This window comes from Halomonas sp. BC04 (assembly GCF_000568385.1).
This window is the reverse complement of the sequence record NZ_AZQX01000040.1, coordinates 1-56302: the sequence shown is the minus strand read 5'-3', so window position 1 is coordinate 56302 and position 56302 is coordinate 1. Positions and strand designations below refer to the sequence as shown.

Sequence of the window (56302 nt, the reverse complement as noted above, 5' to 3'; positions counted from 1 at the left end):
CTGGCGCTTGCCGGTGGCTTCATGCTGCTGGCCGGGTTGAGCCCCAAGTTCAGCGCCCTGGTGACGACCATCCCCTACCCGGTGCTCGGCGGCGCCACCATCATCGTCTTCGGCATGATCACCATGACCGGCATCAAGCTGCTGATAAAGGACGAGCTGTCGGCCCGCAACATGACCATCGTCGGCCTGGCGCTGGCCCTGAGCCTGGGCATCGCGCAGGTGCCCGAAGCGATCGCGCAGGTGCCCGAAGCGATCGCGCAGCTCCCGGAGTGGATACAGAGCGTGGTCGGCGGCTCCCCCATCGTGGTCGCGGCCATTACCGCCTTTACCCTCAATCTCGTTCTGCCCCGGGTCACCCTGGCCGACGAGGAGCGCGAGCGCGAGCGGATGGCCCGCGCCGACGAGGAGAACAACTGCAGCACGATTCAGGACCCGGAGGCAGCCACTTACTCCCATCGCCAGGAAGGCTCGACTGGCAAGGCCAGCAACAACTGAGGTCGGTTCAGTCCGGCCCACCGCCGGGCTGAACACCTCACGTCATCGCGATACCTCTCGAGACCTGCCCCGGTACTATTTCATCTCGAAGCCACGCTTGGTCAGGAACTCGCGCATGTGGGCACGCAGCTTGCTGTCGAACAGCGGCTCCAGGTTCTTCGACCAGTTGGTGTCCTTGTTGCCGCCGCGACGCTTGCCGTAGTAAGCCTGCATGGCGTCGTCGAAGGCCGCCACCAGCTCGCTGTCGTCGGTGTAGTAGTCTTCCTTGAGGATGGCCTCCACCGGCAGGCGCGGCTTGACCTCCGGGTCATGGGCCGGGTAGCCGAGGCACATGCCGAACACCGGGTAGACGTGCTCCGGTAACCTGAGCAGGTCGCTGATTTCCTGAGGGTTGTTGCGAATGCCACCGATGTAGCAGATGCCGAGCCCCTCTGATTCGGCGGCAATGGCCACGTTCTGGGCCATGAGCGCGGTATCCACGGTGGCCACCAGCAACTGTTCGGTCATGCCGCGGACCACGTTGGCTCCGGTGCGCTCGGACGCTCGGTGGGGCGCTTCATGTCGGCGCAGAACACCAGGAAGTCGGAGGCGGTCGCGATGTACGACTGCCCGCCTGCCAGCTCGGCGATCATCTCGCGATTGGCCGGTTCGTTCACGTGGATGAGGGTGTAGGCCTGGACGTGGCTGGAGGTCGCGGCAGCCTGGCCGGCTCGTATCAGCTCCAGCAGCATCTCGCGTGAGATCTTCTGGTCGGTGAATTTGCGAATTGAGCGGTGGGATTTCAGCAGTTCGATGGTGGAATTCATGTCGCCTCGCGGAATGCGTGTCGATAGTTAACCTGCTTATTGTCTTACATTACGCAACGCATTGCATTTCACCGAGCGGTTGCACGCACAGCTGGGCCAGCTTGCCCTCCCCTGGAGTAAGCTGGCATCGTCACCAGGCAATCATTCCCGCCTGACCACAAGGAGCGACCGTCATGTTTATCGCCATGAACCGTTTTCGGGTCAATCCCGAGAGAGTGGAGGAGTTCGAACAGATCTGGCTGGAGCGGGAAACCCACCTGCAGGGCCTGCCCGGTTTCGTCGAGTTCCATATGCTGCGCGGCCCCGAGGAGGAGGATCACGTTCTCTACGCCTCCCACACCATCTGGAAATCGCGCGAGGATTTCGAAGCCTGGACGCACTCCGAGGCATTCCGCGCCGCCCACGCCAATGCCGGGCAGAGCCGCCGCGAGGGGCTCTATCTGGGCCCGCCGAAGTTCGAGGGTTTCGAGGTTATCCAGACGATAAGCGAAGCGGGCGACGCTTGACCAGGGCCGGCATCGCGGCCCGCGCAGGGGCCCGATGCTTGCCTTGATGCTCTACCACATCACGCCGGACTGCCCCAAGGTCGTCCGGCGTGTGCGTTCAGGGCGAGCGCCACCTGTCAGCCGAGCTGCCGGCGCCAGCGGTTTTCGATGGTGTCGAGCTCGGCCGGACCGTAACGGGCGATACCGCCTCCGCTGTAATGTGCCCAGAGCTGATCGCCGAAGTCGTAGTGCCACCACTCACTGGCAGGTTGGTAAAACCCGCTTTCTGCATCACGTGATAGAGCAGACGTCGATTGTTCCTGGCCTGGCGCTGTGCCGCGCTCAGTGGCGTCAGGGTCTCGAAGTGATCGGTATGCGAGGCCGGAATGGCTTCATCGAACTGCGTACCCATATCGAGGGGCATGCCATCGGCGTCGCAGAGGGAGACATCCACGGCGCCGCCCGTCAGGTGAGGGCTCGGAGCCATCGGGTCTCGGCTCGGCAGCGAGACAAACTCACGTGTGCGCACCATGAGCTCACCATCATCCAGCGCTGGATGATGGTGGTGGATCGCTTCGTGCAGTGTATCGAACAGATACTGCTGCACACGCCACGGCCTCCAGCCGTCGAGGACCACCATGCCGATTCCATCGGGCAACTGCCGGGCGGCATGAAGTAGCGCCCGGTAGACTCCCTCGCGCACAAAGCACTCCGGCACTGCGCCAGGAATTCCCAGCCGCGCATAGGCGGGGAACACCTTGATGGGCTCGGGCGCCAGGCTCATCGGAACAAGGCGTTCACCGCACTCTGTGATCGGTAGCGCGGACACATGCCCCCACTCGGGCGAATCGACGCTGGGGACCTTGGGTAATGGGGTGCTGTCGGCACCTGGGGAGTCGGAGGTCGGCATAGGCTTATCCAAGGGCATGGGGCAGCCACAACGTGAGCGGCGGGAACAGGATCAGCAGCAGTTGGACCGCGATGGCCGTCAACACGAATGGCCAGATGGTCCGGAACAGCGAGACGATCTCCAGTCGGCTCACTGCCGCTGCCACGAACACGCAGGCCCCCATGGGCGGGGTGATCAGCGCAATGGTGATATTGAGCGTAATGACGATGCCCAGGTGAATGGGATCGATGCCGGCCATCATGGCGACGGGTGCAAAGATAGGCGTGAGCAGCATCAGCGCCGAGACCTCTTCCATGAACATCCCGGTGACAAAGGTGATGCCGCTGAGCATCAGCAGGATCAAGAAGGCGTTATCGATATAGGGAGACAGCAGCGTGACAAACTGCGCCGGCACCTGGGCATAGGAGAGCAGCCAGCTGATGGTGGCAGACGCCGCCATGATCAGGAAGATGGCCGACGTAAGGCGTGCGGTATCAACAATCGCCTGCCAGAACTGGGACAGCCTGAGCCCTCCCAGCACGATGCCACACAGCGCGACGTACAGGGCGGTCAAGGCACCCGACTCGGTCGGTGTGACAAAGCCCATGACGATGCCCGCCACGATGATGAACGGTGCCACCAATGCCGGCAGGGCGGCGATCGCTGCCAGCCCCAGTTCCTTGGCCTTCGGCAACTGGCCACGTTTCGGCAGGCCGTTGCGCCAGGCATACAAGGCGTTCATTGCCATGAATGCTACGCCCAGCAGCAAGCCCGGGATGACTCCGGCCAGGAACAGGTCCCCTACCGACGTGTTGGTCAGTGACGCATAGAGGATCATGAAGATACTGGGGGGAATGATCGGCCCGATGAGCGAGCTGCCTGCCGTGAGTCCGGCCGCGAAGGCGCGTGAATAGCCTTCCCGTTCCATCGCCGGTACCAGCAGGGAACCAAGGGCCGAGGTGTCGGCCACTGCGGAGCCATTGACCCCGGCAAAGAACACGCTGGAGACGACGTTGACGTGGCCCATGCCGCCGCGGAAGTGGCCTACCAGGAGACGGGCCAGTCCCATCAGACGCTCGGTCAGTCCGCTGACGTTCATCAGGTTGCCCGCCAGGATGAACAGCGGAATCGCCATCAGGGAAAAGACATTGATGCCCCCAAAGAACTGCTGCGGCAACATGCGTGGAATCATGCTGGGGTCGACGAAGAAAAAGCCGACCATCGCCGTAGTCAGCAGCGCGATGAACAATGGAAGCCCCAGCAGCACATGGCCCAGGAACACGGCCAGCATGGTCAGGATCATGGTGTGGCCTCCTCTGTTGCGACTCGCAGTGGAGCGGGGCCATACCAGAGGACATGCCAGGCAAGCAGGGCAAAACCGATGGGCAGCGACATGAGCGGAACCGTACGGCTGATACCGAGCCCCGAGGTGGTAAACATGCTGACAGAGTGTGCGTAGCGGTAGCTGACCCAGGCGCCGCCCAGCGCAAGGCAAAGCGTCAGCAGCCACTGATAGAGGTTCAGCAGGCGGGTCAGAGCGGGCGGCAACAGGCGCTCGATCAGCGCGACACGCATATGGCCGCCCTCTACCCAGACCGCACCCGCGGCGAGCATGACGGTGCCGATGATGAGAAATCGGGCGAGCTCATCGGTCCAGATCGGTGCGCCACCGGCAAAGTAGCGCATGAAGACGCCATAGAGGATGGCGGTCAGATTGATCAGCAACAGGCTGGCGGCGACTGTCAGCGACAAAGGCCGGCTGATCGCCAGCACGCGATGGCGCAGTGACGACATGAGAAAAATCCTGTGAGAAAAAAGGGCCGGGAGTCCCGGCCCCGGAAGATCCTGGTGGCCTGGGTCAGTCGAGCAGGTCGCTCATTCCAGCATCCTCGAGCGCCATGTCGACCCACTGTTGATCGATGCCGCGCTCGGACAGCCATTCCAGGTAGGCCGGCTGGCCAATGTCACGGAAGGCGGCCAGATCCTCGTCGGAGGGGCGAATCACCTCCATGCCTTGCTCTTCGAGGAAGGTGATACGCTCCTCCACCTGGGACTCGTTGTGGATGCGAGCGTTATGGTTGGCCTCGGCAACGGCCTCCATGAAGGCGTCACGGATATCGTTGTCCCAGCCCTCGATCATCTGGCTGTTGCCGACCAGGAACTGGTTGGAGTACTGAATGTTAGCGAGCGTCAGGTAGTCCTGCACCTCGTAGAGACTGCCCAGGATGATATACATCGGCGGGTTCATCTGGCCGTCGGCGACGCCGGTGCGCAGCGACATATAGACTTCGGTCCAGGGAATCGGTGTGCCAGATGCCCCGAAGGATTCATACAGGGCGACCTGGCTGGGGTCCATGGCGCGGAAGCGCAGCCCATCGAAATCGTCGGGATGGGTAATTGCCTTCTTGTTGTTGGTAAAGGCCAGGAAACCACCCTCCTCGACGACCGCCAGCATATCGACACCGGCTCGCTCGCGGAGCGTGGCCTCGATCTCATGCCAGTAGTCGCCCTCATCGAAGAAGGCACGAGCGTCGTCGAAGTCATCGAACAGGAACGGAATTGCGCTGACAAAGATTTCATCCACCAGCGGAGAGACGCCAGCGAACGACGCCACGTTCAGCTTGGGCGTATTCATGGTCTGCTCCATCCGGTCCTCTTCTTCCCCCAGCATGCTGTTGGGATAGAGTTCCAACTGGATTTCGCCACCGGTCTTGTCTTCCACCAGCTCCTTGAGGTTTGTGGCGAAGACGTGCACGGCGTTCTTGTCGGGATCGGGTGCGCCGTTGTAGCTCAGGTTGATGGTGGTCGCGGCCATCGCCTGGCTAGTGAGCAGCGCGCCCCCCAGCAGGCAGGCGGACGCCAGGGCAGTCAGCGGAAAGCGAGGTGACACAGTCATCGGCAAACTCCTTGTTTTTGGGAAGGACATTAGCAGGGTATGGATTGATCCGTTGACTATGCAATACCCAAAGTGTTGCTAAATATGCAACATCTAGACCTGTTCAACCAGCAGCCGAGGCGCATCGCCGCGGAAGAAGCGCATGCCCTGACTGAGGTGCGTAAGGCAGGTCTGGGCGGCCACACTCAGCTCACGTCCGTCCAGGCTCACGATCTGGCACGCGCCTCGCTCATGATCGGGTATGACAAGGGCAAGTGGTGAATCTCACCACGCTCGATTTCATCCACCACCGTCAATTCCGGCATGAAGGTCACCCCGATGCCGGAGCGCACGAAGTTCTTCAGCACCGCCACGGAGTTGGTATGCAGCCGAGCCTTGAGGTGCACCCGCTCCTGGTGGGCCACCATGTTGACCATCTGGCGCATCCCGAAGGGGTTGTCCATGAGTGCCAGGGGCCAATCGGCCAGGTCCCGCAACATCAGGGGGCGTGTCAATGCCAGGAGAGGATGATCAGGGGGCACGATCACGTCGAGGGGCTGGCGCGTCTCGACATGACAGTGAAGCGATGGGTCGACAGGCGGAGCGTAGAGCAAGGCCAGGTCTACCTCGCTGTCTTTCAGTAGCGACATGGCCTCATTGACGCCGGCCATGCGAATTTCCACTTCGATGCCGGGAAAGGCGTTCATGAAGGCATTCATCGGTGCGGCGATGAGATCGGCAATGAACCCTTCACCGACGGCAATACGCACCTCACCACGGGCCACCCCCTGAAGCGCGACCAGCTGCGAAAGCACCGCCTCCTCCGCAGAGCGCTGTGCATGAAAGTGCTGAACCAGCAGCCTGCCGGCTTCCGTGGTACGCATGCCTCCCCCATATCGCTCACATACCCGAACACCCAATTCTTCCTCGAGCTGCTTGAGCTGACGGCTGATCGCTGAGGGATCGATATTCAGGTGGGCAGCGGCACGTCGCAACGAACCGCGACGAATCACTTCGTTCAGGTAGGCAAGCGCACGGGGATTCAGCATGAAGGCTCTTCCTGGCATCGGTATGGGGTAAGCAGGGCTTGGTCTGCCGCTTACCCTATCCCGAAATCAACGCTTCATGGGAGTGCGGCCAATGTCGGTCTGGAGTTCCTGATAAGGTCGGGTTCTCGATGAGCTACCTGATGACGGCACTACACTATCCATGGACATTATTGCGCAAATGGCACCATGGAACGGCGGCGCTCACAGCGGCAGGTGCATGATGGCACCACGCAGGCCGCGCTCGTCGGCCCATAGCTTGCCCAGGGTGATGGGAAGGCGAAAGCGACGCTTGCCTGCGGCGCCGGGATTGAACAGCAGCCGGCCATCCTGCCATTGATTGCGCGGCTTGTGGGAGTGGCCATGGAGCACGGCATCGCAGGGCGTGGCCGGGTCGAATTCCTTGATGATATGCACCAGATGCAGGCGCCAGCCGTTGACGCTGAGGTCACGGGTCATCGGCAACGCCTCGGCCCAGGGCTCGGTATCGATGTTGCCACGAACCGCCGCCAGCGGCGCGAGGTCGCCCAGCCGTTCGAGAATGGCGGCGTCTTCATCCCGGCTGCCCACGTCGCCCAGGTGAAGGATAAGCCCGCAGCCCTCCAGCATGGTCAGCGCCTCGGGGCGCAGCAGGCCGTGGGTATCGCTGATGATACCGATCGGCAGCTCGGTGGCGATGTCCGATAGCGTTTCCATGACCCTCCGATGGATCGTCCAGCAGTACGACTCCCTGGATGCCTGTCAGGCTACTACAGCCCCGCGTGATGCTTCATGGCTATTCCCTGTTGACCAACGATCCCGCCAGGTAGTGTGATAGCCCTACCGTCGTACGCAGTGCCCCCCGCCCTGCCCCAGCAAAGAGACCTCCATGCGAAAGATACTGCTCGTCGACAACGGCTCCCTGCGCCCCCAGGCCACGCTCAACCTGCGCCGGCTAGCTCAGGCCCTGAGCCAGGCCACCGGCGAGGCGGTAGAGGCCACTTCGCTGCTGCACTCCAACAAGATCCCCCCCGAGAAGCTCGATGGCCACAAGGCCGTAACCCTGGGGCCGCTGGCCGAACGGGCAGCCGCACAGGGGGTGACCGAGCTACTCATCCTGCCGTTCTTCTTCGGCCCCAGCCAGGCGCTGACCCACTACCTGCCCGAACGCCTGGCCGAGGTTCAAGCCAGCTACCCGCAGTTGGGTATCAAGGTCGCCATGCCGCTGGTGGACAGCCAGGCGCCGGTGGACCTGCGCCTGGTGCGGCTGCTGGCGGAGAACGTGCGCGAAAAAATGCTGGGACTGTCACAGCCGAAGGTGGTGCTGGTGGATCATGGCAGCCCGATCCCGGAGGTGACGGCGGTGCGCAACTACCTCGCCGGGCAGCTCAGCGTGCTGCTGGCCGATGAGGCCAGCTGTGTCACCTTCGCCTCCATGGAGCGACGCGAAGGTGAGGCCTACCGCTTCAACGAGCCGTTGCTGGTCGACCTGCTGGCCGCTCCCTCCATGGCCCACGGCGACGTGATTCTCTCCATGCTGTTCCTCTCCCCCGGGCGCCACGCCGGCGAAGGCGGCGATATCGCGGAGATCTGTGAACAGGCGATGGCCCGATCCCCCGGCCTGAACGTCACCACCACCCGACTGGTGGGTGAGAACGACGCCATCGTGGGTATCCTCGTCACCCGCCTGCAGCAAGCCCTGGCAGGTGAACCGCTGCTGGCGGAATTGCACCCTCTCGGCGCGTCTACCTGATGCTTGTCAACCGAGTACGGCAGCCAGAGACAGGTAGGTGGCACGCTGCATTCCTGCCTGTGCGATACCCCTCGGGTGCCTCGACGCCGGCTCGTGCCCGCGAGCCGGAAACCGAATGCGAATCGCACACAAGAACAATATCAAATAGCTGAATTTAAAGGAAAATTGACCATCACTTCAATTCACCATAGGATGAGTCTTATACCCCCTGCACGAAAAATTCAAGGATTCGCATGAAAGGCAAACAGAACATCATCGATGCCCTGAACGGCCTGCTCGCGGCAGAACTCGCCGCCATGGACCAGTACTTCATTCACTCCGAGATGTACGCCGACTGGGGGCTTGGCAAGCTCCATGAGCGCATTGCCCACGAGTTCGACGATGAAAAGGGCCATGCCAAGCAGTTGATCGAGCGGATCCTGTTCCTTGAAGGCAAGCCCGACATGCACACTCGCACACCGGTTCGCGTCGGCCAGGACGTGGAGGAAATGCTCGGCAACGACCTCCAGCTCGAGTACGAAGTTGGCGACGCCCTGAAGGAAGCCATCGCCCTGTGCGAGCAGGAGCATGACTTTCAGACTCGCAGCATACTCTTGGGACTGCTGGCCGACACCGAAGAGGATCATGCCTACTGGCTGGAGCAGCAGCTGCGGCTGATCAAGATGCTGGGCAAGCCGAACTACCTGCTCTCCCAGATGTGACCCCTGCCGATAACACGCCAGACCGGCTGGCCGGCGCCTGCCGGTTCAGGCGTTGCACCGGTCAAGCAAGTCCCGCCCTCGCTCCGTGAGAGCCAGCTGCCGGTGCGGCCACTCCTCCTGATTGTTACTGACGATAAGCAGCGGCTGCGGTGCGTCGATCAGCCGCTGGAGCAACCACCAGAACATCAGGTCGCCCAGGTAGGGCAAGGCTCGTATTCGCGCATGAGAAGCGAGAACGCCTTGCCCACCGACAGCGGGCCGTGGTCACGAACGATCTCCAGCACCAGCCTTTCCGTCAGGCCTAGACCGGTGTCCGCGGCAGGCAGCTCCTGCAGGTGGCGAGCCAGCGCACGGCCCATCATCGGCAATGCCGGCGTGCCGGTAGCGACCAGGGCCTGCAGCGCTTCGGGATTCTCCGCGGTGAGGGCCTTCCAGGCCCGGGTGCCCAACTCGAGCAACGGAGACTCGACCGGGCGGCGCTGCCGCCACAGCCAGGCGAGCAGGTCCGGGGCGAGCTGGCCGATGCCGATGAAGCGATCCACGCCGGGTACCGATTCCACCGCCACCAGCTCCACTCTGCCCCTGGGCGGGTCTGCATTCAATCGATGCAGCAAATAGGCAAGAATCAACTGGTCGTAGCTGTCGTGCTCGAACCACAGCACGATACGCTCATAGCGTTCCAGCTCCTCAAGTGCCTTGTACCCCCTGCGCAGCCGGGCCAGGGCGTCGCCCTCGGCCATGCCGGAAATCTCCGCCAGGAAACGAGCCCTGAGCCGCACCAGCTCCTCTGGCGGCAGGTCATGTAACGGACCGATGCAGAACGGATCGGAGAACTCCAGGAAATCACCCTCAAAGCCGGCGGTACCCAAGGTATGTTCGATATCCGAGCCGCAGCGAATGTGCAGCGTAGTCATGTCACGGTCGCCGCGCTGGGCTATCTGCCACCGTGAGGCGTCGAGCGACTCGATATGCGACTTGAAGTTGGGCCAGCTTGGGAAACCGCATTCTCGGGCAATGACAAACTGGGTATCGGCGAGCTTCAATGGCGTCTCGCGCGGTGGCAGGTGCTTGAGTATCCGCGCCAGGGCATCCGGCTCATCGGCTCGTGCTGCCTTGAGCAGTTCCTTGGCGCACTTGCGCTGCTGTTCGAGATTGAAGCGGCCGTGCGACGTGGCGTCACGCCGGGGGAGCGTTGTCATACGATTCCCTCCATGCGCCTGTGTCCGCCGGGCAGGCCGGGAGTCGTATGGAACAGGATGTGTGAAGCAATGGGCGCAGCCCTTTCCGCGGACGGAGACGCCTGTGCGGCGCTGCACATAGCCTCGCGCGGTTGGGGGAAGGTGTCAATTGGGGCCGACCTCTGTCTGCTGACGAACATACGCCGGCACCCGAAGTGTGTATGGTGACGGACGTCCACTTCCCTTGGTGGAGACCTCTCGTTGACTGTCGGCTTTCTCGGCCGGGACCTTCCTGTCGCCTCCTCTGAGTCCAGACCTGAGGTTTGCGATTCATGCTTCCTGATTCCCTTCGAACCATTATCGACACCGCGACACAACTCGCCGATACCCGTCAATCGGCCGTTGTGTACTGCGAGGGCAATTTCAATCGAATCGATGGCAAGACGGCCAACGGCCTGGTGCGCAGCAGCGAGAAGTATCGCCTTCTGTCCGTGATCGACAGCACACTGGCCGGTGAAGACGCGGGTATCGCACTCGGCGAGGCAACGGCAGGCATCCCCATCGTGGCAGACCTGGCGGCAGCACTCGCCGGTACCGAAGCCCTGCCCGACGTGCTCATCTTCGGACTGGCACCCCTGTCAGGCTTGATGTCCGAAGCGGACCGCGCCGTGGTACTGGCAGCAGTGGGCGCAGGCATCAGCGTGGTATCCGGCCTGCACGAGTTCCTGGCGGATGACCCGGAGATTTCGGCGGCGGCACTTGCTACCGGGGTAACGCTTCACGATATCCGCCGGCCACGCCCCACCAAGCACCTGCGCATGTTCGATGGCGCCATCGGTGACGTCGATTGCATACGCATTGCCGTGCTGGGCACGGATGGGGCGATCGGCAAGCGTACCACCTCGACGCTGCTGACCCAGGCGCTCAACGATGCCGGCATTCGTACCGTGATGGTGGGGACGGGGCAGACCGGCCTGATGCAGGGCGCCGCCTATGGCGTGGCGCTGGATGCCATTCCCGCCCAATTCGGCGTTGGCGAACTGGAAGGGGCCGTGCTTGCCGCCTATGAAGCGAGCGCCCCGATGTCATCGTGATCGAAGGCCAGGGTGCATTGAGCCACCCGGCCTACCTGAGCTCGACGGTGGTGCTGCGCGCCAGCCGCCCCCAGGCGGTGATCATGCAGCATGCGCCGGCCCGCCGGATGCTCAGTGACTACCCCGAAGTTCGCATGCCCTCGCCTCTCTCCGAGATCAAGCTCATCGAGATGTTCGGCAAGACCCGTGTCATCGGCGTTGCCATCAACCATGAAGACATGACCAAGGCGGAGGTTCTGGCGACCGCGGTCCGCTATGAGGCCGAACTTGGCATTCCCGCGACCGATGCACTCTGGCACGAGCCGGCGGAGCTGGTCGCCATGGTCACCACCGCCTTTCCCGAACTCAAGGAATGCAAGCAACTGGCAATGGCGTGATCTGCCCCCGCATCGAAGTCGACCTGGCCAAGATCGAGTACAACACCCGCGCCCTCGTCACGCTGCTATCCGGTCGTGGTATCGACGTCACCGGGGTCACCAAGGCGACGTTGGGCTCACCCGAGGTGGCAAGGGCCATGATCGCCGGAGGTGTGTCGCGTCTCGGCGATTCACGGCTCGAAAACCTCGAAGCGCTCCGCCATGCGGGTATACAGACCCCTTTGACGCTGCTGCGATCGCCCACGCCGGATCAGGCCGAACGGGCAGTGGCATCCGCCAATATCAGCCAGGTGAGCGAGCTTGATGTCGTGAAGGCGCTGTCAGTGGCGGCGGGCAGGCGCGGGGTGGTTCACTGCCTGGTGTTGATGGTGGAGCTGGGCGACCTGCGCGAGGGCGTCATGCCCGGTGATGTGCTCGACGTTGCCCGGCGCATATCGCTTACGCCCCATGTCACCCTCGCCGGCCTCGGCACCAACCTGGCGTGTCGGGCCGGTGTCGTGCCCAGTGCCGATAATATGGGCGAGCTGTCTGCCCTGGCCACCCTGATCGAGGCCAGACTGGGCCTGCACCTGCCGCTCGTATCCGGGGGCAATTCGGCCAATCTCGCCTGGGCCTTGGTCGCACCCGCGGGCCGAATCAACGACCTGCGTCTCGGCGAGTCGATCCTGCTGGGCTGCGATCCCCTCACGCGGATACCCCTTAGCGGCCTGCACACCGATGCCTTCACCCTGGTGGTGCCCGTCATCGAGTCGCTGGCCAAGCCCACAGTGCCACGCGGCGCAACCGGCGAGACGGCTTTCGGCGTAGCGACGCCAATGGGCGAGCGCGGCACCATCATTCAGACGATCGCCGCCATCGGCCGGCAGGATGTCGACCCGGACGGTCTGACACCGCCACAGGGCATCAGTGTACTCGCCGCCAGCAGCGATCATCTGGTGCTGGAAACGCAACAGCGCCAGGCACCCGGCACGGAAATCCGCTTCGGGCTCGACTACTCGGCCCTGCTGCGTGCGATGACCTCGCCATTCGTGACGACCACCTTCGTCACCACGACACGCCAGCCGCTCTCCGATAGCCACTCTCCGATAGCCACTCTCTGAGAATCGTCAGGCCCTGACCCCCTGACTCATCCGACGTCGCGTTCCTCCAGCGCCCGACGGAACTCCTCCCGGTAGGCCGATTCATGCTGCCCGGGATCCACCGGGAAGCGCCCCAGTTCCACGGCAAGGTCGAAGAAGCCCTGTGCAGGCAGGTTCTCGCCCCAGCGACTGACGACCAGTGACGCGATGAAGGGCCGCCCCTGCTCGGCGTCTTCATGCATCAGGCTTCCAGCGCCTGGGCGACCCGCTGGATAGTGCGCGGAGGCTTGAGGCCCAGCGCTTCGGCGAGCTGTTGATAGGTCATCGGCAGCGTGGCAGCTGGTGCCGCTTCGAGCAGGCGGCGAGCCTGAGTGGCGAGTTGAGCTTCATGTTTCATGACGGCGGCATTGAGACGGGAGCCTTGGCTCCCGTCTCGGTGGTTCCTCAAGAAGGATGCTTCTGCTGGTGGGTTGGAGGCTGGCGTTTCTCGCCTTCTTCTTCCTCGGGCTTGGCCGATCCCTGGTGGGCAAGGCGGGAGGCCTCGTCGAGGCGCGGGTGGTTGTCGAGGAACTCGCGGTGCGGGTCCTGCAGGGCATCCAGCGCCTGGAGCGCATGGGTCAACACGTGGATGGCGGCCAGCACGTCCTGGGTATTCCCGGTCTCCGAGATGGTGTGCATGTTGCGAATCGGGAATCCGATGGAGGTCGCGGCGCAATCCACGGCGGCCAGCACGCCGGCCATGCCGTCGGTGCCGGTGTCGGCACCGACGATGTCGCGCTGCATGGGGATTCCGTGTTCCCGGGCTGTGGTCTCGATGATGCGGTTGAGCTGCTCGCTGGCAATGGCACCCACTGACATGGTGAATCCCTTGCCCATCTCCAGCGGCTGCATGCGCCGGTCGCCGATGCCGGGGGCCGCCACGTAGTCATGATTGACGTCCACCCCGATCACCACGTCGGGGCGCAGTTCTCCGGCAAGGACCCGGCTACCGAAGCGCCCGATCTCCTCGTAGCTGGCGATGGCAAACAGCACTCGTACCTGCTCGGTGCCGCCGGCCTCGGCGATCAGCCGCGCCACTTCGGCGGTGACGAAGCAACCCAGGCCATTGTCCAGATAGGCGCCGTAGAAGGTGTCGGGGCTGAAGCCGGGGCGGATGGGCCGGTCGAAGAGGATCGAATCACCGGGGCGCACGCCGAGGTTGAGCACCTGCTGCTTCTTGTTCTCGCCGTGGATCTGCAGATCGAGGTAGATCTGCTCCTTCTTGATGCCCTTGCTGCCATCACGCTGGGCCGGGTCGGAGAAGTGGATCGCGCCCAGCGCTTCCACGGTACCGCCCCGGATGATGCGATAGCTGCCCGGCCTTTCGGGGTCTTCGCTGAACAGCTTGACCTCATGGCCGATCAGCACGGTGGGCAGGAAGGCGTCGGTATTGATCCAGATCTTGCCGTCGTCACCGATACTGCGCACCTGCATGCGGATCTTGTCGGCATGGCCGATGATCATCACCTTGAACAGGTCGTCCCGGCCCGGATGGGTGTCCAGCACCACACCGGCGTGTCCCTTGTACTGGTGCAGATGCCAGTCGTCCAGGGCGAAACGCTCGAAATAGGGCTTGAGCACGCCATAGGTCATGGCCCCCTCCAGGCCGATTGGGCTGGGTGCATCCAGAATCTGCCGCATCAGGGAAAACTGCTTCTCAGGCATGGGCTGGGCCCAGGGCTTGTTCGTCTCGCTCATGTGCTCCCCTTTGCTATTTTCTGTTCAGTAATACCCCTAGTCTGACAGATTCCATCGCCATCGACCTGCCGGGCCGGTGCACGCGGATCACACCGGGTGCCAAAAAGAAAGGCAAGGCACAGTGGCCTTGCCTTACCCTGTAGCTTCAGCGGAATTCTACAGCTGACCTTTTACTGCCTGGCCGTGACGTCATCCCACACGACTAGTCATGTCCCCAGGCCTCCGACAGGGTCATGTCGTCATCCACTTCGCTGTAGCGCTCCTCGTCATATTCGTTGCCACTTTCCAGCTCGTCTTCACCATAGGTCTGCTGGAATACCAGTTGATCGTCCTCCAGCAGCATCTCCGCCAGCGGTAGCGTAATGTCCGTACCACCCATGCCCCAGAAACCTCCGACGGTGATGACCGCATGAAGGTCCCCGGTGTCGTTGTGCTTGACCACCTCCTGGATATCGCCGATCTCCTCATCCTGCATATTGATGACGGTCATGCCTTCCAATTCGCTGACTTGCAGGGCGCCAAGCGACTCATCCAGCGTGGCCTCGGCCGGACCCGCTTCATCGAACGCGTCGTCGGCATCGGTTGGAGGCGCTTCACCGACGTCCATATCGTCGGCTTCCATCTCCTCATAGTCTTCGACATCGTCGCCTTCGGCATCCAGGTCGTCTTGATCCATCGCATCCTGGTTGTCTTCGCTGTACTGCTCGGGCTGCTCTTCGCTCATTGTCGTATCGCCGTTGAGCTCGGTATCGTCCTCGGCGTCCTGGGCCAAGGCGCCACCTGCAAGGCCGGCGGAAATGGCGCCGATGGCCATCGCCAGTAGAGTTCTCTTCATAACATTCCTTTTCATGGCACTCCCTCCTAGAGTAAGAACTACTTTTACAAGATAGGTCGTGCACCTTGGGCGATACAGGAGTATCGCGCAGCAAAACGTCAGTGAAAGAAGCCGCTTCGTCACCGAGGATTAACTTACATTACAAGGCGCTGTAACAGCCCGCCGCAATGGGCACATTGACACACCGCGGGATGGAGCCTGGTGCTGCTTATTCAGCAATCACCGTCGACCTGTGCGGATCGTAGCGATAGCGTGCCCCATCGACCTCGAACACCAGCTCGCCTGAGTGCCATTCAACGGCGGTATAGCGAGTGTGAGCGGGCACCTGTCCCTCATGGTCCGGTGTGCGTATCGCCGTGGCATTCTCGCTGACCGCCTCGCCCAGGTTCTGGCGATCGACCACAATCAGGGTATGACTCGGTGCCGGGCTCTCGGCTTCGAAGACCGCGTAGCGTCCGCTTTCGCTCCAGGGCCCGAGCATCAGGCTGCCGCCATACTGGAACGCGGCCGGCTTGGGGTCGCGACTTCCCGCCCGCACCAGCCAGCCGGCACTATGGGCGGCACCGTCGGTAGCGACCGCCAGCCACTCTCCGTCCGGCGAAAGGGAGGCATCGGTGAACTGCCCCGATGCGCCGAACTCGGTATCGGCATCGACCGGATGCTGCCGGGGATATCCTTGATGTGAAGCAGAAGAGTGCCGTCTGTGGCGTGGAGCTTGCTATCGCCTACCTCCAACTGCGCCAGCCCAGCCCCGTCTGCGTTCGGTGAAGGGGTTGCGCAGCCGACCAGCACCGGCAGGCTCGACAGGATGAGTAGACATACGCGAAAAACGGCAGGGGAACTCATCTTCATTCGCTCCTCGATACAGCGGTCGGATAGGCTGCAGGCTGGGGATGGCTGCGAGTCATGCTGTGGCGGGCCTTGATAAGCGCATACAGCCAGGCAAGACTCTCGGACACGCCTTCCTAGCGTAGGAGCAAATGGTTCAGGCGCCTATGCGTGCGAAGGCGCTCTTCACGATGAAGCACATCAAAGGCGAGGACAGCACTATGCACACAGCGCGTCGAGGTGGACGCTGGCCGTCGGTATCGGCACTGCTCGCCCTGGCTCTGCTCGGCCTGGCGACCCTGCTGATGGCCGCGGCGGGGCCAGCCTATCGCCTGGAATGGCTCACCTTGAGCGGTGCCTTCGGCCTGTTGCGATACGGGGTCTACGCCGCCGGTGCCGCGGCCGGGCTGGGCCTGATCTCCCTGGTTATCGCCGCCTTCTGTCGGCGCAGCGGGGCGGCACTGACCGGCGGCCTGGTCCTGATTGGCAGCGCCTTGCTGCTGAGCGTGCCGCTGACGCACCTGCAACAGGCTCGGGCAGTACCGGCGATCCATGACATCACCACCGATACCGAGGACCCACCTTCCTTCAGGGCGCTGGTGGAGGCCCGTGAAGCCGCGCCCAACGCCGTGGCGTACCCCGGCGAATCATTCGCCCGGCAGCAGCGCGAGGCCTATCCGGATATCGCGCCGCTGGAGCTGTCGATGCCCCTGTCGGAGGCCTTCGATGCTGCCGTGGCAGAGGTAAAAGCCGCCGGCTGGGAGCTGACAGCCGTCGACAACGGCATCATCGAGGCCGTTGCCACCACCACCTGGTTCGGTTTCAAGGACGACGTGGTAATCCGCCTGCGCGAAAGCGAAGACGGTGTCAGGGTGGACATGCGCTCCGCCTCACGCATCGGCCGCAGCGACATTGGCGCCAACGCCGCAAGGATACGCGACTATCTCACGGCGCTGGAAGCGCGATCCCGGGGGGGAGAGTAGTCTGGTCCAATGACTGAGGCCCGGTGGAACCAGCGAGGGGAGTCATGGCGGCGCCCCTTGGCCAATAACCAGGCGCCGTCCGACGTTACCTGTCAGCCATGTCGGCTGCTGAGGATATGGTGCAGACTGCCGCACTCCACCATGCGGTCATCGCAATTGATCACGATCTCCGAACGGGCCAGTACATAGCTCTTGCCGGTGATGGTGTTCTCCACCACCTGGTGCTTGCCGCCGGCCTCTCGCGCCGAGACGAACTCGCCGATGAAACCGGTCTCGCGCAGGGAGACGGTTTCCAGGCGGTCGCCCGGCTTGATGGTCCCTTCGTAGTGCATCAGTGCCAGCCGCGCCGAAGTACCGGTACCCGTGGTGCTGCGACAGATCACTCCCGGGTGAACGTAGGTGGCGGAACGCGAACGGTAGAAGTCGTCGGCGATCTGTTCCACCGGGCCCATGAAGTGCAGGAAGGGCAGCGGCCCCACATTGCCCAGGGTGTAGTGGGAGAAGCCGCTGCGGGCCTGGATCGCCTCGACGATGCGGTGGGCGCATTCGGCCAGCGCCCGCTCCTCCTCCCGCTTGAGCGAGAAGCCCAGCTCCTCGGCATCCACCAGGCGTAGAAGCCACCGCTATAGGCGATGCTGTAGGTGACATCGCCCACCTCGGGAACATGGATGCGTGCGCGATGCGTATCGATGTAGCTGGGCAGCCCACCACAGGTGATGGCCTCGACCACCCCCTTCTCCACCAGCGCCTCGATCTGCACCAGTCCCGCCGGGGATTCCAGCATGAAGCGCTGCCGGCCCTCCTGCTTGGGAATCAGGCCGCTCTCCAGCAGCGCAGTGGCCGTGCAGATGGTGTTGGAGCCGGAATAGATCGGATAGCCCATCACCTCCATGATGATGTAGCCCATGCTGGCCTTGGGGTCGGTGGCGGGGACGATGAGGTCCACCGACATCTCGGGAATCCCGTAGGGCTCGTCCAGCAGCAGCCGACGCAGGCCGTCGGCGTCGTTCTCCAGATACTCCATCTGCTGACGTACGGTATCGCCAGGCAGCGGATCGATGCCGCCGATCACGATCCGGCTGACGTCCCCGCCGGCATGGGTATCGATCAGGCGCAGCGTCAATTCGTGGCTCATGCCGTCTCCTCGAGCGCAAAGGGCGCGCCGTGCTCATCCCACTGGGCGTCGGGCACGATGACGATCTTGCCCAGATAGTTGCTGCCGCGGTTGACGAAATAGGTTTCGGCCCGGTGCAGGTCGGAGAGCCTGAAGGCCGCATGCAGGACCGGCTTGAGCTGTCCTTGCCGTATCCACTCGATCAATTGCTCCGCCTCTTCCCGCGTGCCGTGCGAGACACCGAAGATCTGCACCTGATAGAGATAGATCCGGGTCCACATGATTTCGCTGAGGTTGCCGCCACTGGCGCCGGCGATGGAAAGGCGCGGATAGGTGGAGCGGCGCTTCATGTCGACGATCATGGTGTCGATGAAGCGGTCGGTCATCTCGCCGCCGACCAGATCCATCACCGCATCGATCGGGGCGCCATCGGTCGCTTCCAATACCCGATCGACGAAGGTGGGCAGGTCGCCGCGGTCGATCACCGCCTCGGCACCCATGGCCAGCAGAGCATCCTTCTTGTCGGGCTGACTGACGGCATAGGGGGTAGCCCCCACGATGCGGCACAGCTGGATCAGGGCAGTGCCGACGCCCCCGCTGGCGCCACTGACCAGGACCCGTTCGCCTGCGGCCACGTTGGCCGACGTCATCATGTGGTAGGCGGTCTGGTAGGAGCACATGCCCAGGGAGGCGAGCTCTGCATCCGCGAGTTCCGCATTGGATACATGGTGGAACTGGTCCGAGGGCACAGCGACGTATTCGGCGAAACCACCGTCGGCACCGTGACCGTAGTAGTCCGGCATCAGGTTGAGGTTGCGTCGGGCATCGGGGTAGAGGTTGAAGTCCAGCAGCCCCCGCTGGCCGATGCGCTGGGGATCCACCCCTTCGCCCACGGCCGCCACGCGGCCGGCCACGTCGGCCCCCTGGATGCGCGGAAAGGTCAGGGTCGGTTCGCCGCCCATGGCAAAAGAGGTTACCTCGCCCTTGTCCTTTGTCGGGTAGAGCCCTTCGCGGGCCTTGCGGTCGGTATTGTTCTTGGCCGTCGCCGTGACCCGCACCAGCACTTCGCCCGGGCCGGGCTTCGGCGTGGCCACATCGTCTCGGTAGACCAGCTTGTCGATATCGCCATGGCCGGTCAGCAGCATCGCTGCCATCGTGTCGGGCACGTTCTCTGTCAGGGTATTGGCTGCCACGTTACCTCCTGCCGCGTTACCTCTTGGGTTGGGATCTCTCTGCTCGAACATAGCAGAAAATCTGCAGTCTCCCAGGGGCCCGGGGACGGCAAATTGAATCATGTCCGGCACCTCTGTAGACAGGCCTCGGCAGGGGCATTTCTTTCTGAATTGTGTGGCATTTTTACGGCTTCTTTCTTCTTGTCGCGCCTCGTTGGGCCTATGGTTATCCGCTCAAAGCCCCACGGAATTTGATTACCCAGCGAGAAATCTTCGATGCATCGGAACACATGGATGACTAAGCTCATGGTGCACGGGGCGCATGGGTAAGGAGATACCACGATGCGTGACTGGTTGATCATCAATGGCAAGGCGGGCGATGGAAAGCGCGGCGAGTCATTCTGGAAAGCTCACCTGAATGCGGCGGGTATTCTCGATTTGACGACCCGCGACCTGATGGACTCTGGCTGGGATAGCGACATCGGTCAAGGCGACCGGGTGCTCGTGGCCGGTGGCGATGGTTCCGTCAGTCTTGCGGCAGCACTGTGCGTCGAGCGGAAAGCGACGCTAGCCGTACTGCCCTCGGGTACGGCAAACGACTTCTCCCGCAATCTCGGCCTGCCGCAAGACCCTGAGCAGATATGTCGCCTGGTCGCCTCGGGCCAGACGGCCGACGTCGATGTCGCCTGGATCGATGACCGGCTGTTTCTCAATGTCGCCCACATCGGATTGGGAACGGTGCCCGCCCAGGAAGCCTCCCATGATCACAAGTCGCTATGGGGGCGCTTCAGCTACCTGGCCGTGCTGATGCGGAAAATGGGCGTGCAGCGAGGTTTCCATGCCAGGATCGAACATGATGGCGGCACTGCCGAAGGGCGATGGCTGACCATTGCCGTGGCTTCGGGGGCCTTTTTCGGTGGGGGCCAGCGTATTGAGGAGGCCCGCATCGACGATGGCAGGTTCGACATCGTCGCCATGCGACCCAGGTCGCGAATCCGTCTTCTGCTGGCGCTCCTGGCCACACGACTGCGGGGGCACGGGCCCGATGACACATCCACCCTGGTGCATGTGCAATCCTCCCGGTGTCGCATCCAGCTTCAACACGCCAAGACCTTGACCGCCGATGGCGAGATTATTGGTCGTGTGGCGCGGACAACGGCGATGACACGCCAAGGCGTGCTCAACGTCATCTGCCGCTCCATGGCGGCCGACGGCCTGAAGCCATCGCTGCTCGGCTTTGGCGTGGTAACAGCTAGTGACCAGAACGAGCCAAACGCCAGCGGCGGTAGTCCGTCGATGCGAGAGCAGCGACGCCGCGCTGGCGTCTGACACGATGGCTTGCCAGGGCTTGTCAATGATAATGCTTGCTGCAGTTGACAATTTCCCGGGCCAATTCGTCATCCTGGCACTTGCTGGCGATATCACTGATGCTTACGACGCCGGCCAGAGCCTTGTCATCGGGGTTGTTGAGCACAACCAGGCGCTGAACGCGCTGCTCCTGCATGTTCCGGAGCACCTCTTTCACCTCCTTGTCCTCGAAGGTGTAGAGCACATCAGAGGTGGCGATCGTGCTGGCCTTGTCATCGGGACTCTTGCCCTGGGCCAGGGCTCGCACGGCCAGGTCGCGATCGGTAACGGTGCCGGCAATCCTGTCGCCCTCCACCAGGGGCTCGAAACCTGAATTGCTCTTCGACATTCGCTCGGCCACCTCCCGGATGGTGGCATCGGCATCGAGATAATCCGGACGCTTCGTCATGACTTCACGTACTTGCATAATCCTGCTCCCTCTTGTCAGTGGCTATTCAACTACCTTGTTCCATTCCCAATTCCCTTTGTGAATAGCATGCCAGCGAAAGACCTGTCGGTTGTCGCTGCACAGCTTCCTGCTGTTCCTTGAAAGCTAGTGTCTGCGCCTGACAACTTCAACCGAACATCCATCGCAACATTTTGTTTTAAAATGTTTTTGTTACTCGATGTATCAATCATGGTGCATTTGTCGCCGACTGCTAGAGTAGAAAGCATCGCTATTTCGGTTCGGTGTCATGAAACCAATCCATCAGCAGCCACACGATCGAAAACCGCCCGACCCAGCCAAGCCCGGCAGTGGTGGAACCCCGAGTGCGCCGCCCCTCCGGCCCGGCTGGATATTGCTGCGAGGCCTGATACGTGAGGCACGTCACTGGGAAGGCATGACGGAACGGCTGGCGGATGCCCTGGGTGAGCCGGCACATGCTCTGGACCTGCCCGGCAATGGCCAGCGCTGGCGAGAGCCGAGCCCGACCCGAGTCGATGGCATGGTCGAGGCGCTACGCGACCAGATCGCCCGGGACGGCATCCCAGGCCCCCATCGAGTCCTGGCGATTTCCCTGGGTGGCATGGTGGCACTGCGCTGGGCACAGCGTTTTCCCGAAGAAGTGGCGTGCCTGGTGCTGATCAACTCGAGCCTGCGCGGCATCGCCCCTTTCTATCAGCGACTGCGACCCCGCCAGTATCCACGCCTGCTGCTGGCGCTGTTGCTACCGCTCGGCCATGAGCAACGCGAACACCTGATTCTTGGCATGACCACGCGGCTGCAGGACGACTTGCCCGGGGTGGCACAACGACACGCACGCTGGCAACGCGAAGCCCCCGTGAGCAAGGCCAACCTGGTGCGACAGCTGCTGGCCGCGGCGAGGGGGTTCGCGCCGCCCCAGGAGCTGCACGGCTTGCCGGCGCTGGTACTGGCCTCGCGATGCGACCAGATGGTGTCGTGGCGCTGCTCTAAGGCAATGGCAGAGCGCTGGGGATGGCCGCTCGAGTGGCACCCGAAGGCTGGCCACGACCTGCCGCTCGACGATCCCGACTGGGTGGTCGAGCGTGTTCGTCAATGGTACGGCGCGTCGCTATCGGGCTCGCAGCAGCCAGGAGGCGAGCGCCACCCCCACCAGCCCGATGGTGCTCCGGGGAAGGCGCCAAGGCCAAGGCTGACCCCCAGGCCGAAGAATAGCGCCCCACCGCCAATGAGAATGGCCGGTGTGCTGGTTGCGTGGGGCACATCCCGCTTGCGATAGCGCTCGAAGGCCACCACGGCGATCATCACCGGCGCTAGCATCAGGCACAGAGCCCGATCCACTCGAGCCGGCCGATCCAGAACCCAGGCTCACCAGGCATGCCGGCGTCGATGGGCCAGTCCAGGCGCACCCCAAGCCAGGTGGCGGGCAGTTCGGCCAGCTTGTGCCAGAGATAGAGCTGTAGCCCCAGGGCACCGAACATCGCCATCCATGGCCCCATGTGCTGGCGCTTGAGGAAGTTGCGCACCGGGGTCTCGAAGAGCACGACCAGGCCAACCTGCACCCACATCACACCGAGCAGCGCCAGGGTCGGCGGCAGCAGGTTGGTATCGCCGCCGACGTTGCCGTTGACCATGGAGACGGGGTAGTCGACCGCCACGGCAAGCCCCAGCCACGCCAGCCCGAGCAGCAGCAGACCCAATCCGGTGCGACGACCGAAGAAACGACCGTGCCACCAGGCGATGCCCAGCTGTTGCGGCAACACCCAGGCAAGGACAATGTTGATCCAGCCGAAGTAGTCATGGGTGTCGGTGACCCGTGCGCCGAACGTGAGCAGGTCAGCGGAACCGGTGGGCCAGGCGCGCAACAGGTCGACCGCGGCAATGAGCAGGATCAGCCCGACGACGGCTTGAGTCCCCAGCGACGGTCGGCCCAGACGCAGAACGGCAGCAGCAGCTGTACCCCAAGCAGGATCAGCAGGAACCAGAGGTGCACGGTCAGCGAGTGGTTGAGCGGCCCAAGGACGCCATCCCTGGTGAAAAAGGCAGTGAGCACGAAACCCGTCAGCACCACCAGGTAGGTGACGGTGGGTCGCGCCAGTCCCAGGGCACGGTCTGCCCACCAGTGCAGGTGTGGCTCGCCTCGCTCCAGGCGTTGCTGGACGCCCTGGGAGCTGACCGCGGCGGAGACGAAAATGAACAGCGGCACCACCTGCACCAGCCAGGTATACAGCCCCGCCGGCGCCCAGACGTCAAGGATATGGCCGGTATCCACCAGGATGCCATCCTCGACACGGGGCAAGGTTGCCGCCCAGTGCCCCAGCACCACGATGAGCAGCGCCAGGGCGCGCAGCGCATCCGGGTAGGGATCCCGTTCGTCCCTTTCCGTCTGCTTGTGCCGCGTCTCTTGCAATGGCCCCTGCCGTGTGTCGCTCACCACCTGCCTCCCGCTCCCTGGCTGTTGCGGCCCAGTTCGCCCTGCCGCCGCTCGGCCTTGCTCCCACTTCGCTGACACGAACACGCTTCGCGGCAACAATGCCATGTCCACCGGAAGGCTAGTTGAAGGCGTCGCGGTCAAACAAGGCAGCACTCGCCACCGGTATTCGAAGGGGCCGGGGTTTGTTGCTACGTTGGTTGGGCATGTTCCAGCGGATGAAAGGCTTGGCGAATGGGTATGTCGCACGACAATGGAAGCTTCCTGGGTAGCGCGACGCAGCGAATAGCCTTGGTGGCGGCGATGGGTGGGCTACTGGCAGGTGCCCCCGTGGCAGCGACAGCGGAAGTCGGCCTCCCCCGCTTCCCCTCCATCAGTCCTGACGGCTCGGAGCTCGTCTTCAGTTGGCGTGGCGATCTGTGGCGGGCGCCAACCGATGGCGGTGAAGCCATCCGCCTGACCCGCCACGACCTGGATGATCTCTATTCGAGCTGGAGCCCGGACGGGGAGTGGGTCGTGTTTTCTTCGATGCGCGACGGCTACCTGAACCTGTGGCGCATGCGTCGTGACGGCGGCGAGCTGACCCAGCTCACCCACGGCGACCAGCACCTGCGCAACCCGAGCTATGGCGTCGACGAGGACGGTGAGCCGGTCATCACCTTCTCCGGCATGCTCGAGGCTGACGTCTACCGTGACCAGCGGCCCTACCAGCTGTCTCCGGAGGGTGGCGAATATCGTCGATTGCATGATGCCTTCGGCTCCGAGCCGCAGCTTTCACCCGATGGGCAGCGGGTCGCCTTTACCCGCGGCGGCGCCTACCATGGCTGGAATCGTCGCCACTACCGCGGACCGGACGCCATGAACGTCTGGTTACATGATCGTGAAACCGATGCCTTCGAAGCCCTCACCGAGCGCGATGGGGACGATGGCAGTGCACGCTGGATCGACAACGAGACGCTGCTGTTCATGTCCGACCGGGAAGACGAGACGGTCAACCTCTACCGCGCCGAGCTGGGGAACGAGGCGCGGACCTTCGATCGTCTCACCGACTTCGATGAGCGTGACCTGCAGCACTTCGATATTTCCCACGATGGCAGTACCGCCATCCTGCAGGTCTGGGACACCCTTCTCACCCTGGACCTGGAAGCCCCCGACGCCGAGCCTGAACCAGTGCCGCTGCGAGCTGCCGCGGACGGTCGAGACGACCATGAGCTGCGCCGGATCAACCGGGACGTCAGCGAGGCGGCCCTCAGCCCCGACGGCCAGACCATGGCCTATGTCGCCTACGGCAGGGTCTACGTGCGTCATATGGACGAGCAGAGCCCGACCCGGCCCGTGACGCCGGGCACCCACGCCCGCCACAAGGACATTGCCTGGTCACCCGACGGCCTGGCGCTCTATTTCGTCAACGATACCGATGGCACCGAGTCGATACACCAGGCACGGGTGGCCTTGACCCGTGACGAAATCCGCCAGACCCACGAACGGCTCTCGCCCGATGAGCGGCCCTCTCGCGACTGGGAACTCACGGCGCCGTCTCCCGTGGAACCGGCCATGCCCGCCCCCGAGGAGCCGGTCGAGCCGGACCCTGAAGCCAACGACGAACCGGACATCGCGCTGCAAGGAGAAGACCCCGCGGATCCGTTCGCCCCGCAGGATCCGGGCTTTCTGATCACGCCGATCCTGCTGCCGACGACATCACCCCCGGTGGATGTGCCGGAGCCACTGCAGGATCAACCGATACAGGCCGAAAGCATTCCGGAAGAGGAGCTCGACGTCGAAGTTCCCGAAGAGGTGCCCCCCGAACGCGACCCGACCCGGTGGCACGACGCGGTCCAGTTCCATGTCGAGCCACTGGTGGCAAGCGAGCACAATGACCGGCAGGTTTCACCGTCTCCGGACGGCCGCTCCCTTGCCTTTCGCCGGGGACGCGGCGACCTGATGATAATGAACCTGGCGAGCGAGGATAAGAGAACCCTGGTCGAAGGCTGGGACAGCTTCACCCACTGGCGCTGGTCGCCGGACAGCCGCTATATCGCCTTTTCCCGCAACGACCTGAACTTCAGTGCCAACATCTTCATCGTTCCGGCAGACGGCTCGGAAGCGCCGGTCAACATTACCCGACATCCCCGCAACGACCTCAGCCCACGCTGGTCGGCCGATGGTCGCAAGCTGAGCTTCATCTCCAACCGCTCGGGCGACAGCTACGACCTCTATAGTGTCTACCTCGACCGTGTCATCGAGACCTACACCCCCCGGGAGCGGACCGCCTACTACCGCAACGCCCGCAACGAAGCCGATGACCGCTCCCCGCTGCCGGTCATGCGGGAAGAGACCCAGGAGCCGGATACCGTGGACGAACCGGCCCTCGAGCTGGAAAACGCCTGGCGCAGGGTGGAGCGCATCACCGCTTCCCCGGCGCACAACTCGGCCAACGAGATGACACCGGGCGGCGATCGCTACGTGTTCAACGAGGGCAGTGAAGGCCTGTACGTCATGGACTGGGACGGCGGCAACCGGACCCGGCTGGGGTCCATCGCCAACGTGCAACACCTGAGCACCACCGGGGACCGTGTGGTGTATATCAGCGATGGTCGCGTGGGCGTGGCGCGGCTCTCGGGAGGCACTCACCAGCGGCCCGACATCTCTGACCGCATACGCATCGACCTGCAGGAACAGTCGCTGCAGAAGTTCAACGAAGCGGCACGGATGATCGGCGAGAGCTTCTACCGCGAGGACATGAAGGGGCTGGACTGGCCACAGGTGGTCGAGGATTACGAAACATTGATACGCCGCGCCCGCACCCCCAGTGAATTCAGCGATATTTCCAACCGCCTGATGGGCGAACTTGCCGCCTCCCACATGGGGGTAACCAACCCCGGCCCGGTGTCGGCACTCCGCGAACCCTCCGGCCGGCTCGGCATCGAGCAGGAGCGCATGGTGTCGCAGGCCGATGGCAGGGCCGGTTATCGTGTGACCGAAGTGATTCCCGAAGGCCGGCCTCCCGCGGCCCCATGCCGCTCCGGGAGGGCGACATCATCACCGAGATCGACCTCCAGCCGTTCGAGGAGCGCGATACCCTGCTGCTGCGGCTACGTGGCCGCATCGACCAGGAGGTCATCATCACCTTCGACCGCCCCGGTGACAACGGCTATACCGAGTACCGCACCATGCTGGCCCCGATCGGCATGAGCGACCTTGCGCGACTGAAGTATGACCACTTCCGCGAGGAAACACGCCGCCGGGTCGAGGCGCTTTCCGACGGCCGGATCGGATACCTGCATATCCAGGCCATGAACCAGACCTCACTGGAGGGCTTCCAGGGGGACCTCTATGCCGCCGCGACCGACAAGGACGGCCTGATCATCGATGTCCGCAACAACGGTGGCGGCCATACCACCGACCGCATCCTGACCTCGATCATGGCGGGCGAGCACGCCTATACGCTTCCCGTCGGGGCGGATCCGGAGGCGACCGGCCACTATCCCCAGGACAGGCTGGACGCCCCCCGCTATACCCTGCCGATCAACATGCTGGCCAACGAGAAGAGCTATTCCAATGCCGAGATCCTGGCCCATGCCTTCTCCACCCTGGATCGTGGCAACCTGGTGGGCCAGCAAACCTACGGCGGGGTGATCTCCACCAACAGCCACACCCTGATCGATGGCGCCACCGTCCGTCGCCCCTTCCGGGGCTGGTTTTTGCCCGACGGAACCGACATGGAGCACAATGGCGCGATGCCCGATATCCTGGTCGAGCAGACGCCGGAGGATGAGGTCGCCGGCCGCGACCGCCAGTTGGAGCGCGCCGTGGAAGACCTGCTTACTCAGCTCGACGCGAAGCAGTAATGGCCAGCATGGCGGTGGGACTGCCGGTCAGGCAGGCCCGCTGCCGTAGTCCCGCTCGAAAGACACAAAAAAATCCACGGCTTGCCAGGAAAAACCCCACGGGCCAAGAGCTCCCTGACCGGCGATCGTGCGACAATCGCCCGCCCGCCAACAATGCCATGGAGTGGAGATGCCGGCCCGACAGGACACCCGAGCCACCCTGACCTATTTTGTCGTGCTTGTCGTCATTGGCATGAGCGGTGGGCTGCTGGGACCGGCACTGCCTCACCTGGCTGAAATGACCGGCTCCGGCATGGGGCAGATCGCCGTGCTGTTCACCGCCAGGGCGCTGGGAAACATGCTCGGATCGGTGGTGTCCGGGCTGCTGATCGACCGGTTTTCCGGCCACCGGGTATTGATCGTCATGCTCGTGCTGATGGCGATGGGACTCGCGGCGGTGCCCTTCAGCCAGGCGCTGGTCACGCTAACGGCGGCCATCTTCGTGCTCGGCTTTGCCGAAGTCTCGCTCAATGCCGGTTCCAACACCCTGCTGCTGTGGACCCATGGTACTGCCTCGGCCCCCTGGATCAGTGCGCTCCATTTCTGCTTCGGGCTCGGCAACATGGTGGTGCCGCTGGTATTGATTGCCGTACTGGCAGTGGCAGGACAGTTTGCCTGGGCTTTCTGGCTGGTCGCACTTTTCGGCCTGATGCTTCTCTGGCCCCTGGCGCAGCAGGCAAGCCCGCGCGCCCTGGTCGAGAAGCGCCACGACAAGCCCGCCAAGCCCGCCCCCGATCCCGGATTGCTGGCGATCTTCATGGTGATGTTCGGGCTCTACGTAGGGATGGAGATCACCTTCGCCGGTTGGGCAACCTCCTACGGCACCCTGAGCGGAATGCCGCCTCAGGATGCCGCCATGCTGGTCACCCTGTTCTGGCTGGCGCTCTCCGTCGGCCGCCTGCTGGCGATTCCCCTGCTACGGTTCCTTTCCCCCTGGGTCGTGCTGATCGGCTGCCTGGGACTCGGACTGGCCACGGCCCTCTTGCTGCATGCCGCTTGGCTGCCCCTGCCCTGATGGCGCTGCTGTTCGGACTTTCGGCCTCGGCCATCTTTCCCACGCTGTTCGGTCTCAGCAACCAGTTGATCACCATGAGCGGCCGCACCACGGGCCTGATATTCCTGGCGGCAGCCACCGGTGCCCTGGCGGTGCCGTCACTGACCGGCCCCCTGCTGGAGTGGGCCGGCACCCGGGCCTTCCCCCTGCTGCTGGCTGCCTGATGGGAACCTTGATGCTGGGGCTGTTCATGCTTCATGCCAGGGTCAAGCGTGTGACAGCCTAAGGCTGACCTCGCCTCCTCAGTGCTGCTTGACGCGCCAGATACGCCAGGCCAGCAGTCCGATGATGGCAAGCCCCAGCGGGCCAATGACCGATGCCGCCACGCTGGGTACCACGGGCACCCCGAGGGCAACAAGACTCTGTAGGGCAAGCTTGAACAGGCTGAAGAGGTAGTAGCTGATGACGATGATCGACAGCCCCTCCACCGCCTTCTGGATCTTCAGCTGGCTGCTGGCGCGCTCGTTGAGGCTGTGCAAGATGCCGGAGTTCTGCTCCTCGATCTCGACCTGGGCACGGGTACGCAGCAGGTCGTTGAGCCTCGCCACGCTCTCGGCCAGGCTCTGCTGACGCTGATTGATTGCGGCACAGAAGTGCACGGTTGGCCGAAAGCGACGCAGGATGAAGGTTCCGAGGCGAGGGCACTCCTGCACTCGAGTTTCACGCAGCTCCTCGATGCGGGTAAACACGATCCGGGCATACGCCTCGGTGGCACTGAAGCGTTGCCGCGACCGAGCGCCGCTCCGCTCGAGACGAGCCGAAAGCAGCGAAAGCGCCGTCAGCAGCGGCCGCGGGTTGGCCTCCTCCTGCTCGGCATTGCGGTCCGAGAGTTCGCCGAGCTCGGTCTCGTAACCCTGCAGCTCGGTGCCAAGCTCCTTGGCCAGGGGCAGCGACAGGGAAGCCATCATGCGGTAGGTCTCGATCTCGAGCAGCCGGCGCACCATGCGACCGAGCCGGAAGGCGTTGAGGCCGCAATTGATCAGCAGCAGGTGATTCACACCCGCCTCGGTAAGGCGAAAATCGCTCCATACCGTGGCGTCGCCAGCCCCCACCAGCGAGCCGGCCGGGTCGCTGAACCCATAGGACTCCCCCTTTCCACTCCACGCCTCTTTGGCTTCCACCAGTACCAGGGTGGCATTGATCAGAAGACTCCTGTTGGCCGCGATGATCGAGGTCAATGGCTCGGGCGGTGCCGGCCACAGGTCGCTGTCGCTACCCCGCGGGACCAGCAGGGTGAGCGTGAAGAATTCGGTATGCCGCTCCCACTTCAGGGTCATGCCGTCGAAGGCAAGAATTTCCTGGGCGGAGCCGGTATCGAGGGCAAGACCCGTTATTTCACCCAGCTGCGCCAGGATGGCATGACAGCCTCCGCCTTCATCCAGAAAGGCGTAGTGGTGGACGTGGGCCGGCTCCGAAAAGTAGATCGAAGGGCGGGCGTGCAGTTCATTGTGCAGACGTTCTCGCTGTGGGTGCATGTCGGGGCCTGGATAGTTGGTTGTTACCCGAGCCTACGGTTTCGCGGCCGCCAGGCCAACCACGCTCATGCCGTCTCATCCCCGCTTTACCTGGCGCTGCCCCCCGGCACCGCGGCCACAGCCGGCTTTCTCCACCGGCTAGCGCAGCTCCCTGCGACTTTCGGTCGCGCCCTGCTGGGCCAGCCTCTCCAGCGGTACCGGACCCTGCAGGAACTGGAACATCCACGCGAGGGCGCTGGGCAGGCTGGCGCGCCAGACCCGCCAGGTATGCCCGCCACTGAGCACTTCCAGGGGCACCAGGCCGGGCTGGTGGCTCCTCAGGGCCTGGTGCACCAGCCGGGCGTGGTGCTCCGCGTTGTAGACGTCACGGTTGCCGGCACTGAGGTAGATTGGCACGACGATACCCCGCCCCAGATAGCGCTCGAGATGGGCGGTGTAGTTGCGCCGCTGCCATAGGTCGGCATCGAACTGCCCGTTGCCGTCAAGGAAGGCCGGGTGGCGATGCGACGAGGAGTTGGCGGGCGGAAGCGGATGATAGCTGGCCGGGCTCAGGGCCGCGGCTGCACCAAAGAGCTCCGGCCGCTCGAGCGCGAAATTGAGGCTGCCATAGCCACCGGCAGAAAGCCCCGCCACACCGCGCCACTCCCGTAGTGGAACTACCTGCCATGTCTCCTCCACCCGGGGCAGAAGATCCTCGAAGAAGGCCGTTCGTGCTGCCTCGTTGTAGCCGTCGATCCACCAGCTGTCGCTGCCGGGCATCACGATGACCACCGGCGGAATCTCACCCTGGCGAATCAGGCGATCCGCTGTCTTCTTCAGTGCGCCACGCTCGACCCAGTCGGACTCGCTGCCAAAGGAGCCGTGCAGCAGGTAGAGCACCGGATAGGCTAGATTCGACTCCCGGTAGCCCGCCGGCAGATAGAGGGTATAGGCGTAGTCGCGCTCAAGCACCGCCGAAGGAAAGCGGTGGTGGGTCACCTCTCCGGCCAAGGCCGGGGCGGTAGCCAGCAGCAGCCCCAACCCCAGGAATAGCCTCGCAGCGCGGCTGATGTTCATGCACGGACTCCCTGTGCCCGGGATCGGATGTAGGAAATACGGTTCCCAAACGGGGAATTTCCCCTCTTCCACGCTGTCGACAGCACTCTGGCGCAGGATGTTCCATCTTTGCTACCCCAACGGAGCTGTTTCAACCGGACAGTACCCTCGACACCAGGGAAGGCCCAAGGACCATGAGGCAAATCGAAGAAATCTATTGGCTGCGCTTCTACGGCTGCCTTGCCGTCTTCGCCTTTCACTTGCTTGATCGATTGAACCAGCACATCGACAATCTCTACGTGGACCTGGCTCGCATCCCCACGGTCCTCGGCACGCCAATTTTCATCTTCATCTCGATCTTCCTGTTCGCGGCCCGCTACGCCAGCCATCCGCCCGACGGTTTTCTCATCAAGCGCCTGCAGTATGTGATGGTGCCCTACCTGGTCTATGGGCTGATCTATTCGACCACCAACTTCTTGAGCCTGCAGCACGACGGCATCGCTATCGGGTTCTGGGAAAACCTGGTCTTCTATCTGGTCTATGCCGGCTGGCACGGCTATTTCCTGATCATCGCCATGCAGTTCTATGCCTTCTACTGGCTTTATGCCCGCTATGGCCTGGAGCGCTGGCTGAAACCCGGCCCCTGGCTGGTGATCGGCAGCCTGGTCGGCATGGCCTACTGGGGACTGACCCGACTGTACGGTATCGAGCCCCCCGGCTACCTGCTCTGGATAGCCCCCCTGGGCTGGATCTACCTGTTCTTTCTGGCCATGCTGGTGGTGCGCTACTACGCCCAACTGGATCCTCCCCGCCTGGATGAGGTGCCGGTACTGAAGCCGCTCGCACAACCACGCTACCTGGCGGCCTTCGTTGGCGTCATCGTCCTGCTGACACTGCCCGGCTGGCTGGAGTACTCCTCCAAGGAGACCTGGGTGGTGCCGCTGTTCATCCTGTTCACTCTCAGTGCGGTGACTCGTCTTCGCCACCGGCCGGCGCCACCGCTGGTCAAGTACATCAACCAGTACTCCTTCGGCATCTATCTGGCCCACCCGATGTTCTTCGCCATGGTGGACGCGGTGAATGACGTCCTGGCCATGCCCCTGGCGGTGTATGTCGTATCGTTGATCGTGGTCGGCCTTGCCGGCTCCATCTGGCTGAATCAACTCGCCAACCTCACTCCCTGGGGCGGCATGCTGTTCGGCAAGCGACTCTTCGTGCCGGGCACCCAGCAGACGCCAACGGGTCAATTGCGCTAATCTGGAAACCTGACCCAACATCTCTGCCTGCAAGGGAGACCTACCATGAGTGAGCGCATTTCGCTCGTGATCGTGCCAGTGGATGGCTCACCCACCGCCGACGCTGCCACACGTCACGCCGCGATGCTGGCCCGGCTGTTGCAGGCATCGCTGCAGCTGCTGCATGTGATGCCGTTGAATCCCCCAGAACTCAGCGACCTGCCCGCCAACCGGCTAGCCGAAGCCGACCGGGACCGCTCTCTGCGCCTGGAAGCCGCCAGAAACGCCTTCTCCCGTGCCAGGCAGTCCATCGATCCACCGCTTGAGACGACCGTCGACGAGGTGACCCTGGAGGACGACACCTTCATTCGCCATCCGGCACGCGCCATCGTCGAGCACGCCCGGCGCCAGGAGGCCTGCCTGCTGGTGATAGGCGCCCGTCATCTCAGCGATATGGGCAAGTTCGTGGAGGGAAGCGTCAGCAACGAGGTGGTTCACAAGGCTCCCTGTCCGGTCACGGTGGTGCATGCCGAAGCGGCCCCCGAGGATATTCAGCGTATCGGCCGCGTGCTGCTGCCGGTGGACGGCTCGCGACACAGCGACAGCGCCGCCCTCCTGGCAGGTGACCTGGCGCGCAGTGCCGATGCGGCGGTGGAGCTGCTGTTCTGTCGCCCGGGGGGCAAGCCACCACAGCAGGCTGACGACCCCACCGACGAGGCGGAGCGCATCTTCAACCGCGCGCGCAAGGTGCTGGGCGATGTGCCGGCGGGCATCATCGAGCAAGTGCTGGCCGGCGAACGCTATGCCGAGGCCATCATCCAGCAGGCCCGGCGCCACGAGGACTATCCGGTAATCGTGATGGGCCGCCGTGGACTTGGCACATGGCGGGAAAAGCTGCTGGGAAGCGTCAGCCATCGGGTGATCGACCAGGCGTCGTGCCCGGTGACCGTTGTCGTATGAGCCGGCCGGGGCCTGTCAGTCGCCGGCTTCGTAGGCCGCCTTCAGACGATAGAACTCGGTGACGATGGCGTCCATGGCTGAGGCGTCATAGTCGCACAGTCCGCTGACAACCAGCTTCTTCGAGCCGCTGCCGACCTCGGCCCCACCATCGGTGATGCGGAATTGCAGGGTCACGTCGCCGCGCTTGCCGTTCACCGCCATGCTCGAGTCCACCAGCTCGAGCGATGGCCGCTTCAGGTCCATTCTTTCCAGCGAGAATCCCATGCTGTCGTAGATCACCAGCGGCCGGCGCGGGTTGAACATGACGCCCTTCTCTTCGAGCAGCGGCTTGAGCACATGGGGAAAGTTCTTGCCCGAGAAAGCCACATAGCAGCGGGTGAAGGCCTCCACTGCAGACTCGTCCCGGGTCGTTTCACCGCTGCGCGTCACATCGAGATAGCGCTTGCCCTCATCATCGCTGACACCGATGTGCCCGCTTTCATCCTCCTCCAGACGCAGCGTGATTCCATCGCCGACCATGCTGCGGAAATGAAAATCCATTTCCCGCGAAAGGCCAAAGCGGCTCAGGACCAGTGCGAACAGCAGGTCGCCGGGAACGCAGAATCGACGCGCCTGGGGATCGTGAATGGGGTTGAAGTCGCCGGCAATGCCCTTGGCGAAATCGCTCGCCTGCTGTGCGGTGATGCGAATGCGCGAATCCGTTTGCGTATAGTAAGTATCAAGAAACATATGTGGTCCGACCTGCCTGGATGATGTGCCACAAAAAGTAACGATGATGATGCCATAAAATCCCCGAGCGCGAAGCCACCGGGAGCATGGCGCCGATCGACAAGGAGAAGGCAGCCGCCTGACGATGTCCCAGACCAAGGAAAATATATCCTATCCCGGCCGGCTAGGTGCCCGGATCCTGTTCTGGTCTCTCTCCAGCCTTCTGATGCTGCTGGTGTCGGCTCTGGTCGGTACCAATCTCCTGCTCAACAGCGCATGGACCCAGGACTGGGTCGACCGCCGCCTGCCCCATGTGACGGTGACCTGGGATACCGGATGGAGCTTCTGGCCAGGACGGCTGCATCTTCAAGGCCTGACCATCGAACGTCACGCCGCCGAACTGCCTCTCTATCTGGCGGTGGATGAGGCCGACGTGCGTATCGCGGCAGCCGGGCTGATCCGCCGGCAACTGACCCTGCCGACGCTCGACGCCCAGGGTATTCGCCTGCTGCGGCTAGGAGCTCACCGCCTGCAGGGCGAGGGCCAGCTGCAAGCCGGGGGCCTGGAGCTGGCGGCGCAGCGAGTTGGCGCCGAATCGCTCCGGCTGATACTCGATACCGGCTCCCTATGGCGCAACGACACCCTGCTGGCCGACGACCTGCAACTGGAAACGACGCTGAACGTGGCCCCCTTCGACCCCACAACAGGCCTGGATCGCCAGCAGTTGAGCCGGGTATCCGGACGCCTTTCCCTGGCCGGGCGCGCCGATGCCTGGGACGTGTTCAACCCCTATCTTCAAGCCACACCCTGGCTCACGCTGGAAGGCAGCGGGGGCCTCACTGCCGAGCTGTCGCTGCGCGGTGGCGAGCTGAGCACGGGGAGTGAAGTGACCCTGAACTCACCGGCGCTGGCGGTTGAACTCGATGAGGCCGCCCTGCTGGGCGGCGAACGTGACAGCGAAGCTCGGCAACGGATTTCCGGCCGGGGCCTGGCCAGCCTCAAGATTCATGCCGGGGAGGCGTCAATACAGCCCCACCTCGAGGTGACTCTGGAGGATGTGGTGATGCGCCCCCTCGGATCGGATGAGGAGGCACCGCTGCTGACCAGCCAGCACTTCACGATATCGGCCCGACTCGAGAGCGCCGATCTCACCGCGCCACCGGCCCCGCCCGACTCGGCACGCATGGCCTGGCAGGGGGCCGAAGTCCGCGACGTTAGCCGCCTGTCGCGCTACCTTCCACCCGGCCTGCCACTGACGCTTCATGCCGGGTCGGCACTGTTGGACGCTCGGTTCAAGTATCGAGAGGGCAGACTCGAGGGTCGGGCCGATCTTGACGGTAGCGACATCGCGATGACACTGATGGAGCAGTCCCTCGTCGGTGAGCTGGCACTGGGGATGAACCTTGCCGACCTGGCCCCAGTGGCTTCCCGCCTGGACCTCTCGGGCAGCCGGCTACGGGTGGCGGCAACCCGAGAGGGCCCGGCAGGTGAAGCGACTCCCATGGTCACCGAGCTGACCTTTCCCCAGGCCAGCTTCACTACGCGTGAACCGCTCACGACGTGGCATTCGGAGGGCGGCCCGGTATCCCTGGACGGTGCCCTGACCGTAGTTGGGCACGTATCGAACCTGGCTTTTCTGGATGTCTTCCTGGAAGACGCCTTCGGCGGACGCGGCCTGACGCTGGACGGCGCAGGCCGGCTGTTCGCGACCTGCGATTCGAGCACGGTTATCCCGTGGCGGGCGGCAGCATGACCGTCGAGGCATCGGCCCTGGAGACACGCTTCCTCGACTTTCACGCCGAGGGCCGGGGTCGACTCATCGCCCGCCTGGTGGAGGCGGCCGATGGACCCGCCGCCGAACTGCAGCTCGAACTGGAACAGGCGCGGCTGACCCGGGGCCAGGACACACGCCCCCTGCTGCTGGCACCGTCACTCGACCTGACCGCCGACATCGACACGCCGACGAGGGATCATGCCGCTCGCAGCGCGACCCTCAGGCTAAGCTGGCCGGAAGCGGCAGTGCCCGATGTGGCGGTGTTCGCTCGTCACCTGCCCGAGTCGTCGCCGTTGCGACTGTTGGGCGGCAGCGCCGCAAGCCGGGGCCAACTGACCTTCGATGCCAGCGGGGTACGGGGGGAGGTCACACTGACCGGACAAGACATCCGCACCAGCCTGCTCGATACCGAGGTGCTGGGTACCCTCGGCCTGGAACTGCTGCTAGCTCATGCCAGCCTGGACGGGAGCCTGCTCGACCTCTCCGGCTCACGCTTCACCCTGGAGATGGATGACGACGATGAAGCACAGCGCCTGACGACAAGGCTATTGGCTCGCCAGGCCCGCTTCACCCACCCTTTCGGCGCTGACGGACAGATTCCCCGCACCCAACTGGTGCTGGACGGCAGCGTCGACCGGCTCGGCTTTCTCGACCGCCTGCTGCCACGAGCCCATGGCCTGACGCTGCGCGGCGCCGGCCAGCTGCAGGCCGACCTCGACCTGATAGGCCATGAGCCCCAGCCCGGCAGCCAGGTCAGGATGGATGCCAATCACCTCGCTGTCACCTTCCTCGACTATCGCGTTGCCGGCAGCGGGCGGCTGGAGGCCTTCGTCGAAGGCGACACGGCCGAGCCAAAGCGCGACTGGCACTCAACCTGCCCCGTATCTCGCTGGGGCGGCGGGACGGCACGGCCGAATACCTGAACGGCCGGCACTTCCGGCTCGAAACCACCCTGCCTCGCTTCACCGTCGACCCGGAGACGCTACCGGTGGAAGCCATCACGACCCGAGTCGAGCTGCCCATCGCCGAAGTGGAGGATATTGCCGCCTACAGCGACTACCTCCCCGCGGGGGCCGGGATCGAACTGCTCGGAGGCAACGCCAGCCTGACGGCCGACCTGCAGCTGGAAGGCCTCCATGCCCAGGGAGACCTGACGCTCAGGGCGTTCAGTAGCGACCTGCGCGTCGGCGAACAGCGGCTCCGGGGTGACCTCTCACTCGATACCCGGCTGCGGGCGGGCGATCTCGAGACGCTGACCTTCGATGCCACCGGCACCCGTCTACGCCTGGACAATGTCATGCATGAAGATGCCGAAGGGCGGCGGGTGCAAGGCTGGTGGGCTCGGCTCGACCTGGAGCGAGGTCGGCTGACCTGGCAACAACCGCTGAGCCTGTCGGCTCGATTCGGACTTGCCATGCGTGACTCGGGGCTGCTGGCCAACCTGTTCTTGTCCCGCGCCGGTGAGCGACCAAGACTGGCTCGCCTGCTTACCGTGCCGATGATCAGCGGCCATGCCGATGTCGATCTGTCCGACAACAGGCTACACGTCAGTGACCTGCGTCTGACCGGACGCAACCTGGAGATACTGGCCGACCTGCGTCTCATCAATGATATCGCCCGGGGAGAGATGTATGCTCGCTTCGGGGCATTGCGAATAGGCCTTGCCCTGGATGAGGAGGGGCGCAACCTGCAGCTGTTTCGCCCACGCCGCTGGTACCAGAGCATCGAAGAGGCCCGCTCTGAAATGGATTCCCGCCAACCGCTACCATCGGACTGGCAGCAGGAGATCGAGGAGCCTCCCGCCGCCCCTCCACGCTAGCATGCTGAAAAATATGCTAACTTGGCCAAGCCTGCTGGCTTGCGTTGACGGTGCGGACGCCTCGCTTTCGCATCCAAGTGCCGCAATGCGTCTATTGTGCAGATATGTATCATTGATGTAAGACTATTACATTCGGGGAGCATGACATTGCCGAGGACCGGGTTGGGTCCCGGCAAGGGATCGGGGGAGTTCACTATCGATACGTGCAAGATGTCCTGGCCAGTTTCGTCACCTCAGGGGCCGGACACGGGGAAATCATCGTCTAGCAATCCGATGATAACGTCGGCTCGAGCGTCGCGGCATGCCGCTCATCCAGCCTCGGGGAAAATGCCGCGTGGCTGCATTGAAGCGACTCCTTCTGCTGGCCGTGCTGGTGATGTTGGCGCCCGCAACCAGCGCCGAACAGCGCCAGGTGGCCCTGATTGCCCACACGGAGGTCAATACCCGAACACTGACCCGCGATAACATGCGCGCCATCTTCGCCATGCGCCAGCGCACCTGGCCCGATGGACAGGCCGTGAGGGTCTTCGTCCTGCCCAACAACCACACTGTGCACGGGCGCTTCACCAAGGAGCGCCTGGCCGTCTATCCCCACCAGCTGCAGCTGGCCTGGGACCGCATGGTCTTTTCGGGTACCGGGCAAGCACCCAGTAGAGTCAGCAGTCAATCCGAGATGCTGGAGCGCATCGCGACCACGCCCGGCGCCCTTGGGTATCTGGAAAGGGAGTATCTGGATGATCGAGTCCAAGTTATTTCGATGGAGTAGCCGCTATTCTCCGCTGTTGGCTGCACTAGCGCTCGGGGCGCCGGTTGCTGCCGCGGAGGAGGGTCCATTAGATACATTGCAGATGCATGGGTTTCTCAGCCAGGCGCTGGTCATCACCGACAGGAATGATTTCTTCGGCCCCAGCAGCAGCGGTTCCGGCAGTCTCAAATATACCGAGATCGGGGCCAATGCCTCCCTGCGCCCCCATCAGGACTTCCTGGTCGCGGCCCAGGTGCTGAGCCGTCGTGCCGGGGGTGATGGCAGTGACGCACGACCGGTACTCGACTATGGGATCATCGATTATCAGTTGCATTCCAGCCAGCAGCGCACCCTGGGAATCCAGGCCGGGCGTTTCAAGAACCCGTTCGGCTTCTATAACCAGACGCGGGATGTCGCCTTTACGCGGCCCAGCATCCTGCTCCCACAGTCTATCTATTTCGATCGCACCCGCTCACTGGGGCTGTCTGCCGATGGAGGCAACGTCTATGCCGAGGAGCGCCTGGAGAAGGGTACGCTGAGATTCAAGGCCGGCATCGGCACGCCGACGACCCGGGGCCTGGATGACCAGCTATTCGCCCCCGGCCTGGGGATTCAGGTGGATGGCAGCACCTCTTATATCGGCCAGGTCTTGTATGAGCACGGCAGCGGTGATTTCACCGCCGCCCTGAGTGCCGCCGATGTCAATCTCGACCTCTCCTCCGGCTTCGGCGATGGCGAGCTGAACTTTCAACCCTGGATTCTCTCCCTGCAATACGACCAGGAAAAATGGGCCTTGACGGGCGAGTACGCCATACGCAATGTCTCCCTTTCCGGCGACATACGCCAATCCGATACCACCGGCGAAAGCTGGTATGTGCAATATACACGTCGCTTCCACCCCGACTGGCAGTGGCTGATACGCTACGACAGCCTGGTGATCGATCGCAGTGACCGCTCGGGCAGCGCCTATCAGGCCCAGGGCCTGGGCCCGGCGCACGCCCGCTATGCCAATGACATCACCATGGGGTTGAAGTGGAGTGTCACGCCGAGGCTGCTACTGGCAGCCGAATACCATCATATCGACGGCACCGGCTGGCTGCCGCTGCAGGACAATCCAGACCCTTCCGAGACTAAACGCCGTTGGAACATGCTGCTGTTCCAGCTTTCGCTTCGCTTCTGATCCGCCATCATTGCTCCTTCTCAACCTCGGCTAGGGATAGGCTTGCATGAACGCATCGAGATCCCAGGGAATACGCCATCGACTGAGCCTCACATGGCGAGTCATCGCCCTGAGCAGCCTGCTGCTGTTAGCGTTGGTGGTGCTGTTTACCTGGCTTGGCCATGCCAACCTGACCCGCCAGTTCGAGGAGAGCCGCGAGGAGCACAATGCCCGCCAGGCTCGGGAGATCCAGCTGGCCCTCCAACGTTCCGAAGATGGTCTGCAGCAGCTGGCGGCCCTGACGGCCGCTTCCCCCGAGCTTGGGCCCGCAATCCAGAGCGGCAACGCCGAGGCCCTGTTTCTTTCCCTCTCGTCGCAATGGCCCACACTCCAGCTCGAAGCGGGCATCGAAGAGATCCTCATCTTCAATGCCGAAGGCAACCTTCTGGCCGAGTGGGGCCAGGGCCAAACCGACAACGAGCGCCCGATCCAGGCCTGGGTCGACCAGGTAATGTCCACCGAGTTCCCCCTCTCCGCGCTGCGCTGCGCCACTGACTGCCGTCAATATGCCGCCGTGCCGATCCTGGTCACCGGAGAGAGCGTGGGCATGGTCATGCTGTCTCGCTCGCTGGCGGATGTGACCCGAGAGGTCCAGCAGGTGTCGGGCAGCGATGTCGCCCTGCTGATCACCGGCTCACCTGAGCCCTTGTCAATGCCGGAGCGGTACCTGACGAGCTGGAATGGAAACCTGATCGCCATGACACGCCAGGAAGCCTATCTCCGCCTTCTGGAAACGGTGGCAGAACAGACCTCCCTCAATGAGCTACTGCGGTCTCCCCTGCGCCTGCATCACCAGGGGCAAGATATCGAAGTCGCTGCCGTCCATATGGCGTCGGATGAAGATCGTCGCAGTAGCGGGTATTTCCTGCTCGCTTCCGACATCACGCCGCAGATGCAGGCCATCAACCAGGACACCCGAACCCTTCTCGTGGCTGGCATCAGCGGCTGGCTCGCTGCCGAACTCCTCCTGCTGGCCATCCTGTTGCGCCCCATGGCGCGCCTGCGCCGTCTCGCCGGCGTGTTGCCGGCGCTGGCCCATGGTGGCTTTCGCCAAGCCCGCAGCGCGATTCCCATACCACGCCGACGCTTACCCGATGAGATCGACGTGCTGGAAGGCACCACCCTTGAGCTTTCCAACCAGCTGGAAACCCTGGAACGGGAGGTAGGTGCCCGGGGCACTCAACTGGCCGAGCGCGTCGCGGAACTTGCCCGGGAACGCGACTTCGTCAGTAGCCTGCTGGATACGGCGCGGGTGTTCATTATCATCCAGGATGAGCATGGCCGTATCAGCCTGGTCAATGACTATGCCCTCACGGTCATGGAGACACAGGAAGAGAAACTGCTGGGCCGGCTGTTCGATGATGTCTTCCCCGCCCGGGATACCGCCAGCATCGGTGGCGACGCCAGCCTCGGTGACAGCACGAGCCAGGAGGAGCGCTGCCTGCGCACGACGGAAGGTCGTCAGCGCACCATTGCCTGGTACCATGCCCCGCTGCCGCCCCCCCAGGAGGGAGGGCCCTCGCGCATCTCGGTCGGTCTCGATATCACCGAGCGCAAGGTAGCGGAAGCTCGCCTGACCTGGCTTGCCGAGCGGGATCCGCTGACCGAGCTCTACAATCGCCGCTATTTCCATGAGGCGCTGGCCCTCGCCATGCAGCGCGGACGGCAAGGTGCCGTATTGCTCCTCGACCTCGACCAGTTCAAGGACGTCAACGAGCTCAGCGGCCACCATACCGGCGACCGCCTGCTACGCATGGTGGCTGACACCCTGTTCCAGGAGTTCGGCCATCGCGGCGTGATCGCCCGGCTCGGGGGCGACGAATTTGCCCTGCTGCTGGAGGGGGCCGATGCCGGGCAGGCCATGTACATGGCCAAACAGATCATCCCCCTGCTCGAGAATACCGGTCTTGACGCCGGCGGCCAGCGGCACCGGGCCGCCGCCAGCCTGGGCATCGCCCTCTATCCGGACCATGGCAACAACGCCGCCGACATGATGGCCAGCGCCGACCTTGCCATGTACAAGGCCAAGGAGGGGGGTATACAGCGCTGGCATCTGCTCTCTACCGTCGAGACGGCCAAGGATGAGCTCCAGGAGCGTGTCTACTGGGTGGAGAGAATACGCCAGGCCATTGAAGAGGATGGCTTCGAATTGATGGTGCAGCCCATCGTCCGGCTGAACGACAGGAACGTGCGTCATTACGAGGTCCTGCTACGCATGCGCGGCCCCAAGGGCTCGCTGATTGCACCGCTGCACTTCATTCCCGTCGCCGAGCGCAGTGGCCAGATCATCCAGCTCGACCGCTGGGTACTCCGCCACAGCCTGCAGGCACTGAAACACGTTCAGGACAAGGGCATCAGCCTGGCGGTGAACCTCTCGGGGCAGACCCTGCATGACGATGGACTCAAGCAGTTCCTTGTGGAAGAGCTGTCCGCCAGCGGGGCCGACCCGAACTACCTGATCCTGGAGATCACCGAGACCGCGGCGGTCACCGATTTCTCGACGGCGCGCGGCGTACTTCAGTCCATACGCGATCTTGGCTGTCGTACCGCCCTCGATGACTTCGGTGTCGGCTTCAGCAGCTTCCACTATCTCGGCGAACTGCCGGTGGACTTCATCAAGATCGACGGTGCCTTCATCCGCAGCCTGCTGACCAACCCCGACAGCCGGGTCATTGTCAGGGCTATCGCCGATATTTGCGCCGGCTTCAGCAAGCAGGCCATCGCCGAGTTCGTGGATCAGGAAGCGCTGGTGCCATTGCTTGAATCCTATGGAATCACCTACGGCCAGGGTTACCACCTTGGCCGCCCTGTGCTACTGACTGACGTCATCCCGGAAGCCCTGGGAAACATCAACAGGGTCTGAACAGCCAATGGAAGCTCAACAGGAAAGGATGCCAGTGAGACATGACCAATGACACAGCAAGAAGGGCGCAGCACCTCGACAGGAACAGCCCATTGGCGGCCTTTGCCAAGCAGTTCCGGTTCTCGATCGCCAATGACAAGGAGTCCCGCTATCGAGCCTACGCCCTGCGCCACAAGGTATTCCGCCAGGAGCTGAACTACGACCTGGGTGTCAATTCCGACATCCCGTTCGAAAACGACGCCCACGACGAGCACGCCATCCTCTGCCTGCTAAACCATATCCCCAGCGGGTCGATACCGGTTGCCTGAGGGTGGTGCTGATTCCCGGCAACGCGACGCCCCCTCTCGACACACTTCCACTCGAGCGAAGCTGCGGACATAGCCTCGACCACCCACGGTTGCATCCCAACCTCTTCCCTCGTTCCACGATCTGCGAAGTGTCCCGCCTCGCCGTCCACCCCGCCTTTCGCAGGAGCAAGGACTGCGTTCTCGGCTTGAACGAGCACGACATACGGCAGCTCTCGGGCCATGACGTCAAACCCTTCTCACCGCTGCTGGGGCTGAGCCTGTTTCTCGCCGCCACTGCCATTGTCGGCCTGTCGGAGAGACGCCATGTGTTCGCCATGATGGAACCACGCTTCTCGCGCCTGCTGAAGATGTCAGGCCTGGCCTTTCACAAGGCAGGCCGTGTGATCGACTACTGCGGGCCGAGAGCCGCCTATTATATCGACCAGCACCAGGCCGAACGGGACATGCACGAGACCCTGCGTCCCTTGTATCGACATATCATGACCGAGTTGGCACCCCAGCTTGCCGAAGCCCCCGCAAAAAGATTGATCTCCACCCCTTCCCACCCCGATCAAAGCCCCATCAGCGATAGATCAGGCCCGGGATAGAGCCTGCCCGGCCAGCGCAACACCATGATCGCCAGCACGTTGCGATGCTCTCCCCGCGCCAGGTCGGTCGAACCCGCGGTGGAGGGAATGATGCCGGCCTGGGGGTCGATGGCCGCCACCAGGGAGTCGCGTATCCGGCCAACGGTTGGGTGTGCCTCCTGCCCGGCCAGCAGGAAACTCAGCGCCACTTCGGCCTGGATGTCCTCAGTGGCATGGGTCAGGATCCTGTCGATATCCTCGGCGAAGGTATCGAGTATCCAGGCATATTCCTGCGGATCCACCCAGCGTTGATAGTACCGGCTCGAAGCGATCACGAAGTGGGTCATGCCGTAGAGCTTGTTGTGGTACTCCGCCTCGTCAAGTCCAGCGGCGCTGCCGTCGGGGTATTGGCGACGAAAGGCCGCCACCACTTCGTCACGCAGGTCGGCAATGCCGAGCTGATGGAGGAAGTGGACCTGATTGGCCACCTGGGCGGCATAGATGGCCATGACATCGGTATCGGTCAGGAAGTGCTCCCACGCCACGCCGGCCAGGTAGTCGAGGGCCCGCTGATGGTCTTCTATTGCCGACGTGCCCAGCAGGCCGTAGTAGTCAGCCTGTACCAGGCGAAAGAGCAGTTGGCGGGCAAAGGCAATCTCCCCCCACTCGGCCAGCATTGCCCTCCGGGCTCGCTGCTTTGCGGTGCGCTGCGGGTAGACCTCGACGATCTGCCGGCTGCGAACGGCGGCATGATCGGGGTCGGCCAGCCCTTCGATATCCTCCCGCAGCTGTTGCTCCAGGCGCCGGCCGTGCTCATGGGCGATCTTCCGATACCGGGGTTCCCCGGTGATGCGATAGAGCCTCTGGGCATAGTGTCGCCGCTTGGCCATGGAGAGCTCGGGCAGCGCTTCCTCATAGACCGCCTGAATCGCCAGGCCCGCCTCGCGATGGCGCTCGAGCTCAGCCGGCGCGGCGGCGCAACCCACCAGCAGCAGAAGCAGGAGTAGCCATCCATACCAGAATGCGGTTCGGGGACTGGGGTAACAGCATCGATCATTCATGGCTCCCTCCACGACCATTCCGGCCGCGCTTCTGGCGAATCATCCTCACCCTCGCCTTGGTACGGGCCGGTGGCGATGGCGTCTCGCCGCGCCCTGCTTCGTCGTTGGCCGATGCCGGGGGCGCTATCTCCACCCAGGCGAACACCGGGAGCGAAAGCCGCCAGTAGATGGCCGCCAGCCGCAAGCCCAGCGTCGCCGTCAACGCCAGGGAGATGGTCAACACCCAGGGAGCCTCGAGCGCATGGAGCACGACATAGGTAATGCCGCCGGCAATGGATGCCGTGGCATAGACCTCCTGGCGAAGCACCATGGCACCCGGCGCGCCAGGACATCGCGCACCATGCCCCCGGCCACACCCGTCAGCAGCCCCATCAGCACCGCCACCGCACCGGGCGTACCGAGCTGCAGGGCCTTGTGGGTGCCGATGGCGGTAAACAGCGCCAGACCGAAGGCGTCGGCCACCGGCAGGAAGATTCGTGACAGGCGGTGAATGTAATGAAAGCCGATGATCGACACCCCGACGGTGGCCAGGATCACCCAGAGATAGGTAGGGTCCGCCACCCAGAAGACGGGGCGTACGCCCAGCACCAGGTCACGCAGGGTGCCGCCGCCAATGCCGGTCACCGCCGCCAGCACCAGCATGCCGAAGGGATCCATCCGCGAGCGACAGGCGAGTATCACGCCCGACAGTGCGAAGACGATCACCCCCGCCATGTCCAGCCAGTAGACCATGCTCGTCAACGCTTGCCTCCTTGCCTGCCCTAGGGTGCGCCGGAAGCGCGGCGCCGCAGGACCGTCATCTTACTGATAGGTCACGACCAGGAAGCCCACCAGCTCCTCATCGCCGCTGTTCTCGATGGTGTGCTCCAGGTCGGCATGGTAGTGCGCCGAGTCGCCGGGGCTCAGTACACAATGATTGTCGCCGGCCTGCACCCGAGCCTTCCCCTGGGTAATGGTCAACAGTTCGCGGGTGCCCTCGAAGTGGGGCGCGCTGTGCAGGCGCGCCCGGGGAGCGATGCGAATCTCGTAGAACTCCACGTTCTTTTCCAGGTGCAGGGGAGACAAGGTACGAATCCGGCACTCCTGGTCGTCGCGGAAGAGCTGGCTGGTATCGTCGCTGCGCACCAGCTCGATGCGGGAGGCCGCCCAGGGCTGGTCCACCAGCTCGCCGATATTCAATCCGAACGCCTGGGCGATACGCAGCGTCACCGCCAGGGTGGGGTTGGCCCGGCCCCGCTCGATCTGGCTGAGCATCGAGCGGCTGACCCCCGAAGCCGCCGCGAGCTGCTCAAGGGTCAGGTTGCGCTTCTTGCGCAGCTCGATCACTCGGCTCGAGAGCACCTGACTGCCCGCTTCACCCTGGGGCTCGGCTTCCGTCGTTCTGTCGTTCAACACCACACTCCTCTATGCCGATACCTATGACCGCTACCTGTCACTGCTACCTTCAATACTACCTGCCACTGATATCTCTCACTGAGATCCATGGGCGCAACGCAGAGCCAAAACATGATCCATCATAAGGGAATTTAATCTTGCATGATGGAATTATTCTGCGATACTGGATTTTCATCCCTTATAGTAAACACCCTGGTTTGAATTGCCAGCTCACTCGCTCAATGGCATCACGTTCGTTACCGTTGAAGAACTTCACCACGACCCAGAGCCGCGTTTCCACAAGCCACTCACCGACAAGCCATCACCAACAAACAAAAGGTAGAGACATGAAAGCACTGGTCAAGAAAGAGGCCGCACCGGGCCTCTGGCTGGAAAACGTACCGGACCCCGAGATCGGTATCAACGACGTCCTGATCAAGGTGAAGCGTACCGCCATCTGCGGTACCGACATGCATATCTACAAATGGGACAGCTGGGCCCAGAAGACCATACCCACCCCCATGGTCGTGGGCCACGAATTCGTCGGCGAAATCGTCGAGGTCGGCTCCAATGTGAATGACTTCAAGCCGGGCCAGATCGTTTCCGGAGAGGGTCATGTGGTCTGCGGGCGCTGCCGCAACTGCCTGGCCGGGCGGCGTCACCTGTGCGCCCATACCAGCGGTGTCGGCGTCAACCGTCCCGGGGCCTTCGCCGAGTACGTGGCCCTGCCCATGTCCAACGTGTGGGAGCACAAGGCCGGCATCGACCTTGACGTTGCCGCGCTGTTCGATCCGCTGGGCAACGCCGTGCACACGGCATTGCAGTTCGACCTGCTCGGCGAGGACATCCTGATCACCGGTGCCGGCCCCATCGGTGCCATGGCAGCAGCCGTGTGCCGTCATGCCGGCGCGCGCCATGTGGTGATCACCGACCTCAACCCCGAACGACTGGCCCTGGCCGCTCGCCTGGGCGCCACCCGCACGGTGGACGTCCGCCACGAAAGCCTCGCCGAGGTTCAACGCGACCTGGGCCTCAGCGAGGGTTTCGACGTCGGCCTGGAGATGTCAGGCAGCCCCGCCGCTTTTCGCGACATGCTCGCCAACATGTGCCACGGCGGCAAGGTGGCGATGCTCGGCATCCCCACCGAGGATATCGCCATCGACTGGAACACGGTGATCTTCAACATGCTGACGCTCAAGGGCATCTATGGGCGTGAGATGTATGAGACCTGGTACAAGATGTCGGTCATGATCGAATCCGGCCTCGATATCTCTCCGGTGATCACCCACCGGCTGCCCTACACCGAGTTCCAGCAGGGCTTTGATGCCATGCTGTCCGGTGAAGCCAGCAAGGTCGTTCTCAACTGGGAGTCATGACATGTACGGAGCCTTTCAACAGCACCTGCAACAAGAGCTCGACGCCATCGAGGAGGCGGGGCTCTACAAGCACGAGCGCCAGCTGACCACCCCCCAGGGGGCTCATGTCGGCATCAACCATGGCCGCGAGGTGCTCAACCTCTGCGCCAACAACTACCTGGGCCTGGCCCAGCACCCGGAGGTCAATGCCGCCGCCAGGGCTGGCCTCGACAAGTGGGGCTACGGCCTGGCCTCGGTGCGCTTCATCTGCGGCACCCAGAGCCTGCACAAGCAGCTGGAGGAGCGCCTCACCGAGTTTCTGGGCACCGAGGATACGATCCTCTACCCCTCCTGCTTCGATGCCAACGGCGGCCTGTTCGAGACCCTGCTCGGCGCCGAAGACGCCGTGATCTCCGACGAGCTCAACCATGCCAGCATCATCGACGGGGTGCGGCTCAGCAAGGCCAAGCGCTATCGCTACCGCAACCGCGACATGGCCGACCTGGAGGAGCAGCTCAAGGCCGCCGACCGCGACGGTGCGCGCTTCAAGCTGATCACCAGCGACGGGGTCTTCTCGATGGATGGCTATATCGCTCCCCTCGACGAGATCTGCGACCTGGCCGAACGCTACGGCGCTCTTGTGCACTTCGACGACTGCCATGCCACCGGCTTCGTCGGGGACGGCGGCCGCGGCACCCACGAGTTTCGTGGCTGCATGGACCGCGTGGATATCACCACCGGCACCCTGGGCAAGGCACTGGGCGGCGCCAGCGGCGGCTATACCAGCGGCAAGCGCGAAATCGTCGAGCTGCTGCGCCAGCGCTCGCGACCCTACCTGTTCTCCAACACGGTGGCCCCGCCGGTGGTGGCAGGCGCCTTGAAGGCGCTGCAGCTGGCCGGTGAATCCGGCGAGCTACGCGAACGGCTCAGGGAGAACACCGCACTCTTCCGCTCCGGCCTGGAATCGCTGGGCTTCGAACTGCTGCCCGGAGAGCACCCCATCGTGCCGGTGATGCTTCACGACGCCACGGTCGCCGCCCGCTTCGCCGAGGAGATGCTCAAGGAGGGCGTCTACGTGATCGCCTTCTCCTTCCCCGTAGTGCCCAAGGGTCGCGCACGTATCCGCACCCAGATGTCGGCGGCACTGACCCGAAACGACCTGGAATTCGCCCTGGCCGCCTTCGGCCGAGTCAAGGAGCGGCTGGGACTTTAAGCCGGTATCCATGCAGATTGGTTATTTTCCGCTACTCTCCAGTAACAGGGGCTTGGAAAAATCTGCTGCCCCCCTTGAACACCACGGCACCGCCTCGATAGCACTCGCGGGGCAGTGCCGAAGGAGCAGGAGGGAACGGATTGATACGCGCAGACGGTATCACCAAGATCTTCGGCTCGGCCCCGGAAACGGCGCTGCCGCTTCTGGAGGCCGGCAAGGGCAAGAGCGAAATTCAGGCCGAGACGGGCCAGGTGGTGGGGGTCCACGATGTCAGTTTTTCCGTCGAGCCCGGCGAGGTGTTCGTCATCATGGGCCTCTCGGGCAGCGGCAAGTCGACCCTGATTCGCTGCATCAACCGGCTCTTCGAACCCACTGCAGGCCACATCTTCTTCCAGCATCCCGACGAGGGTGAGATCGATATTACCGGGCTCTCGGACGAGCGTCTGCGCATGCTGCGCAAGCACCATATGAGCATGGTCTTCCAGAATTTCGCGCTCTTTCCCCACCGCAGCGTACTCGACAATGTGGCCTACGGCCTGGAGGTCCAGGGCAAGGCCCGCGACGAACGCCATCGCCACGCCCAGGAGATGCTGGAGATGGTCGGGCTCGGTGACTGGGGCAAGGCCTACCCATCCGAGCTCTCCGGCGGTATGCAGCAGCGGGTCGGGCTGGCCCGGGGGCTGGCCACCGACGCCAGCGTGCTGCTGATGGACGAGCCCTTCTCGGCCCTGGACCCGCTGATCAAGGTCAACATGCAGCAGGAGCTGAAGAAGATCCAGCAGCAGCTCGGCCGCACCATCCTGTTCATCACCCACGATCTGGACGAGGCCATGCGCATTGGCGATCACATCGCCATCATGGAGGAGGGGAGAATCATTCAGCTCGGCACCCCCGAGGAGATCCTGGTCAACCCGCGCACCGAGTACGTGGCCCGCTTCGTCGAGCACGCCGACCCCACCGGGGTAATCACCGCCGGCACCATCGCCCTGCCATTCGACAGCCAGGCCTTCACCACGCTGAGTGAGGCCGACGGCCTGCGGTTCATCGCCGCGGACGACCTGCCGGCACTGCACTATGGCCTGGACGACCAGGGCCGGCTGCGCGAGGCACGGATGAACGAGCAACGCCTCGAGATCAGTTCGCTCGACGAGGCGCTCGAAAGTGAGGAGCGCGGGGCCCGTCGCGAGGATCTGCTGATGTACTGCCGCGGGAGACGGTACTGCGTCAGGTGCTGCGCGGTCGCACCCGCACTGCACTGCCGACACTGGTGACAGATGCCGAGGACCGCGTCACGGGCCTGATCGACGAACTCCAGTTGATCCGAGGCATCCTCGAAAAGCGCGGGGTAAGCACCGACAGTGAGCCGCAGCCGGCCGCAGAGGAGGCGTCATCATGAGCGAGATCCTCGAACTGCTGCGCCAATTGATCACCGACCCTTCGGGCTGCTCGAGGCCCTGCCGGTGCGGCAGTGGATCACCGATGCGGTCAACTGGGTGGTCAGCAACTTCCGCGGCTTCTTCCGCAGCTATCTCAGTCCACCGGTGCGCGGCGCAATGGAGCTGATCCAGACAGCGCTGGAAGCCATCCCGCCGGGGTTGTTCCTGGTCGGCATTTTCCTGATCGGCTGGCGAGCGGCTTCCTGGCGGGTCGGGCTGTTCAGCTTCATCGCCCTCGCCCTGGTGGGCTTCATGGGCGTCTGGAACGCCTGGTGGTGACCCTCTCGCTGGTGATCACGGCGGTGCTGTTCTGCATGCTGATCGGCCTGCCGCTGGGCATTCTCTGTTCGCGCAGCGATCGCTTCGCCAAGGGCATGCGGCCGATTCTCGACATCATGCAGACCACCCCGCCTTTCGTCTATCTGGTCCCCGCCGTGATGCTGTTCGGCATCGGTAACGTGCCGGGCTGATCGCCACCATCATCTTCGCCATGCCGCCGATGATCCGCCTGACCAACCTGGGCATCCGCCAGGTGTCGACGGAATACATCGAAGCGGCCGAGGCCTTCGGCTCCACGCCACGCCAGATCCTCTGGAAGGTGCAGATCCCTCTGGCCCTGCCGACCGTGATGGCGGGACTCAACCAGACCATCATGCTGGCACTCTCGATGGTGGTGATCGCCGCCATCATCGGCGCCGGCGGACTCGGCCTGGAGGTCTACGCCGGGCTCGAGCGACTCAACATCGGCCAGGCCTTCGTCGGCGGCATCGGCATCGTGCTGCTGGCCATGGTGCTGGACCGAATCACCCAGGGACTGGGCGAGAAAGCGCCCGGCAACGGCAAGTAGTCCCGATTGGACAATGTGAAAAGGAGACATGTCATGCACACCACAACAACACCTCGATACCCGCTGAAGCACACCGCCCTGGCACTGTCGGCGGCCTGCCTGGTGGGCCTGGGGAGCCAGGCGGCGGCAGACGTCCAGCGACCCGGCGAGGGCGTCACGGTGCAACCTGCCGTGGCCAGCTGGACCTCGGCAGTGCCGGTGAGCTGGGCCTTCGTCGAACTGCTTGAGGAACTCGGCTATGAGGTCCAGACACCCATCTCGCTCTCCAATCCGGTGGCTTACCTGGCGATCTCGGAGGGTGACGCCGACTACTGGCCCAACGGCTGGTTCCCGCTGCACTCCCCCCAACTGCCGGATAACTTCGACGAGGTTGCCACCCTCTTCGACCCACACTGCACCGCCTGCGGCATCCAGGGCTACCTGGCCGATATTCCGTCCATCGAGGAGTACGGCATCACCGGCATCAACGATTTCACCCGTGACGAGGTGAAGGCCGCCTTCGATGCCACCGGCGACGGCAAGGCCGACCTGTTCGGCTGCCCGCCGGGCTGGGGCTGCCACGAGGGCATCAACGCCATGCTCGACAAGTTCGAGCTGCGCGATCACATCAACCACGTGGACGCCGGTTACGCCGCCAACTTCGCCGAGGCGCTGTCGCGCATCCAGGCCGGTGAGCCGGCGCTCTACTACACCTGGGGGCCCAGCGCCTGGCTGCTATCGCTGGTGCCCGGCGAGGATGTGATGTGGATCAACGCACCGGGCATCGTCGAGGATGAGGCCGAGCGCGCCGAGGGCGTTGACGGCGCGGTCAGCGATCCTATCGAGATGGGCTTCGTCGCCGCCGATATCCAGGTGGCGGCCAACAACGACTTCCTCGAGGCCAACCCGGCTGCGGCCGAGCTCTTCCGCCAGGTGCGCCTGCCGCTGGAGTGGATCAGCGAGGTGGACGGTGCCATGGACGAGCAGGACCTCACCGACGATCAGGTCCGCCCGCTGGTCGCCGAATGGATCGCCGAGAACCGCGATACCGTCGACGAGTGGCTGGCCGCCGCTCGCGCCGCCGCGGACTAGCGGGGCTCGCTGCGCACGATACCGCGCAGTAACCGTCCCAGCACGTCGGAGCCGGTGAGGATGCGCTTCTCCTCGGCCCAGAGCAGGATGACGTCCTCGTCGAGGACGTCATCCTGGCGATGGGCGGGCCACACCTTGAAGCGATGCAGCACTTCGCCCAGTGGAGTGGCTGGATCGTCCACCAGGATCGGCCGGTGACAGTGGGCCAGTGGCGTGAAGAGATCGGGATCGAACAGGGCCGCGCGGAGGAATGCATCGGTATCGATCACGAGCCGCGGCTCGCCGGCATCGTCCACCACCACCGCCCGGCTCTTGCCACTGACCTGCAGCGACCGCAGAAATGCATCATGCCGGGTACGCTGGATCTCGGGAAAGATCGGTATGTCGCCATGGAAGGGCAGGACGACGATGCTCTCGGGGTCCAGCACTTCCCCCTCCCGCCCCAGGGGCACATCGTCGAGCATGAGGAAGTTCATGGCACCGCGCCCCTCGACCCGGTCGATCTCGGTTTCGGTGGACTCCATGTGCAGCCGGATCAGCTGATGCAGGTCTCGCTCCCGGAAAAAGGGAATCGCTTCCGACCCCAGCCAGCGGTCCAGAACCCAGGCGGTCGGACGCGCCACCGGCCAAAGCAGTAGCTGGTAGAAGCGCACCATCGGCGCCAGCAGTGAAGCCATGCGCAACGCATGACGGGAAAAATATGCCTGGGGCAGGATCTCCGCACAGACCGTGATCACCACCGTGGAGAACAGGAACGCCACCGCGGCACCCATCACCGAGCCGGAGAGCAGCGCCAGCAGCACATTGACGGCGACGTTGCCCCAGAGGATGGTGACCAGCAGGAAGTTGGCATCCTGGCGCAGGCGATGTACCCGGCGGGCCGGCCGACTGCCCTTGCGGGCCTCGATCTCGAGTTCCAGCTTGTTGATCGAGAAGAAGGCCAGGTTGAGCCCCGAGAACATCGCCGACTGAGCCAGGCAGAGGCTAATCCCGATCCAGGTCAGCAGCGTCATCGGGGCGGTCTCCCGTGTCGAATGTCAGTTGGTCTCGAAGCCGTGCTGCACGAGCCAGTCGCGCAGGAAGGCGATTTCCTCCTCTTGGGCCTCGATGATCTCGCGGGCCAGGTCGCGGATCGCTTCGTCCTCGCCATGCACCAACACCACGTTGGCCATATCGATGGCACCCTGATGGTGGGGAATCATCCCACGGGCGAAGTCGGCATCGGGATCACCGGTGAACTCGATCATCATGTCCTGATGCATGCGATCGTTGACCTCGCGGTAGGCCTGCACTGCAGGGTTGTCCGCGTGTTCGTCGTCCTCATCGACTACGCCATGGGCACCGTGCTCGCCATGGTGGTCATCCGTGGGCACCTGCTCGTCATTCTCAGCGCCTTCATGATCAGCGTCTTCCTCGCTACCCTCGTGATCATGGTCGTGGCCCGGGTCACCATTCACGCCATGATGCGCCTCGTCATGGTGATCCTCTCCCGGACTTTCGGCCATCGCCGAGGGCCCCGCCAGCAGGGCGGCAACGAGGGCCGCGCCGGTCAAGATGGTAGCGACAGCGGGGCGCGTTCTTACTGCCGGGATGTGTGTCATGCCGGTCTCCTATAACATGGGCAACGCAGATATCGTAAAGCCTTGGGGTGCAACGCAATCAAATCCCTATCGACCCTTGGCCATTCAACCTCGACACAGAGACTATCATGGACTGGAATCCTGCCTTGATCTGGATTGCGATCGCCTTGCTGCTGGGCCTGGCGGAGCTCTCCTCCGGAGGCCTTGTGCTGTTGGCTCTGGCCGTGGCAGCCGTCTTGACGTCGGCGCTGGCCGCCATGGGACTGTCGCTGCCCTGGCAACTGCTGGGAATGGGCATCTTCTCGGGGCTCCTCGTGCCCCTGGCTATCATGGTCATTCGCCCCTGGTTTTCTCCTCGCGGCGTCGCCTACGGCACCACTGGCACCGGCGTGGAAAAGGGCCATACCTACACGACGCTGAAACGTGATTTCGATGGCGCCAGCGGGGTCAAGATCAACGGCGACTTCTACCGTCTGCGCGTCGAGGCAACCGGCGAGACCGATTTGCCTGAGGAAACACGGGTCGTCTTCAAGCGGTTCGATGGCACCACGGCCATCGTCAGCCATTGCCAGGAAGACCGGAACCAGAAACACCAGAAGGAGTAGGAGGCAACGCTTCATTCACGCCACGTTCACCAATATCCAATCCCCTCAAAGACCTATCAATACGTCCTCATCAAGACGAACTCGTCAACACAAGGAGCAGTAAATCGTGAATATGGATCTTCCTATCAGCCCAGGCTGTTACTCACCCTGATCATCGTCGTCATCGGCATCCTGATCATCGCCAAGGGGCTGGTCATCGTGCGCCAGTCCGAGGTGATGGTCATCGAGCGACTGGGGTCGTTCAACCGCCTGCTGGAAAGCGGCATCAACATCATCATCCCCTTCATCGAACAGCCCCGTGCCATCATCATGGTTCGCTACCGCAAGATGGGCGACGAGTACCACCCAGTGACCAGCAGCGAAGTCCGTATCGATCGCCGTGAAACGGTCATGGATTTTCCGGGCCAGCCGGTGGTGACCACCGACAACGTCACGGTGAACATCAACGGTGCGCTCTACTATCAGATCATCGATCCCAAGCGCGCGGTCTATGAAGTGGAGAACATGAGCCAGGCGGTGGAAGTGCTGGCCAAGACCACGCTGCGTTCGGTGGTCGGCAAGATGGAGCTCGACAAGCTGTTCGAGTCCCGTGTCGAGGTCAACAACGAGATCCAGGCCGCCATGGAAGAAGCCGCCTCCAAGTGGGGGGTGAAAATCTCCCGGGTCGAGGTGCAGGACATCGCCATGCCCGAGGAGGTGGAGTCCGCCATGCGCCTGCAGATGGCCGCCGAGCGCAAGCGCCGCGCCACCGTCACCGAAGCCGAGGGGGAGAAGTCCGCCGCCATCGCCATGGCCCAGGGCCAGCGCGAGTCGGCGATCCTCAACGCCCAGGGCGACAAGGAATCCGCCATCCTGCGCGCCCAGGGCGAGCAGGAGTCGATCAAGCTGGTCCTCAATGCCATCGGCGACAGCGACGAGCACAAGCGCACCGTGGTGGGCTACCTGCTGGGCCAGAGCTACATCAAGGGGCTGCCCAACATGGCCAAGAACGGCGAGCGGGTCTTCGTACCCTACGAGTCCTCCGCCCTGCTCGGCTCCATGGGCATGTTCCGCGAGATGGCCGGCTCACCGGAAGACGCCGTATCCCGGCACCTGCGGTCCGGCGACAACCAGAGCGGCCTGCGCGGCGGCATCGTCGGTGGTGGCGGCAGCGCCTCCTGACCGAACCGGCACGCAGCACAATGATCAGGCTGGGCTGACGCCGATCAGCCCAGCCTGATCTCGCTTTGCGAGAACCATGATAATTCCGGTGTCTGCACTGACACCGGTTATCCACGCTTTACCATCGCAACCCATTAATTTCTCCCATCTCTCCCTGCCGTGCCGTCGCACCGATAACTACGACCTTGGTCTTGCCCTTCCCCCACCAGTGGCTCAAATAGGCATACTGGCAAAACTTAAACGATAAAGCCCTGCTCTGCTTCCGAGACGCCATGCCGCTGCTCCTGGAAAAGCTCACCCCGCCGCCGCTTCCGCCCTGCATGGTGGCGAGGCCACGCCTCAACGACCGCTTCGCACTCGACGAGCGGGTGCGTCTGCTGGTGGTGCAGGCGCCACCGGGGTACGGCAAGAGCACCCTGGTGGCCGAGCGGCTGCCGGCGCTGGAACAGCACGCCGTCTGGCTGCGCCTGGAGGCGCGCGACGATACCCCAGTGCGCTTTGCCGTCTATTTCCACGCCGCCCTTGAGCGGCTGCTGGACGATGCCGCCTCACTGCCCGCCATCGACACCACCGCACCCCTTGCCCAGCAGTGCGAGGGGTGGCTGGCGGCGCTGCCGGAAGCGTCGTCGCCACGGCGACTGGTACTCGACGAGGTCGAACACCTGCTCCATCCGGAAATCCTGGAAGCCCTGACCCTGTGGCTGCGCCACCAGCCGCGCTGGCTGACCCTGACGCTGATCTCGCGCATCCGTCCCGCCCTGGGCCTGGCGGCACTGCGTCTGCGCGGCGAGCTTGAGGAGATCGGCCTGACCGAGCTGGCCTTCGATGTCGAGGAGGCGCAGACCCTGTGTGCCGAGCAGCTCAGCTTCCCCCCCACCCGGGTCAGCCTGGAGCGTGCCCTGCGCCGCAGCGGCGGCTGGGTCATGGCGCTCACCTGGCTGGTCGAGCGCACCACCACCCGGGCCGGCTTCGACGCCTTGGTCGATCGTCTGAGCGGCGCCCATCCCGACTTCGTGGCCTGGTTCGACGACCTGCTCCACCAGCACCTCGACGAGGACGACCGCCGCCTGCTGCTGCAACTCGGCGTACTCGAGCGCTTCTCGCCGGCGCTGGTGGCCCGGCTGCTGGAAGGCGAGCGCCTGACCCAGCGGCTCACTTCGCTGGAACAGGCCGGGCTGTTCATCGAGCCAATCGACCGCATGAGCAGTGGTACCGCTTTCAGCCGCTGTTCACCGGCTACCTGCGCCATCGCCGCCACGAACTGAGCCTCGAAAGCCAGCGCGAGCTGCACCGGCGCGCCAGCCAGGCCTGGCTGGCGCTGGG

At 63.6% G+C, this 56302-nt stretch carries 58 protein-coding genes and 4 pseudogenes (1 of these 62 cut by a window edge); 35 read left to right on the top strand and 27 right to left on the bottom strand.

Going from position 1 to position 56302, the window contains the following annotated elements; genetic code table 11:
- Window positions 1–495: the 3' end of a uracil-xanthine permease family protein gene (locus Q427_RS03150; protein ID WP_051496092.1), read on the top strand. 972 nt of this gene lie to the left of the window's left edge; 495 of the gene's 1467 nt are visible here — the last part of the coding sequence; its start codon lies off the left edge, out of view; the stop codon is at window positions 493–495.
- Window positions 496–570: 75 nt separating this feature from the next.
- On the opposite strand, the pseudogene nfsA reads toward Q427_RS03150, so the two are convergent.
- Window positions 571–1301: pseudogene (gene nfsA / locus Q427_RS03145) on the bottom strand (oxygen-insensitive NADPH nitroreductase).
- Between the two features lie 173 nt (window positions 1302–1474).
- Between nfsA and Q427_RS03140 the strand changes: the two are divergent.
- Window positions 1475–1807 (top strand): antibiotic biosynthesis monooxygenase family protein, encoded by a 333-nt coding sequence (locus Q427_RS03140; RefSeq protein ID WP_043510882.1) that lies wholly within the window; start codon window positions 1475–1477, stop codon window positions 1805–1807.
- Between the two features lie 97 nt (window positions 1808–1904).
- Here the strand turns inward: Q427_RS03140 and Q427_RS03135 are convergent, their stop codons facing one another.
- The 6 genes from Q427_RS03135 to Q427_RS03110 form a co-directional block, all read right to left on the bottom strand.
- A complete protein-coding gene (locus Q427_RS03135) occupies window positions 1905–2696 on the bottom strand; it encodes a M15 family metallopeptidase (protein WP_231613367.1) in 792 nt (263 codons plus the stop codon).
- Window positions 2697–2700: 4 nt separating this feature from the next.
- Complete coding sequence (locus Q427_RS03130; RefSeq protein WP_043510879.1) at window positions 2701–3978, bottom strand: TRAP transporter large permease; 1278 nt, start codon at window positions 3976–3978, stop codon at window positions 2701–2703.
- Window positions 3975–4469 (bottom strand): TRAP transporter small permease, encoded by a 495-nt coding sequence (locus Q427_RS03125; protein ID WP_043510877.1) that lies wholly within the window; start codon window positions 4467–4469, stop codon window positions 3975–3977. The genes Q427_RS03130 and Q427_RS03125 overlap by 4 nt, the downstream gene beginning before the upstream one ends.
- Before the next feature lie 64 nt (window positions 4470–4533).
- Window positions 4534–5571: a TRAP transporter substrate-binding protein DctP gene (gene dctP / locus Q427_RS03120; protein WP_043510874.1), complete on the bottom strand. Its 1038-nt coding sequence runs from the start codon at window positions 5569–5571 to the stop codon at window positions 4534–4536.
- A gap of 206 nt (window positions 5572–5777) precedes the next feature.
- On the bottom strand, window positions 5778–6599 hold the full coding sequence (locus Q427_RS03115; RefSeq protein ID WP_231613366.1) for a LysR family transcriptional regulator: 822 nt from the start codon (window positions 6597–6599) through the stop codon (window positions 5778–5780).
- Window positions 6600–6800: 201 nt separating this feature from the next.
- The gene (locus Q427_RS03110; protein WP_043510872.1) at window positions 6801–7292 is read right to left on the bottom strand and encodes a metallophosphoesterase family protein; all 492 of its coding nucleotides are present in this window, start codon (window positions 7290–7292) and stop codon (window positions 6801–6803) included.
- Between the two features lie 172 nt (window positions 7293–7464).
- On the opposite strand from Q427_RS03110, the gene Q427_RS03105 reads away from it, so the two are divergent.
- Both Q427_RS03105 and bfr read left to right on the top strand, forming a co-directional pair.
- On the top strand, window positions 7465–8328 hold the full coding sequence (locus Q427_RS03105) for a sirohydrochlorin chelatase (protein WP_043510870.1): 864 nt from the start codon (window positions 7465–7467) through the stop codon (window positions 8326–8328).
- Between the two features lie 233 nt (window positions 8329–8561).
- On the top strand, window positions 8562–9029 hold the full coding sequence (bfr, locus tag Q427_RS03100) for a bacterioferritin (RefSeq protein WP_043510868.1): 468 nt from the start codon (window positions 8562–8564) through the stop codon (window positions 9027–9029).
- 45 nt (window positions 9030–9074) lie between these two features.
- Here bfr and Q427_RS30970 read toward each other — a convergent pair whose 3' ends face one another.
- Together Q427_RS30970 and Q427_RS03095 are read right to left on the bottom strand one after the other, a co-directional pair.
- Window positions 9075–9236 (bottom strand): hypothetical protein, encoded by a 162-nt coding sequence (locus tag Q427_RS30970; RefSeq protein ID WP_155833441.1) that lies wholly within the window; start codon window positions 9234–9236, stop codon window positions 9075–9077.
- On the bottom strand, window positions 9215–10228 hold the full coding sequence (locus tag Q427_RS03095) for a DUF1835 domain-containing protein (RefSeq protein ID WP_051496091.1): 1014 nt from the start codon (window positions 10226–10228) through the stop codon (window positions 9215–9217). The genes Q427_RS30970 and Q427_RS03095 overlap by 22 nt, the downstream gene beginning before the upstream one ends.
- A 311-nt stretch (window positions 10229–10539) precedes the next feature.
- Between Q427_RS03095 and Q427_RS03090 the strand changes: the two genes are divergently transcribed.
- From Q427_RS03090 to Q427_RS03085, 3 genes are read left to right on the top strand one after another with little or no spacing between them, the layout of a single operon-like run.
- Window positions 10540–11301 carry a DUF1611 domain-containing protein gene (locus Q427_RS03090; protein ID WP_197030487.1) on the top strand — a complete coding sequence of 254 codons (762 nt, stop codon included), beginning with the start codon at window positions 10540–10542 and terminating at the stop codon, window positions 11299–11301.
- Window positions 11298–11678 (top strand): DUF1611 domain-containing protein, encoded by a 381-nt coding sequence (locus Q427_RS35105; protein WP_197030486.1) that lies wholly within the window; start codon window positions 11298–11300, stop codon window positions 11676–11678. Before Q427_RS03090 ends, Q427_RS35105 begins: the two co-directional genes overlap by 4 nt.
- A complete protein-coding gene (locus Q427_RS03085; RefSeq protein ID WP_043510867.1) occupies window positions 11654–12778 on the top strand; it encodes an alanine/ornithine racemase family PLP-dependent enzyme in 1125 nt (374 codons plus the stop codon). Before Q427_RS35105 ends, Q427_RS03085 begins: the two co-directional genes overlap by 25 nt.
- Before the next feature lie 26 nt (window positions 12779–12804).
- Here the strand turns inward: Q427_RS03085 and Q427_RS36670 are convergent, their stop codons facing one another.
- The 5 genes from Q427_RS36670 to Q427_RS28555 all read right to left on the bottom strand — a co-directional run bounded on the left by Q427_RS36670 (window position 12805) and on the right by Q427_RS28555 (window position 15867).
- A complete protein-coding gene (locus tag Q427_RS36670; protein ID WP_442905429.1) occupies window positions 12805–12999 on the bottom strand; it encodes a hypothetical protein in 195 nt (64 codons plus the stop codon).
- Window positions 12999–13154: a hypothetical protein gene (locus tag Q427_RS36665; RefSeq protein WP_442905428.1), complete on the bottom strand. Its 156-nt coding sequence runs from the start codon at window positions 13152–13154 to the stop codon at window positions 12999–13001. The genes Q427_RS36670 and Q427_RS36665 overlap by 1 nt, the downstream gene beginning before the upstream one ends.
- Before the next feature lie 47 nt (window positions 13155–13201).
- Window positions 13202–14494, bottom strand: a complete 1293-nt coding sequence (locus tag Q427_RS03075) for a M20/M25/M40 family metallo-hydrolase (protein WP_043510865.1) — start codon at window positions 14492–14494, stop codon at window positions 13202–13204.
- A gap of 202 nt (window positions 14495–14696) precedes the next feature.
- Window positions 14697–15344 carry a PRC-barrel domain-containing protein gene (locus Q427_RS03070; protein WP_231613363.1) on the bottom strand — a complete coding sequence of 216 codons (648 nt, stop codon included), beginning with the start codon at window positions 15342–15344 and terminating at the stop codon, window positions 14697–14699.
- 193 nt (window positions 15345–15537) lie between these two features.
- On the bottom strand, window positions 15538–15867 hold the full coding sequence (locus Q427_RS28555) for a hypothetical protein (protein WP_155833440.1): 330 nt from the start codon (window positions 15865–15867) through the stop codon (window positions 15538–15540).
- A 511-nt stretch (window positions 15868–16378) separates the two neighbouring features.
- Between Q427_RS28555 and Q427_RS03060 the strand changes: the two genes are divergently transcribed.
- Window positions 16379–17140: a DUF1499 domain-containing protein gene (locus tag Q427_RS03060; protein ID WP_043510927.1), complete on the top strand. Its 762-nt coding sequence runs from the start codon at window positions 16379–16381 to the stop codon at window positions 17138–17140.
- A 92-nt stretch (window positions 17141–17232) separates the two neighbouring features.
- On the opposite strand, the pseudogene Q427_RS03055 reads toward Q427_RS03060, so the two are convergent.
- Together Q427_RS03055 and Q427_RS03050 are read right to left on the bottom strand one after the other, a co-directional pair.
- A pseudogene (locus tag Q427_RS03055) lies at window positions 17233–18275 on the bottom strand (proline racemase family protein).
- The gene (locus Q427_RS03050) at window positions 18272–19408 is read right to left on the bottom strand and encodes a zinc-binding dehydrogenase (RefSeq protein WP_043510925.1); all 1137 of its coding nucleotides are present in this window, start codon (window positions 19406–19408) and stop codon (window positions 18272–18274) included. Before Q427_RS03050 ends, Q427_RS03055 begins: the two are co-directional and overlap by 4 nt.
- Window positions 19409–19768: 360 nt before the next feature.
- On the opposite strand from Q427_RS03050, the gene Q427_RS03045 reads away from it, so the two are divergent.
- Window positions 19769–20755 (top strand): diacylglycerol/lipid kinase family protein, encoded by a 987-nt coding sequence (locus Q427_RS03045; RefSeq protein ID WP_081785787.1) that lies wholly within the window; start codon window positions 19769–19771, stop codon window positions 20753–20755.
- A 22-nt stretch (window positions 20756–20777) separates the two neighbouring features.
- On the opposite strand, the gene Q427_RS03040 is transcribed toward Q427_RS03045, so the two are convergent.
- Window positions 20778–21200, bottom strand: a complete 423-nt coding sequence (locus Q427_RS03040; RefSeq protein ID WP_043510860.1) for a CBS domain-containing protein — start codon at window positions 21198–21200, stop codon at window positions 20778–20780.
- A gap of 268 nt (window positions 21201–21468) precedes the next feature.
- Between Q427_RS03040 and Q427_RS03035 the strand changes: the two genes are divergently transcribed.
- A complete protein-coding gene (locus Q427_RS03035) occupies window positions 21469–22476 on the top strand; it encodes an alpha/beta fold hydrolase (RefSeq protein WP_081785786.1) in 1008 nt (335 codons plus the stop codon).
- A gap of 40 nt (window positions 22477–22516) precedes the next feature.
- On the opposite strand, the gene Q427_RS03030 is transcribed toward Q427_RS03035, so the two are convergent.
- Window positions 22517–23062 carry a hypothetical protein gene (locus tag Q427_RS03030; RefSeq protein ID WP_043510858.1) on the bottom strand — a complete coding sequence of 182 codons (546 nt, stop codon included), beginning with the start codon at window positions 23060–23062 and terminating at the stop codon, window positions 22517–22519.
- 26 nt (window positions 23063–23088) lie between these two features.
- Window positions 23089–23631 (bottom strand): acyltransferase family protein, encoded by a 543-nt coding sequence (locus tag Q427_RS03025; protein WP_197030484.1) that lies wholly within the window; start codon window positions 23629–23631, stop codon window positions 23089–23091.
- A gap of 237 nt (window positions 23632–23868) precedes the next feature.
- Here Q427_RS03025 and Q427_RS03020 point away from each other — a divergent pair, with 237 nt between their 5' ends.
- From Q427_RS03020 to Q427_RS33190, 4 genes are all read left to right on the top strand, one after another.
- Window positions 23869–26820 carry a PD40 domain-containing protein gene (locus Q427_RS03020; RefSeq protein WP_197030483.1) on the top strand — a complete coding sequence of 984 codons (2952 nt, stop codon included), beginning with the start codon at window positions 23869–23871 and terminating at the stop codon, window positions 26818–26820.
- Window positions 26799–27476, top strand: a complete 678-nt coding sequence (locus tag Q427_RS33195; RefSeq protein WP_331280522.1) for a S41 family peptidase — start codon at window positions 26799–26801, stop codon at window positions 27474–27476. Before Q427_RS03020 ends, Q427_RS33195 begins: the two co-directional genes overlap by 22 nt.
- Window positions 27477–27645: 169 nt before the next feature.
- Window positions 27646–28530, top strand: coding sequence for an MFS transporter (locus Q427_RS03015; protein WP_051496088.1), 885 nt, complete (start codon window positions 27646–27648; stop codon window positions 28528–28530).
- On the top strand, window positions 28512–28733 hold the full coding sequence (locus Q427_RS33190; protein ID WP_231613362.1) for a hypothetical protein: 222 nt from the start codon (window positions 28512–28514) through the stop codon (window positions 28731–28733). Before Q427_RS03015 ends, Q427_RS33190 begins: the two co-directional genes overlap by 19 nt.
- Window positions 28734–28811: 78 nt before the next feature.
- Here Q427_RS33190 and Q427_RS03010 read toward each other — a convergent pair whose 3' ends face one another.
- Entirely contained in the window at window positions 28812–30044 is a 1233-nt protein-coding gene (locus Q427_RS03010; RefSeq protein WP_043510854.1) for a DUF3422 domain-containing protein, read from the bottom strand.
- Window positions 30045–30182: 138 nt separating this feature from the next.
- Window positions 30183–31100, bottom strand: coding sequence for an alpha/beta hydrolase (locus Q427_RS03005; protein ID WP_081785784.1), 918 nt, complete (start codon window positions 31098–31100; stop codon window positions 30183–30185).
- 173 nt (window positions 31101–31273) lie between these two features.
- On the opposite strand from Q427_RS03005, the gene Q427_RS03000 reads away from it, so the two are divergent.
- Window positions 31274–32335 carry an acyltransferase family protein gene (locus Q427_RS03000; protein ID WP_043510853.1) on the top strand — a complete coding sequence of 354 codons (1062 nt, stop codon included), beginning with the start codon at window positions 31274–31276 and terminating at the stop codon, window positions 32333–32335.
- A gap of 45 nt (window positions 32336–32380) precedes the next feature.
- Window positions 32381–33274, top strand: a complete 894-nt coding sequence (locus Q427_RS02995; RefSeq protein WP_043510850.1) for a universal stress protein — start codon at window positions 32381–32383, stop codon at window positions 33272–33274.
- 15 nt (window positions 33275–33289) lie between these two features.
- Here Q427_RS02995 and Q427_RS02990 read toward each other — a convergent pair whose 3' ends face one another.
- On the bottom strand, window positions 33290–34003 hold the full coding sequence (locus Q427_RS02990; protein WP_043510848.1) for a DUF3581 domain-containing protein: 714 nt from the start codon (window positions 34001–34003) through the stop codon (window positions 33290–33292).
- A 124-nt stretch (window positions 34004–34127) separates the two neighbouring features.
- Between Q427_RS02990 and Q427_RS02985 the strand changes: the two genes are divergently transcribed.
- From Q427_RS02985 to Q427_RS28540, 8 genes are all read left to right on the top strand, one after another.
- Window positions 34128–35735, top strand: coding sequence for a hypothetical protein (locus tag Q427_RS02985; protein ID WP_043510846.1), 1608 nt, complete (start codon window positions 34128–34130; stop codon window positions 35733–35735).
- Window positions 35732–36679, top strand: a complete 948-nt coding sequence (locus Q427_RS02980) for a hypothetical protein (protein ID WP_043510844.1) — start codon at window positions 35732–35734, stop codon at window positions 36677–36679. The genes Q427_RS02985 and Q427_RS02980 overlap by 4 nt, the downstream gene beginning before the upstream one ends.
- Before the next feature lie 65 nt (window positions 36680–36744).
- A complete protein-coding gene (locus tag Q427_RS02975) occupies window positions 36745–37575 on the top strand; it encodes a hypothetical protein (protein WP_043510842.1) in 831 nt (276 codons plus the stop codon).
- 334 nt (window positions 37576–37909) lie between these two features.
- Complete coding sequence (locus Q427_RS02970; protein ID WP_231613360.1) at window positions 37910–38341, top strand: hypothetical protein; 432 nt, start codon at window positions 37910–37912, stop codon at window positions 38339–38341.
- A complete protein-coding gene (locus Q427_RS02965; protein ID WP_081785783.1) occupies window positions 38310–39500 on the top strand; it encodes a hypothetical protein in 1191 nt (396 codons plus the stop codon). The genes Q427_RS02970 and Q427_RS02965 overlap by 32 nt, the downstream gene beginning before the upstream one ends.
- 46 nt (window positions 39501–39546) lie before the next feature.
- Window positions 39547–42402 carry a bifunctional diguanylate cyclase/phosphodiesterase gene (locus tag Q427_RS02960; RefSeq protein ID WP_043510839.1) on the top strand — a complete coding sequence of 952 codons (2856 nt, stop codon included), beginning with the start codon at window positions 39547–39549 and terminating at the stop codon, window positions 42400–42402.
- Window positions 42403–42443: 41 nt separating this feature from the next.
- A complete protein-coding gene (locus tag Q427_RS28545; RefSeq protein WP_155833439.1) occupies window positions 42444–42710 on the top strand; it encodes a hypothetical protein in 267 nt (88 codons plus the stop codon).
- A 185-nt stretch (window positions 42711–42895) separates the two neighbouring features.
- Window positions 42896–43297 (top strand): hypothetical protein, encoded by a 402-nt coding sequence (locus tag Q427_RS28540; protein ID WP_051496085.1) that lies wholly within the window; start codon window positions 42896–42898, stop codon window positions 43295–43297.
- On the opposite strand, the gene Q427_RS02950 is transcribed toward Q427_RS28540, so the two are convergent.
- The 3 genes and pseudogenes from Q427_RS02950 to Q427_RS02940 form a co-directional block, all read right to left on the bottom strand.
- Window positions 43261–44337, bottom strand: a complete 1077-nt coding sequence (locus Q427_RS02950; RefSeq protein WP_051496084.1) for a DUF3541 domain-containing protein — start codon at window positions 44335–44337, stop codon at window positions 43261–43263. The genes Q427_RS28540 and Q427_RS02950 overlap by 37 nt on opposite strands.
- Window positions 44330–45078: pseudogene (locus tag Q427_RS02945) on the bottom strand (trimeric intracellular cation channel family protein). The gene Q427_RS02950 and the pseudogene Q427_RS02945 overlap by 8 nt, the downstream one beginning before the upstream one ends.
- 60 nt (window positions 45079–45138) lie before the next feature.
- Window positions 45139–45729: a helix-turn-helix domain-containing protein gene (locus tag Q427_RS02940; RefSeq protein ID WP_043516316.1), complete on the bottom strand. Its 591-nt coding sequence runs from the start codon at window positions 45727–45729 to the stop codon at window positions 45139–45141.
- 329 nt (window positions 45730–46058) lie between these two features.
- On the opposite strand from Q427_RS02940, the gene tdh reads away from it, so the two are divergent.
- The 8 genes from tdh to proX all read left to right on the top strand — a co-directional run bounded on the left by tdh (window position 46059) and on the right by proX (window position 51633).
- On the top strand, window positions 46059–47087 hold the full coding sequence (gene tdh / locus Q427_RS02935; protein WP_043510837.1) for an L-threonine 3-dehydrogenase: 1029 nt from the start codon (window positions 46059–46061) through the stop codon (window positions 47085–47087).
- A gap of 1 nt (window position 47088) precedes the next feature.
- Entirely contained in the window at window positions 47089–48279 is a 1191-nt protein-coding gene (gene kbl / locus Q427_RS02930) for a glycine C-acetyltransferase (protein ID WP_043510835.1), read from the top strand.
- Between the two features lie 140 nt (window positions 48280–48419).
- The gene (locus Q427_RS02925) at window positions 48420–49550 is read left to right on the top strand and encodes a quaternary amine ABC transporter ATP-binding protein (RefSeq protein WP_051496083.1); all 1131 of its coding nucleotides are present in this window, start codon (window positions 48420–48422) and stop codon (window positions 49548–49550) included.
- Entirely contained in the window at window positions 49547–49675 is a 129-nt protein-coding gene (locus Q427_RS35100) for a hypothetical protein (RefSeq protein WP_269321192.1), read from the top strand. The genes Q427_RS02925 and Q427_RS35100 overlap by 4 nt, the downstream gene beginning before the upstream one ends.
- 64 nt (window positions 49676–49739) lie before the next feature.
- Window positions 49740–49994 (top strand): hypothetical protein, encoded by a 255-nt coding sequence (locus tag Q427_RS31945; RefSeq protein ID WP_197030481.1) that lies wholly within the window; start codon window positions 49740–49742, stop codon window positions 49992–49994.
- Entirely contained in the window at window positions 49988–50185 is a 198-nt protein-coding gene (locus Q427_RS31940; RefSeq protein WP_197030480.1) for a hypothetical protein, read from the top strand. The genes Q427_RS31945 and Q427_RS31940 overlap by 7 nt, the downstream gene beginning before the upstream one ends.
- Window positions 50186–50205: 20 nt before the next feature.
- Window positions 50206–50562, top strand: a complete 357-nt coding sequence (locus tag Q427_RS31935) for an ABC transporter permease (protein ID WP_197030479.1) — start codon at window positions 50206–50208, stop codon at window positions 50560–50562.
- Between the two features lie 33 nt (window positions 50563–50595).
- On the top strand, window positions 50596–51633 hold the full coding sequence (proX, locus tag Q427_RS02915; protein ID WP_051496082.1) for a glycine betaine/L-proline ABC transporter substrate-binding protein ProX: 1038 nt from the start codon (window positions 50596–50598) through the stop codon (window positions 51631–51633).
- Here the strand turns inward: proX and Q427_RS02910 are convergent.
- Together Q427_RS02910 and copM are read right to left on the bottom strand one after the other, a co-directional pair.
- Entirely contained in the window at window positions 51630–52646 is a 1017-nt protein-coding gene (locus tag Q427_RS02910; RefSeq protein ID WP_043510832.1) for a DUF21 domain-containing protein, read from the bottom strand. The two genes, proX and Q427_RS02910, sit on opposite strands and share 4 nt — an antisense overlap.
- A 24-nt stretch (window positions 52647–52670) precedes the next feature.
- Window positions 52671–53234 carry a CopM family metallochaperone gene (gene copM / locus Q427_RS02905; RefSeq protein WP_051496081.1) on the bottom strand — a complete coding sequence of 188 codons (564 nt, stop codon included), beginning with the start codon at window positions 53232–53234 and terminating at the stop codon, window positions 52671–52673.
- Between the two features lie 107 nt (window positions 53235–53341).
- Here copM and Q427_RS02900 point away from each other — a divergent pair, with 107 nt between their 5' ends.
- The 3 genes and pseudogenes from Q427_RS02900 (at window position 53342) to Q427_RS02890 (ending at window position 56244) form a co-directional block, all read left to right on the top strand.
- The gene (locus Q427_RS02900) at window positions 53342–53818 is read left to right on the top strand and encodes an NfeD family protein (protein ID WP_043510830.1); all 477 of its coding nucleotides are present in this window, start codon (window positions 53342–53344) and stop codon (window positions 53816–53818) included.
- A gap of 112 nt (window positions 53819–53930) precedes the next feature.
- Window positions 53931–54979, top strand: a pseudogene (locus Q427_RS02895) (SPFH domain-containing protein).
- Window positions 54980–55251: 272 nt separating this feature from the next.
- Window positions 55252–56244, top strand: coding sequence for an AAA family ATPase (locus Q427_RS02890; protein WP_231613358.1), 993 nt, complete (start codon window positions 55252–55254; stop codon window positions 56242–56244).
- The last annotated feature ends 58 nt before the right edge of the window (window positions 56245–56302 follow it).

Coding starts and splice junctions, on each gene's coding strand:
- Q427_RS03140 (WP_043510882.1), top strand. CDS start 1,475: ATGTTTATCGCCATGAACCGTTTTCGGGTCAATCCCGAGAGAGTGGAG.
- Q427_RS03135 (WP_231613367.1), bottom strand. CDS start 2,696: ATGCCGACCTCCGACTCCCCAGGTGCCGACAGCACCCCATTACCCAAG.
- Q427_RS03130 (WP_043510879.1), bottom strand. CDS start 3,978: ATGATCCTGACCATGCTGGCCGTGTTCCTGGGCCATGTGCTGCTGGGG.
- Q427_RS03125 (WP_043510877.1), bottom strand. CDS start 4,469: ATGTCGTCACTGCGCCATCGCGTGCTGGCGATCAGCCGGCCTTTGTCG.
- dctP (WP_043510874.1), bottom strand. CDS start 5,571: ATGACTGTGTCACCTCGCTTTCCGCTGACTGCCCTGGCGTCCGCCTGC.
- Q427_RS03115 (WP_231613366.1), bottom strand. CDS start 6,599: ATGCTGAATCCCCGTGCGCTTGCCTACCTGAACGAAGTGATTCGTCGC.
- Q427_RS03110 (WP_043510872.1), bottom strand. CDS start 7,292: ATGGAAACGCTATCGGACATCGCCACCGAGCTGCCGATCGGTATCATC.
- Q427_RS03105 (WP_043510870.1), top strand. CDS start 7,465: ATGCGAAAGATACTGCTCGTCGACAACGGCTCCCTGCGCCCCCAGGCC.
- bfr (WP_043510868.1), top strand. CDS start 8,562: ATGAAAGGCAAACAGAACATCATCGATGCCCTGAACGGCCTGCTCGCG.
- Q427_RS03095 (WP_051496091.1), bottom strand. CDS start 10,228: ATGACAACGCTCCCCCGGCGTGACGCCACGTCGCACGGCCGCTTCAAT.
- Q427_RS03090 (WP_197030487.1), top strand. CDS start 10,540: ATGCTTCCTGATTCCCTTCGAACCATTATCGACACCGCGACACAACTC.
- Q427_RS03085 (WP_043510867.1), top strand. CDS start 11,654: ATGCAAGCAACTGGCAATGGCGTGATCTGCCCCCGCATCGAAGTCGAC.
- Q427_RS36670 (WP_442905429.1), bottom strand. CDS start 12,999: ATGCATGAAGACGCCGAGCAGGGGCGGCCCTTCATCGCGTCACTGGTC.
- Q427_RS36665 (WP_442905428.1), bottom strand. CDS start 13,154: ATGAAACATGAAGCTCAACTCGCCACTCAGGCTCGCCGCCTGCTCGAA.
- Q427_RS03075 (WP_043510865.1), bottom strand. CDS start 14,494: ATGAGCGAGACGAACAAGCCCTGGGCCCAGCCCATGCCTGAGAAGCAG.
- Q427_RS03070 (WP_231613363.1), bottom strand. CDS start 15,344: ATGAAAAGGAATGTTATGAAGAGAACTCTACTGGCGATGGCCATCGGC.
- Q427_RS03060 (WP_043510927.1), top strand. CDS start 16,379: ATGCACACAGCGCGTCGAGGTGGACGCTGGCCGTCGGTATCGGCACTG.
- Q427_RS03050 (WP_043510925.1), bottom strand. CDS start 19,408: ATGGCAGCGATGCTGCTGACCGGCCATGGCGATATCGACAAGCTGGTC.
- Q427_RS03045 (WP_081785787.1), top strand. CDS start 19,769: ATGCGTGACTGGTTGATCATCAATGGCAAGGCGGGCGATGGAAAGCGC.
- Q427_RS03040 (WP_043510860.1), bottom strand. CDS start 21,200: ATGCAAGTACGTGAAGTCATGACGAAGCGTCCGGATTATCTCGATGCC.
- Q427_RS03035 (WP_081785786.1), top strand. CDS start 21,469: ATGAAACCAATCCATCAGCAGCCACACGATCGAAAACCGCCCGACCCA.
- Q427_RS03020 (WP_197030483.1), top strand. CDS start 23,869: ATGTCGCACGACAATGGAAGCTTCCTGGGTAGCGCGACGCAGCGAATA.
- Q427_RS33195 (WP_331280522.1), top strand. CDS start 26,799: ATGCTGGCCCCGATCGGCATGAGCGACCTTGCGCGACTGAAGTATGAC.
- Q427_RS03015 (WP_051496088.1), top strand. CDS start 27,646: ATGCCGGCCCGACAGGACACCCGAGCCACCCTGACCTATTTTGTCGTG.
- Q427_RS03010 (WP_043510854.1), bottom strand. CDS start 30,044: ATGCACCCACAGCGAGAACGTCTGCACAATGAACTGCACGCCCGCCCT.
- Q427_RS03005 (WP_081785784.1), bottom strand. CDS start 31,100: ATGAACATCAGCCGCGCTGCGAGGCTATTCCTGGGGTTGGGGCTGCTG.
- Q427_RS03000 (WP_043510853.1), top strand. CDS start 31,274: ATGAGGCAAATCGAAGAAATCTATTGGCTGCGCTTCTACGGCTGCCTT.
- Q427_RS02995 (WP_043510850.1), top strand. CDS start 32,381: ATGAGTGAGCGCATTTCGCTCGTGATCGTGCCAGTGGATGGCTCACCC.
- Q427_RS02990 (WP_043510848.1), bottom strand. CDS start 34,003: ATGTTTCTTGATACTTACTATACGCAAACGGATTCGCGCATTCGCATC.
- Q427_RS02985 (WP_043510846.1), top strand. CDS start 34,128: ATGTCCCAGACCAAGGAAAATATATCCTATCCCGGCCGGCTAGGTGCC.
- Q427_RS02980 (WP_043510844.1), top strand. CDS start 35,732: ATGACCGTCGAGGCATCGGCCCTGGAGACACGCTTCCTCGACTTTCAC.
- Q427_RS02965 (WP_081785783.1), top strand. CDS start 38,310: ATGATCGAGTCCAAGTTATTTCGATGGAGTAGCCGCTATTCTCCGCTG.
- Q427_RS02960 (WP_043510839.1), top strand. CDS start 39,547: ATGAACGCATCGAGATCCCAGGGAATACGCCATCGACTGAGCCTCACA.
- Q427_RS28545 (WP_155833439.1), top strand. CDS start 42,444: ATGACCAATGACACAGCAAGAAGGGCGCAGCACCTCGACAGGAACAGC.
- Q427_RS02950 (WP_051496084.1), bottom strand. CDS start 44,337: ATGAATGATCGATGCTGTTACCCCAGTCCCCGAACCGCATTCTGGTAT.
- tdh (WP_043510837.1), top strand. CDS start 46,059: ATGAAAGCACTGGTCAAGAAAGAGGCCGCACCGGGCCTCTGGCTGGAA.
- kbl (WP_043510835.1), top strand. CDS start 47,089: ATGTACGGAGCCTTTCAACAGCACCTGCAACAAGAGCTCGACGCCATC.
- Q427_RS31935 (WP_197030479.1), top strand. CDS start 50,206: ATGCCGCCGATGATCCGCCTGACCAACCTGGGCATCCGCCAGGTGTCG.
- proX (WP_051496082.1), top strand. CDS start 50,596: ATGCACACCACAACAACACCTCGATACCCGCTGAAGCACACCGCCCTG.
- Q427_RS02910 (WP_043510832.1), bottom strand. CDS start 52,646: ATGACGCTGCTGACCTGGATCGGGATTAGCCTCTGCCTGGCTCAGTCG.
- copM (WP_051496081.1), bottom strand. CDS start 53,234: ATGACACACATCCCGGCAGTAAGAACGCGCCCCGCTGTCGCTACCATC.
- Q427_RS02900 (WP_043510830.1), top strand. CDS start 53,342: ATGGACTGGAATCCTGCCTTGATCTGGATTGCGATCGCCTTGCTGCTG.
- Q427_RS02890 (WP_231613358.1), top strand. CDS start 55,252: ATGCCGCTGCTCCTGGAAAAGCTCACCCCGCCGCCGCTTCCGCCCTGC.